The following is a 55,456-nucleotide window of genomic DNA, read 5'->3' on the forward strand; positions in this document are numbered from 1 at the left end:
CCTCTACGACACCGAGCGGCGCACCGTCCTCCTGACCCGGCAGTTCCGGTTCGCCGCCTACGTCAACGGCCATCCCGACGGGATGCTCCTGGAGACCGCGGCCGGCCTGCTCGACGAGGACGACGCGGTGACCGCGGCCCGGCGGGAGGCCGAGGAGGAGACCGGTCACCGGGTCGGTGAGCTCACCCACGTGTTCGACGTCTACACCAGCCCGGGCTCGGTCACCGAGCGCCTGCACTGCTACGCCGGCCCGTACAGCGCGGCCACCCGCTCCTCCGACGGCGGCGGCCTGGTCGAGGAGGGCGAGGACATCGAGGTGGTCGAGCTCGGCATCGACGAGGCGCTGGCCCAGATCGGCACCGGCATCGTCGACGCGAAGACGATCATGCTGCTGCAGTGGGCGGTGCTGAGCGGGCCGTTCGCGAGCTGACCGCGCGTGCCGGGTCGCGCGCCCGGGCACTGGGCTTCCCGGGACCGCGGCGCGCGGTCGGAGGAGGAGGCACGCATGACGGAGACGAACCGCCCGCTGACCGGGAAGGTCGCCCTGGTGACCGGGGCGTCGTCGGGGATCGGTGAGGCGACGGCGATCGCGCTGGCCGAGGCCGGGGCCGCGGTGGCGATCGGCGCCCGGCGGCGCGACCGGCTCGACGCGCTCGCCGGCGAGCTCCGCGAGGGCGGGGCATCGGTGCTGCAGCTGGACCTCGACGTGACCGACGAGGAGCAGTGCCGGACGGCGGTGGCCCGCACCCGCGCCGTGCTCTACGTCGTCGGCCAGCCGCCGCACGTCGCGATCAACGAGCTGCTGGTGCGCCCCACCGACCAGGAGCGCTGAGGCTCACCGCGCCTCGAGCACCCGCTGCAGGGTGCCGAGGTCGGCGGTGACCGCCGCGGCGTCGGCCTCGAACGCGGCGTCGTCCACGCCCGGCCGGCGGCGCAGGGTGAACACGACCTCGCAGCCGGCGCCGTCGGGCAGCACGCGCAGCGGGTTGGTCACCGTCGTGCCGTCGGGCAGGACGACGTCGTGGTCGAGGACGCCGTACTCGTTGACCGGCACGAACCGGACGAGCACCCGGCCCAGAGGGGAGTCGGCCACCCACTCGCCGCGCTCCAGCCGGACGCCGGTGGCCAGGCCCGCCGCCCACTGCGGCAGGTGAGCCGGGTCGCGCGACCAGGCGTAGACCTCGGCCGCGGGCCGGGCGATGGACACGGTGAGGTGCCGGGACTCGGTCATGGCCCGCATCGTGCCGCAGGGGGCCGACCGCACCGCAGCGATCCGGCCGTCCATCGGCGGGGGACGGACAAGTCCACTGCGACGACCGGAAACCGCCGGGAACCGTCGGCGGGACGACCTAGGTTCGCTGCCGTGCCCGTTCCCCGCGCCCCGTTGACCCTGCTGGCCGTCGCCGTCACCCTGCTCGCCTGGGCCTCGGCGTTCATCGGCATCCGCACGGTGGGGGAGGACCTCTCGCCCGGCGCGCTCGCGCTCGGGCGGCTGCTGGTGGGCACCGCCGTCCTCGGCCTGCTGCTGACCCGCCGCGGCTGGGTCCCGCCGACGGCCGGGGAGTGGCGGCTGCTGGCGGTGTGCGGCGTCGGCTGGTTCGGCATCTACAACCTGTCGCTCAACGCGGCCGAGCAGCACCTGGACGCCGGCACCACCGCGATGCTGGTCAACATCGGCCCGCTGCTCATCGCGCTGTTCGCCGGCCTGCTGCTCGGGGAGGGCTTCCCGCGGTGGCTGGTCGTCGGGCTGGCGGTGGCCTTCGCCGGCGTCCTGGTGATCGGCCTGGCCACCCGCGGCTCCGGCGCGGACCTCACCGGGGTGCTGCTCTGCGTGGTCGCCGCGGTTACCTACGCCGGTGGCGTGGTGGCGCAGAAGCCGCTGCTGCGCCGCCTCCCCGCGCTGCAGGTGACGTTCACCGCCTGCGCGCTGGGCGCGCTGTGCTGCCTGCCGTGGGCCGGGGCGCTGGTGCGCGACCTGGGCGCCGCGCCCGGGGCGTCGATCGGCGGGATGGTGTACCTCGGCGTCGTCCCCACGGCACTCGCCTTCAGCACGTGGGCCTACGCGCTGTCCCGGATGGACGCCGGGCGGCTCGGCGTCACCACCTACCTCGTGCCGCCGCTGGTCGTGCTCATGGGCTGGCTGCTGCTGGACGAGGTGCCGCCGGCGCTCGCCGTGGCCGGTGGCGCGATGTGCCTGGCCGGGGTCGCGATCTCCCGCCGGCGAAGCAGGCCGCGGCTCCCCGCGCCGGTGCCGCAGGAGGCCGCGGTCGGCTCGTGAGCCGACCGCGGCCGGCCGGTCACGGGCGGCGCGGCGCCCAGGGGTCGTCGGGGTTGAAGTCGTCCGGCTCGTCGTCCGCCGCAGTCCCGGACGGGGTCGCCGGCCGCTGGTCGGACCGCCGCGCCGCAGCCTCCAGCGCGGCGTCCCGCTCGGCGGCCCGCTGGGCACGCTCGAGCCGGGCGTCCTCGCGCAGCTGCCGGCGGGACGGCGTCCCGTCGGGGTTGGTCAGCCGCAGCCAGTCGTCCTTCTGCCGCCACAGCGCCACGCCGGCGACGGGCAGCGCCACCGGGACGACGTAGGCGGCGACCCGCTCGACGCCGCCCTCGCCGAGGAACAGGAAGACGGCGGCGGCGAAGAATATCGTGCCCACGACGCCGAGCAGCCCGAGCAGCGCCAGCGTGGTGCCCAGCGCCTCCGACCGGGGCCGCACCCCGTAGGCCAGGGCGATGACGCCGATCGCGCCGCCGAGCAGGTAGGCCGCTGCGGCCACCTCGTGCGCCGCCCCCGGGCTGTCGAGCGGGAAGACGCCGACCAGCAGGACCCCGAGCCCGGCCAGGACGAGCAGCAGCCGGGCCAGCTTCCCGCCGGTGCCCGACAGCCCCGGGGCCAGCAGCAGCGCGCCGGCGATGATCAGGACGCCCTGGAGCACGAAGGAGGCGTTCATCATCAGCCGGGCGGGTGAGTCCGCCGTCCCCAGGTCGCTGATCACGTCGGCCGAGTACGAGTAGCCGTCGTAGCGCAGCGCCGCGACCGCCTCGACGACGAAGAACTGCAGGGTCAGCAGCCACGCGACCCCACCCCACCGGTACCTGCTGTCCGTCACGGGGAGCCATGGTCCCAGCCCCGCCTGTGCGCGGGACCGGGCGGGGCGGGCACAGTCCCCGACGTGACCCTGCGATCCGTGCTGCTGTTCGTGCTCGCCGCGCTGCTGGAGATCGGCGGCGCCTGGCTGGTCTGGCAGGGCCTGCGGGAGCACCGCGGCTGGGCCTGGGTGGGCGCCGGTGTGGTCGCGCTGGGGCTGTACGGGGTCGTGGCGACGCTCCAGCAGGACGCGGCGTTCGGCCGTGTGCTCGCCGCCTACGGCGGGGTGTTCATCGCCGGGTCGTTGCTGTGGGGCGTGGTCGCCGACGGGTTCCGCCCGGACCGCTGGGACGTCGCCGGCGCGCTGGTCTGCCTGGTCGGCGTGGCGGTGATCATGTACGCGCCGCGCAGCTCCTGACGTCCGCGGGGGCCAGGTGCGCCCGCAGCGCGGCGTACTGGCCGGGCGAGAGCCAGGAGGGGTTGCTGCCCGCGGGCATCCGCAGGACCTCGGCGTCCCGGACGGCCGGGTCGGCGAGCAGCTCGGTGCGGTCGACCGGTTCGGTCAGCCGGACCAGCCGGACGGCGACCGTCGGCCCGCCCTCGCCGTCGGCGGGTCCGCCGGTGACCGCGCCGACTGCGTGCACGCCGGGCCGGTCCCGGCCGCTGACCCACAGCAGCACCGGATGCCCCGGGTGGACGAGTCCCAGCCGGTAGGAGGGCCGCACGCAGCGGTCGAGGTCCCGCGCCGTGCCCGCTGCCCAGCCGGGGGCGACCAGGTCCGGCGGGCGGCTGCTCTTGAGCACCCAGCAGGCGACGTCAGCAGCGGTCAGGCGGGCCATCCGCCCAGCCAACCAGCCCCGGCGATCGTGGCGCGGCACACAGGTGCACCCTCTGACCCGTGGCGGGGGACGGCGACGCGGGCTGGCCGGGGCACCAGGTGGGCGAGCCCGGGTTCCGCCGGGCCGCGGCCGGGGTGTTCCTCGCCGGGATCGCCGTCTTCTCGACCCTCTACGCGCCGCAGGCGCTGCTGCCGGAGCTCACCCGCTCCTTCGGCGTCTCCCCGACCTCCTCCACCCTGGCCATCTCGATCTCCACCGGCGCGCTCGCGGTCGGCCTGCTGGTGCTCGGCCCGATCTCCGACCGCCGCGGCCGCACCGGCATCCTGCACGCGAGCCTGGCCGCGGCGGCGGTGCTGGCGGTGCTCATCGCGCTGGCCCCGGCCTGGTGGGTGCTGCTGGTGCTGCGGGGCCTGCAGGGCTTCGCGCTGGCCGGGCTGCCCGCGGTCGCCGTCGCGTACCTGCGCGAGGAGCTGCACCCGGCGGTCAGCTCCCGGGCGGTCGGCCTGTATGTCAGCGGCACGGCGATCGGCGGGCTGAGCGGCCGGCTGCTCAGCGGCTTCCTGACCGAGCTCGGTGGCTGGCGGGCCGCCCTCGGCGGCGCGGCGGCGGTCGCGGTCGCCTGCGCGGTCGCCGTCCGGCTGCTGCTGCCGGCCTCGCGCCGGTTCGTCCGCGTGCCGCGCGAGGGCCGGCTGCTGCGGCAGCTGACCGCCGCCTTCACCGATCCGGCCCTGCTGGCCCTCTACGGGGTGGCCGCGCTGCTCATGGGCGGTTTCGTCGCGGTCTACAACGCCGGCACGTTCCGGCTCGAGGCGGCGCCGTACTCGCTGTCCCCGGCGCTGGCCGGCCTGGTGTTCCTCGCCTACCTGCTCGGCTCGGCCAGCTCCCCGACGGCGGGCTGGCTGGCCGACCGGTTCGGCCGGCGGCTGGTCGTGCCGCTGTCCGTGCTGGTGATGGGCGGCGGCATCGCGCTCACGCTGTACCGGCCGCTGTGGCTGGTCGTGCTGGGGCTGTGCGTGATGACGGCCGGCTTCTTCGCCGCGCACGGCGTGGCCAACGGATGGGTGGCGGCGCGGGCGCAGCTGGGCGGGCGGCCGGTCGGCCAGGCGGCGTCGCTCTACTCGTTCTGGTACTACGTCGGGTCCTCGGTCGGCGGCACCCTGGCCGGCCGGGCCTGGCAGGACGCCGGCTGGGGTGGCGTGACCCTGCTGGCCGGCGGCTGCGTCCTCGCGGCGCTGCTGCTGACGCTCGTGCTGGGGCGCACCCGGCCGCTGGACCGCCGCTGACCGGCGGGAGGGCGGTGCGGTGCCGCACCGCCCTCCCGGGGAGGGTCAGCTCACTCGGTGGCGTCGTGCTCGTAGGCGCCGGCCGGGTTGGCGTCGTCGGACCCGACGGCCTGCCGCTCCAGCTCCGTGCGGTGCTCCAGCACCTCGTCGGAGAGGTGCGGGTCCTTCGCGTGCTCGCTGCGGTCCCGCGGCGCCGGCTCGGTCGTCTCCATCACGTCGTCGAGGTTCGGCTCGTCGTTCGGGCTGGTCATCCTCGTCCTCCGCTTTCCAGGCCCGGTGGCTCCGGGCAGCTGATCTGCCCCTGCCCCACCGGGGTGCCGCCGCAAACCGCTCATCCCTGCTTGAGCCGGTCGGCCGGCAGCCAGGCCTCGACCAGCACCGGACCGTGGTCCCCGACGACGGTGTACGCGACCCGGCCCTGCCAGCCGCCCTCCCGCTGCCGCCACTCCACGAGCAGCCCGGGCCAGGTGCCCGGGGCGTCCGGCGGATCGAGGACCCAGCAGTGCCGGCCGTGCCCGTCCCCGGCGGCCCGGCGCCGCCCGGCGGAGGGCGGGGGTTCCGCGGCCGGCGGCCCCGGCACGCCGGACCGCGCCGCCCGGTCGGCGAGCGAGGCCCCGTGCCCGCCCCGGTGCATGCCCCCAGCCACCGGAGGATGATCGCACGGAGTCGAACAGGCGTTCGACTCGGCGCGCTCCGGTCACCCCTCCGGCGACGGCGGCTCGGCGGCCTTCTTCCCGCCCGCCTTCTTCGCACCGGCCTTCTTCACCGGTGCCTTCGTGGCCGGCGCCTTCTTCGCACCAGCCTTCTTCGCCGGCGCCTTCGTGGCCGGCGCCATCTCGGCGGGTGCCTCGGCCGGCCGCTCGGCCGGCTGCGCGCTCAGCCCCCCGGCCAGGACGTCGGCCACCGCCTGGACCCCCGGGTGACCGGCCAGCTCCTCGGTGGGCACCGGCAGCGGCAGGCACCAGTTGGGGCGGTCGTCGGCGCCGGGCATGTTCGGCCGGCGCTCGACGGCCAGCGCGTCGTCCAGGGTGGCCGACAGCAGCGTCGACGGTGCCGTCGCCAGTCGCCGGTGGGCCGCCCGGACCGCCTCCGCGGGGTTGGCGCCCTCAGGGACGTCGCCCAGGTGCTCCAGCAGCGAGGTGCGGCCGCGCTCGAGCTCCTCGTCGGTGCCCAGCCCGTGCTCCCGCTGCTCGGCGAGGTCGGCCCCGGTCCACAGCCCGGCGACCGTGGGCAGGTCGTGCGTGGTCACCGCGGCCATCGCCTCGACCGGCCACCCGGCCGGCTCGTCGTCCTCGAACCACAGCAGCCGGTAGGACAGGATGCCGTGCTCGGCCAGCGCCTCCCGGACGCCCGCCTCCACGGTGCCCAGGTCCTCGCCGACGACGATCGCCTGCGCCCGGTGGCTCTCCAGCGCGACGATGTCCAGCAGGTCCTCGTACGGGTAGCGGACGTAGGCGCCCTCGGTGGCGCCGCCCTCGGCCGGCACCCACCACAGCCGGAACAGCCCCATGACGTGGTCGACCCGCAGCCCGCCGGCGCCGGCCATGGTGGCCCGGATCGACTGGACGAACGGCTCGTAGTCGGCCCGCTGCAGCCGCCACGGCACGAACGGCGGCGACCCCCAGTCCTGGCCCTGGCTGTTGAAGGCGTCCGGCGGCGCGCCGACGCTGACCGCCTGGGCGAGCACGTCCTGCCACGCCCACGCGTCGGCGCCCCCGCCGGCGACGCCGATGGGCAGGTCCTGGATGACCGTCAGGCCCCCGGTCGCCGCCCGCAGCTGCCGGTCCAGCAGCCACTGCAGCCAGGCGTGGAAGGCCACCTGCGACTCGTGCCCGGCCGCCCAGGCGCGGACGGCCTCGCCCTGCGGCTCGCGCAGCGGCTCGGGCCAGGTGTGCCAGTCGGGGCCGTGCTCGTCGGCCAGCGCGCACCAGGTGGCCCAGTCCTGCAGCGGCTGCCCCTGGAACCACCACCACTCGCGGAACTCGCGCTCGTCCACCCCGCTGTCGAAGATCCGCTGCAGCACGGTGCGCTTGCGCGCCCACACCGCGTCCCGGTCGATGAGCTCGCCGTCGTTCAGCGCCCGGCCGGCCTCCTCCTCGCGGTCGACGTCCTCCCCGCCGGGCACGTCGGACAGCCGCAGGTAGACCGGGTTCCGGAACCGGCGGGTGGCCGGCAGGTACGGGCTGGCCTCCTGGCCGGGGGTCGGCGCCACCCCGTGCAGCGGGTTGACCAGCAGGAACCCCGCCCCCTGCCGCTCAGCCAGCTCCCGGACGACCCGCAGGTCGCCGAGGTCCCCGATGCCCCAGCTTTCGCGCCCGCGGGTGGCGTACAGCTGCACCGCCCACCCCCAGCCGCGCCACCCCTCGGGCAGCCAGCAGCGGCCGGGGGACACGATCAGCCGGCGGTCGCGGCCGTCGGGGGTGCGCAGCCGGTGGTAGCCGAGCGGGAAGTCGTCGGGCAGGTGGCCGTCCACCTGCCGGGTCGAGCCGTCCTCGCAGTCGACCTCACCGCCCTCCACCTCGAGGGCGTCGCCGGGTCGGGCCACGATCGGCGCGTGGTCGAGCAGGTCCGTGGGTGGGTGGCCGATCACCTGGCGCAGGTTCTCGATCGTCTCCGGGGAGACGGTGTGCTCCTCGTCCAGGGCGTCCAGCCAGGTGGCGTCGATGCCCCAGGCGTCGGTCGTGGGCTGCGTGGGGGTGCTCGTCACCCCTTGATCCTCGTGGGTGCGCCCGGTGGCCGCCGGGTGAGGGGACGCGGCGGTGGTCACACCGGCCGGTCGGGTGTCCCGTCCGCCGGCGGGGGGGCGCGGTCGCCGTCCGTGGGGCGGCGGCCGCACCGCCGGCGACGGCCAGTGCGGTGTGCCGTCGCGGATGGCGCCGGATCCGCTCCTCGCGCCGCGCGGCCGGTGAGCCGGGCTCGGGCTCCAGGTCGATCCCGCCGGTCCCCAGCAGCGCCCGGGCGGTCGCGGAGACGTCGCCGTCGGCCCGGTACCAGGTGGCCCGCTGGGGCCGGCTCAGGGAGCTGAAGGTGACCGCGAGCGCCCCGACGTCCGGCTCCGCGTCGGGCCCCGTCGGCGGGTCGCTCGTCGGCAGCCGGTCACCGGGCGCCAACCGCACGGTGTCGTCCGAGGACCGCTTCGCGGCGACGAGCCGGCCGTCGACGTGCCAGGTGACCGTCCGGGTGAACGAGCCGGTGACCTCGACCCGGTGGTGCTGCCCGCGGGCGACCAGCTCCCAGCGCTGCACCTGGTCGCCGGCCACGGGCCGACGGTAGCGGTCCGGCGGTTCAGCCCGGCCCGCCGCGCGGCTTGGCGCGGCGGGTGGGGGCGGCCGACGCCGGGTCCTCCGGCCACGGGTGCCGCGGGTACCGGCCGCGCAGCTCCCGGCGGACGGCGGGGTACCCGCTGACCCAGAAGCCGGCCAGGTCCGCCGTCGTGGCCACGACCCGGGCGGCGGGGGAGAGCAGCTGCAGCCGCAGCGGCCGGCCGGCGACCACCGGCGCGTCCGCCCAGCCGAAGACCTCCTGCACCCGTACCGGCAGGGTGGGCACCTCGGGATCGGCGTAGTCCACCCGGATCCGCGAGCTGGTGGGCACCTCGATCCGCTCCGGCACCAGCTCGTCGAGCCGGCCGGCCACCTGCCACGGGACCAGCGCGGACAGTGCCGCGGCCACGTCGACCGCCGCCAGGTCCGCCCGGCAGCGGGCCGCGGACACCGCGGGCAGGCCGGCCAGGGCCACCCGCAGGGACGCGTCGTCGACCGCCGGCCACGGGTCTCCCAGGCCCGCCCGCGCGGCGGCGAGCCGGGCCCTGAGCGCGGTGGCGGCCGGGGTCCAGCGGAGCAGCGCGAGGCCCTCGCGCCGCAGCCCCTCGGCGACGGCGGCCGCCACGGTCGCCGGGTCCGGGTCGGCCAGCGGGCGCTCGGCGAGCACGACGGCGCCGAGCCGCTCCACCCGGGCGGCCCGCACGTCGCCGTCGCGCCAGGCCACCTCGGGACCGTCGGCGTGCGCGCCCCCGCCGGCCTCCAGCGCCGTGGCCTGGTCGATCGCGACCGCCGCGCGCACCCGGGCGTCCCGCCGTCCGGGGGCGCGGTCCGCGGCGGCCACCGCCAGCCACTCCGCGCCGGTCAGCGCGCTGCCCGGGGCCAGCTCGGCGCCCGTGCCGCCGGCCAGCAGGTAGGTGCGCTCGGTCCCCCGCCGGCGCCGGGCCAGCCACTCCGGATGGGCCAGCCCGACGACGAGCCCGGCGGCGGCGTCGTCGGTCAGGTCGGTGCGCGGCGCGTCCGGCACCGACCGGGCCAGCCGGCCGGTCTCCTCCCGCCACCGCGCCGTGGCGCCACCGGAGCCGCTGCGGACGGCCCGCCAGGCGGCACCCAGGTCGTCGGACGGGGCCGGGACGTCGGCCGACAACAGCGCCAGCACCTCCGCGGCCCGCCGGCGGCCCACCAGGGGAGCGCCGTCGACCAGCGCCCGGGCGAGACGGGGGTGGGTCCCGGCCGCAGCGAGCGCGCGCCCCCGGGAGGTGACCCGTCCGTCGTCGTCCACCGCCTCGAGCTGCCGCAGCGTGTCGCGGGCCGCGGTGAACGCCGCCTCCGGTGGCGGATCGGGCAGGGCCAGGTCCCGGCCGTCCGGCGCTCCCCAGCAGGCCAGCTCCAGCGCGAAGCCGGTGAGGTCGGCGACGGCGATCTCCGGCTCCGGGGCGGCGGGCAGCCGGTCGTGCTCGGCGGCCGACCACAGCCGGTACACCCACCCCGGACCCTCGCGCCCGGCACGGCCCGCCCGCTGCGTGGCCGCGGCCCGGGAGGCCCGCACGGTGACCAGGGTCCCCAGGCCGCGGGCGACGTCCACCCGGGGGACGCGCGCCAGCCCGGCATCCACCACGACCCGCACACCGGGCACGGTCAGGCTGGTCTCGGCGACGTCGGTCGCGAGCACCACCCGGCGCCGCGGGCCGGCGGTGAGCGCGGCGTCCTGCTCGGCGGCGGGCAGCCGCCCGTGCAGCGGCCGCAGGTCCGCGGCCACCCCGGACAGCCGCCCCGCGACCCCGGCGATCTCCGCCGCGCCGGGGAGGAAGACCAGCACGTCACCCTCGCTCTCGGCCAGCGCCCGTGCCACGGTGCCGGCGACCGCGTCCAGCAGCCGCGGGTCGACCCGGTTGCCCAGCGGCGGGGCGACCGGCGGCGCGGGCGGGCACCAGACCGGCCGCACCGGGTGCAGCGTGCCGGTGGCCTCGACCACCGGCGCCGGACCGGTGTCCCCGCCGAGCAGCGCGGCCAGCGGGCCGGCCTGCGCGGTGGCCGACATCGCCAGCACCGCCAGGTCCGGCCGCAGGGCGGCGCGCACGTCGAGGGCGAAGGCGAGCGCGAGGTGGGTGTCCAGCTGCCGCTCGTGGCACTCGTCCAGCACCACGGCGGACGTCCCGGCGAGCTCGGGGTCGGACTGCAGCCGGCGGACCAGCAGCCCGGTGGTCACCACCTCCACGCGGGTGGCGTCGCTGCACCGGCGCTCGCCGCGCACGCTGTAGCCCACCGACCGCCCGACGGGCTCGCCCAGCAGCGCGGCCATCCGCCGGGCGGCCGCGCGGACGGCGACCCGACGTGGTTCGGCCACCAGCACCCGGGCCGGCAGCCGGTCGGCCAGGGCCAGCGGCACCAGCGTCGTCTTCCCCGTGCCGGGCGGGGCCACCAGCACGGCGGCGCCGGCCCCGGACAGCGCACCGGTCAGCGCCGGCAGCACGCCCCGGACCGGCAGGTCGGTGCCGGGCGAGCCGGGAGGGGGCAGCACGGTGGCCAGTCTCCCCGGCGGACGGGCAGGGCTCCGCCCCTTGTCCCGTCCTGTGACCTGTACCACGCTGAGCCGAAGGGAGCGACGAGGCTCAGCGGAGGTCCGGAGTGGCGGCTCACGGCAAGGACTCGAACAAGGAGAGCACCGGGGCGCCCGCGCCCCGCGCTGCGGACCGGGTGCGCAACGTCGCGCTGGTCGGCCGCGCGGGAGCGGGGAAGACGACCCTGGCCGAGGCGCTCGTGGTGGCCACGGGCGCGCTGACCCGGGCCGGCCGGGTCGAGGACGGCACGACGTGCCTGGACACCGAGGAGGTGGAGGTCCGGCAGCAGCACTCCGTGTCGCTGCACGCCGCGACGGTCGAGCACGCCGGGCACCGGATCACCCTCCTGGACACCCCGGGGGCACCGGACTTCGTGGGGGAGCTGCGTGCCGCGCTGCGGGCCGCCGACGCCGCCCTGTTCGTCGTCTCCGCGGTCGCCGGCGTCGACGCCGGCACGGTCCACCTGTGGGACGAGTGCGCCGCGGTGGGCAAGCCGCGGGCGGTGGTGGTCACCCAGGTCGACCGGCCGCGCGCGGACGTGCCCGCCGTCGTGCGCAGCTGCCAGGAGCTGCTGGGCGCCGGGGTGCACCCCCTGCAGCTGCTCGCCCCGGGCGAGGACGGGACACCCGGCCGGCTGGTCTCCCTGCTGGAGCCCCAGCCGCCCCACCCGCAGGGCGACGAGCTGCGGGCCGAGCTGATCGAGGCGGTGATCGCCGAGAGCGAGGACGAGTCGCTCATGGACCGGTACCTGGCCGGCGAGCCGATCCCGGTGCCCGACCTGGTCGCCGACCTGGAGACGGCGGTGGCCCGCGGCAGCTTCCACCCGGTGCTGTGCCTCGCCCCGCTCAGCGGCCTGGGGGTGCGGGAGCTGCTGGATCTCGTGGTCAGCGGCTTCCCCTCCCCGCTCGAGCGACCGTGCCCGCCGGTCGTGCGTCCGGACGGGAAGCCGGCCGGCGTCGTGGGCTGCGATCCCGCCGGGCCGCTGGTGGCCGAGGTCGTGAAGACGACGACCGATCCGTACCTGGGCCGGGTCTCGCTGGTCCGGGTCTTCTCCGGCACGCTGCGCCCGGACATCCCGGTGCACGTCTCCGGTCACGGGCTGGCCGAGCGGGGGCACCCCGACCACGACGCGGACGAGCGGGTCGGCGCGCTGTCGAGCCCGCTGGGCAGCACGCTGCGGCCGATCCCGGAGTGCCCGGCCGGTGACGTGTGCACGGTCGCCCGGCTGACCACCGCCGAGACCGGTGACACGCTGTCCAGCCCGGACCAGCCGCTGGTCGTGCCGCCCTGGGAGCTCCCGGACCCGCAGCTGCCGGTCGCCGTGGAGGCCGCCTCCCGCAGCGACGAGGACCGCCTCGCCGGCGCGATCGCGCGGCTGGTGGCCGAGGACCCGGCGGTGCGGGTGGAACGCCGGGCCGACACCGGCCAGCTCCTGCTCTGGTGCGTCGGCGACGCGCACGCCGAGGTGCTGCTGGACCGCCTGCGCACCCGGTACGGCGTGGCGGTGGAGACGCCGCGGGTGCGGGTGCCGCTGGTCGAGACCCTCGCCGGGCCGGCCACGGTCACCGCCAGGCACGTCAAGCAGTCCGGCGGCCACGGCCAGTACGCCGTCGCGGTCGTGGAGGCACGCCCCATGCCGCCCGGCTCCGGGATCACCTTCGACCAGCGGGTGGTCGGCGGCGCGGTGCCCAGCCAGTTCCACGGCAGCGTGGAGAAGGGCATCCGGGCGCAGGCCGCGCGGGGCCTGGAGAACGACCGGCCGCTGGTCGACGTCCACTTCACCCTGGTCGACGGCAAGGCCCACTCGGTCGACTCCTCCGACGCCGCGTTCCAGACGGCGGGTGCGCTCGCCGTCCGGGAGGCCGCGGCCACGGCGGGCACCCAGGTGCTCGAGCCGTGGTGCGCGGTCGAGGTGACCGTCCCCACCGACCTGGTCGGGCCGGTGCTCAGCGACCTGGCCGGCCGCCGCGCCCGGGTCACCGGCAGCGAGGCCGCGCCCGACCGGGACGAGGCCACCGTGTTCGCCGAGGTCCCCGAGTGGGAGCTCCTGGACTACGCCCGGGTCCTGCGGTCGGTGTCGCACGGCTCGGGCAGGTTCAGCCGCCGCCCGCTGCGGCACGAGCCGGCGCCGGCCTCGGTGGTGGCCGACCTGCAGCCGGCCTGACCGCGGGGGCCGCCGCCCCGTGGCGGATCAGGCCGGGCGGTCCAGCAGCTCCCGGAGCACGCCGTCGATGAACTCGTTGTCCGGGGCGTGCAGGCCCAGGCCGCCGAAGTGCCCCCAGGTCGTGTCGATGACCCGCACCTCGCCCTGCGGGATGAACCGGGAGGCCCACTGCTCGTCCTCGGGCGGGAAGTAGAGATCGGTCCGGGCGGGCATGGCGACCAGCGGGCAGCGGATGGAGCGCAGCGCCGCCTCGGTGTCGCCGTCGAACCCCGGCGTGCGGCCGACGTCGCCGTGCTCCCAGGTCCACAGCATGGCCAGCAGGTTGTTGGGGTCGCGGCCGTCGAGCCAGAACCCCTCCCAGAAGCCGACCAGGAAGTCCTCGAGCGAGGACCACCCCATGTCCCGGTACTCGCGTTCCCAGTAGAACGCCTGGGAGAGGCCCCATCCGGCGTAGATGCGGGCGAAGGCCCGCAACCCGGCGACCGGCAGGTCCTCCGGCGGGTAGGCGCCGCCCCGGAAGGCCGGGTCGAGCGTGAGCGCCGCCCGCAGGCTCTTCAGGAAGACCTGGTTGTGCTCGCTGGTGCGGCTCGACCCGACGATCGGCGCCGCTCGCCGGACCATCTCCGGGTGGCTGACCGCCCACTGGTAGGTCTGGCCGGCGCCCATCGAGGAGCCCACGACGAGCTCGACGGACTCGATGCCCCACTGCTCGGTGAGCAGGCGGTGCTGCGCCTGGACCTGGTCGTGGAACGTGATCGCCGGGAAGTGCGGTCCGTCGAAGGGCGGCGGGGTGTTGCTGGGGGACGACGACAGCCCGTTGTTGAGCTGGTTGGGCACGACGATGAAGTACCGCTCCGGATCGCAGGCCAGCCCGGGGCCGATCGACCACTCGTTGGCGTCGTGCCAGGCGCTGAACCAGGTGGGGTGGACGATGACGTTGGACCGGTCCGCGGCGATCTCCCCGTAGGTCTTGTAGGCCAGCTGGGCGCCGTGCAGCGTGGCGCCGCTCTGCAGGGGGAGGTCGCCGAGGTCGAAGACCTCGTGGTCCGTCGGTGCGGGCACGGCGTTCCTTTCACGTGAAAGTACCGTTAGCGTGCCCGAGCCCGTGGACGACCGCAAGGCGGTCGGGGACGGCGCTCAGCCGGCCGGGTGCGGCTCCGGGTCGGTCGCGAGGCGTTCGAGGAGCCGGCGCAGGGTCCGCGTCTCGGTCTCCGACAACGCGGCCAGCCCGGTGCGCTCGGCCTCGGCGATCCGCGGGGCGAGGCTCCCCTCCAGCGCCCGGCCGCGGTCACCGGCGTGCACCACGACCCGGCGGCGGTCGGCCGCGTCGACGTTGCGGTACAGCAGGGAGCGCTCGACGAGCCGGTCGACGATCCGGGTCAGGGTCGGCCCGGTGACCCGGGTGAGGCCGGCCAGCTCGGTCATCGACAGGGGACCGCGCTCGACCAGCGTCCGGAGCACCCGCCACTGGTCCAGCGTCAGCTCGGCCCCGGCGAGGACGCCCTCGACCCGCGCGGCCAGGCCGACGCTGGCCGCGTGGAAGAGGTCGACGTGGGACGACGGCCCCCCGGGACCTGCCTGCTGCATGCGCTTCTCCCTGAGGCCCCCGTGCGCCCTTCCCATGACCGCGGCGGGTGGGCATAGTGTCCGCTGTTCGCTGTCCCCGAGTGTGACAGAGGGCTGCGACGTCCCGCTCTTCCCGCCGCGGACCCACGCCCAGGGGGACCGATTGCCTTCAACAGCCGAGGCGGCGCGCGTGGGCCTGGTCGTCCCGCTGCAGGGGCCCGCGGGGATCTTCGGTCCGTCGTGCGAGGCGGTCGCGGCCACGGCGGTGCGCGAGATCAACCGGGACGGCCTCCTGGGCCGGGAGCTGGCCGTCGAGGTGATCGACGGCGGGGCGGCGCCCGGGCAGGTCGCCGCGGAGGTGGCCCGGCTGGTCGACGCCGGGCGCATAGACGCGGTGACCGGCTGGCACATCTCCGCGGTCCGGCACGCCGTGGCCCCGGTGACGGCAGGCCGGATCCCGTACGTCTACACCTCGCTGTACGAGGGTGGTGAGGGACGCCCCGGGGTCTTCTGCTCCGGCGAGACCCCGGCGCGGCAGATCGCCCCCGCGCTGCGCTGGCTGCGCGACGTGTGCGGGTTGCGGCGGTGGTTCATCGTCGGCGACGACTACGTCTGGCCGCGCGCCTCGGTCGAGGTCACCCGGGAGTTCGCCCGGCAGCTGGACCTCGAGCTGGTCGGTACGGCGTACGTGCCGCTGGGCAACGCGGACTACACCGGCGTGCTGCACCGGATCCGGCGCAGCGACGCGCACGGGGTGCTGCTGTACCTGGTGGGGCAGGACGCGGTCCGGTTCAACCGGGTGTTCGCCGAGGCGGGCCTGCAGGAGCGGCTGGTGCGGTTCACGCCGCTGATGGAGGAGAACATGCTCCTGGCCAGCGGGCGGGAGGCCACGCGGGACCTGTTCGTCTGCGCCTCCTACTTCCGGTCGCTGGCGACCTCCTCCGCGCTGGAGCTCAGCGGTGCCTACGTCGACCAGCACGGGCCGGACGCGCCACCGCTGAACAACGCGGCCGAGTCCTGCTACGAGGGGCTGATGACCATCGCCGCCCTGGCCCGGCGGGCGGGCAGCCTGGACGTCGCCCGGATGACCGCGCTCGCCGACGGCCTGGGCTACGACGGCCCCCGCGGCCCGGTGTCCTTCGCGGGCAACCACCTGCAGCAGCGCGTCCACCTGGCCGTCGCCGACGGCTACGACTTCGACGTCCTCGCGACGTTGTAGGTCCGCGCGGGGGACTTGACAGTTCCTTTCATCTGAATAAGTTTCAGGTGAGAGGAAGTGAGGGTCCATGGCGACGTACGAGTTCCGTTGTCCCGACTGTTCCGTCTTCCAGGTGGCCGTGCCGATGGCCGCGGTGCGCCCCACCCACCGCTGCCCCGGGTGCGGAGCCGAGTCCGCCCGGGTGTACTCCGCCCCCGCGCTCCGGACGACACCCGCCGCGCTCTCCCGTGCGGTGACGAGGGCGGAGGCCAGCGCCGAGGTGCCGCAGGTCGTCCGGTCGATCCCGGACGGGGCCCCGCGACCGCGCAGCCGCCGGTGGAGCCCGATGACCGGCGCCGCGCCGGTCAGCGCGGCCGCCCGGCCGGCCGGTCCGCACCCGTCCCTGCCCCGCTGGTGACCCATGGGCGCGGTGGGTCTGCTCTACGTCGGCGCCGTCCTCATCGTCAACGGGGTCATGCTGCTGGGCCACGTCGACGCCCGGGGCGCGGCGCCGCTGAACCTGTTCGTCGGCGGCCTGCAGGTCCTCACCCCGACGTACCTGATCATCTCCGCGGACGGTGACCCGGCGCGGATCGCGCTCGCCGCCGGGCTCTACTTCTTCGGCTTCACCTACCTGTGGGTGGGGATCAACGGGATCACCGACTGGCCGCTGGAGGGGCTCGGCTGGTTCTCGCTGGTCGTCGCGCTGGCGGCCATCGGGTTCGCCGTCCACTCGTGGGTGGTGGTCGGGGACCGGGCCTTCGGCGTCATCTGGTTGCTGTGGTCCGTCCTGTGGTCCGCCTTCTTCCTGCTCATGGCCCTGCACCGGGACAGCCTGGGCCCGGCGATCGGCGTCCTCGCCGCCGGGGAGGGTCTGCTCACCGCCGCGGTCCCGGCCTTCCTGATCATCGCCGGCTGGTGGTCCGACTCGGTCACCACGGCCGTGGTCGTCGCCGTGCTCGGCGTCGTGCTCCTCGCCGCCAGCGCCCCCCTCGGGCGTGCCCTGTCCGCGTCCGCTCCCCGCACCACCACCCAGCCCGGCACCGCGTCGGGCGTCCAGTGAGAGGAAGTCGCCGTGCCCGAGGTCGTGTTCAGCGTCGACCAGAGCAAGTCCATGCGGGACCAGGCCGTCCCCGGCCACAACCGCTGGCATCCCGACATCCCGCCGGCGGTGACGGTCCGGCCCGGCCAGGACATCCGGGTCGAGTGCCGGGAGTGGACGGACGGACAGATCGGCAACAACGACTCCGCCAACGACGTCCGGGACGTCGACCTGTCCCACGCCCACATGCTGTCCGGCCCGATCGCCGTCGAGGGGGCGGAGCCCGGTGACCTGCTGGTGGTCGACATCCTCGACCTCGGCCCGGTGCCGCAGACCCAGGGGCCGAACTGCGGCGAGGGCTGGGGCTACTCGGGCATCTTCGCCAAGGTCAACGGCGGCGGGTTCCTGACCGACTACTTCCCCGACGCCTACAAGGCCATCTGGGACTTCCAGGGGCAGCAGTGCAGCTCGCGGCACGTCCCCGGGGTCAAGTACACCGGCATCACGCACCCCGGGTTGTTCGGCACGGCGCCGTCGCCGGACCTGCTGGCCCGCTGGAACGCCCGCGAGCGCGCCCTGATCGCCACCGACCCCGACCGCGTCCCGCCGCTGGGGCTGCCGCCGCTGCCGGACAACGTGCTGGGCGGCACGGCCACCGGGGACCTGCTCGACGCCATCGGCCGGGACGGTGCTCGCACCGTGCCGGCCCGGGAGAACGGTGGCAACCACGACATCAAGAACTTCACCCGGGGCAGCCGGGTCTTCTACCCCGTCTACGTCGACGGGGGCCTGCTGTCCGGCGGCGACCTGCACTTCAGCCAGGGCGACGGCGAGATCAACTTCTGCGGGGCCATCGAGATGGGCGGCTACATCGACTTCCACGTCGACCTGATCAAGGGCGGCATGGAGACCTACGGGGTCACCACCAACCCGATCTTCATGCCCGGGCGGGTCGAGCCGCGGTACTCGGAGTTCCTGACCTTCATCGGCGTCTCGGTCGACCACCGCGACGACACCAACTACTACATGGACGCCACGCTGGCCTACCGGAACGCCTGCCTCAACGCCATCCAGTACCTGGAGAAGTGGGGCTACACCGGGGAGCAGGCCTACCTGATCCTCGGCACGTCCCCCATCGAGGGTCGGATCGGCGGCGTCGTGGACATCCCCAACGCCTGCTGCTCGGTCTTCCTGCCCACCGAGATCTTCGACGTGGACGTCCGCCCCGGCGGGAACGGGCCGCAGCGGCAGGACCGCGGCCAGGTCTGCGTCACCTCCTGACCGCTCCGGCTCCGGGCACCGGCCGGCCGTTGCGCCCTGCACCCACGCTGCGGCCGGCCGGCGTTCTCGGTAGGCATGCCGGATGACGGTGATCGGCTTCCACAACTCGCACGAGCAGGTGCACCCGACGGAGCTGCTGCGGGCGGTGCAGCACGCCGAGCAGGTGGGCTTCACCGCCGCCATGTGCTCCGACCACCTGGAGCCGTGGAACGAGCGGCAGGGGCACTCCGGCTTCGCCTGGTCCTGGCTCGGCGCGGCGCTGGCCACCACCGGCCTGCCCTTCGGCGCGGTGAACGCCCCCGGCCAGCGCTACCACCCGGTGATCGTCGCCCAGGCGATCGCGACGCTGGGCGCGATGTTCCCCGGCCGGTTCTGGGTGGCGCTGGGCTCCGGTGAGGCGATGAACGAGCACGTCACCGGGCACGTGTGGCCGCGCAAGGAGCTGCGCGACGCCCGGCTGCGCGAGTGCGTCGACGTCATCCGGGCGCTGCTGGCCGGCGAGGAGGTCAGCCACGAGGGCCTGGTGACCGTGGACCGGGCCCGGATCTGGACGCTCCCGGAGCAGCAGCCCGCGCTCATCGCCCCGGCGGTCACCGCGGCCACCGCGGCCCGGCACGCGGAGTGGGCGGACGGGCTGGTGACCATCAACCAGCCGCACGAGACGCTCCGCGAGGTCGTCTCGGCCTACCGCGATGCCGGTGGGCAGGGGACGCTCACCATCCAGGTGCACGTCTCCTGGGACCCCGACCAGGACCGGGCGGTCGCGATCGCGCACGACCAGTGGCGCAGCAACGTGTTCCCGCCCCCGCTGTGCTGGGACCTCGACACCACCCACGCCTTCGACCAGGCCAGCGCGCACGTGACCCCGGAGGCGGTGGGGGAGGTGGTGCGCATCTCCAGCGACCTCGGTCAGCACGCGGCGTGGATCGCCGAGTACGTGGAGCTCGGGTTCGACCAGGTGTACCTCCACCACGTGGGGCAGGAGCAGCGGCCGTTCCTCGACGCGTTCGGCGAGCACGTGCTGCCCCGGCTCGACGTCACCGCCCCGGCGCCCGCGGTCGCGGTCGACCCGCCCGGTCCGGACGGTCCGCTGCGCCCGCGGCAGCAGCCGCAGCCCGCCGTCCTGCCCTGAGGAGCCCCGATGCGGATCACCGACACGTCGGACCTCTGGTGGAAGAACGCCGTCGTCTACTGCCTGGACGTCGAGACGTTCATGGACTGGGACGGCGACGGCTGCGGGGACTTCGCCGGCCTGGCGCAGCGCCTGGACCACCTCGCCGACCTGGGCGTCACCTGCGTGTGGCTGATGCCCTTCTACCCGACCGCCGAGCGGGACGACGGCTACGACATCACCGACTTCTACGGCGTCGACCCCCGGCTGGGCACCCACGGCGACCTGGTGGAGGTCATCCGCACCGCCAAGGACCGGGGCATGCGGGTGATCGCCGACCTGGTGGTCAACCACACCTCCGAACACCACCCGTGGTTCCAGTCCGCCCGGGCGTCGAAGGACTCCCCGTACCGGGACTTCTACGTGTGGCGCTCCGACCCGCCGCCGGACACCAGCAAGGAGGTCGTCTTCCCCGACCAGGAGGACAGCATCTGGACGCTGTCGGAGGAGACGGGGGAGTGGTACCTGCACAAGTTCTACAAGCAGCAGCCCGACCTGAACGTCGCCGATCCCCGGGTGCGCGACGAGATCGCCAAGGTGATGGGCTTCTGGCTGCAGGTGGGCCTGGACGGCTTCCGGGTGGACGCCGTCCCGTTCCTGCTGGAGACCGCCGGCATCCCCGAGGAGGACGCGGAACGGTTCCTGGACCCGCACGAGTACCTGCGGGCGCTGCGCGCCCTGGTCAACCGCCGGGCCGGCGCGGCCGTGCTGCTCGGGGAGGTCAACCTGCCGCACGAGGAGCAGCAGCAGTTCTTCGGCGGGCCGGACGGCGACGAGCTGACCATGCAGTTCGACTTCATCGCGATGCAGGCGATGTACCTGTCGCTGGCCCGCTGCGACGCCGGGCCGCTGGTCGAGGCGCTGACCAGCCGGCCGCAGGTCTCACCGGACAACCAGTGGGGCATGTTCGTCCGCAACCACGACGAGCTGACCCTGGACAAGCTCACCGACGACGAGCGGCAGGAGGTCTTCGCCGCCTTCGGGCCGGAGGAGCGGATGCAGGTCTACGGCCGGGGGCTGGTCCGCCGGCTGCCGCCGATGCTGGCCGGCGACCCGCGGCGCATCCGGATGGTCTACAGCCTGATGTTCTCCCTGCCCGGCACCCCGGTGCTGTTCTACGGGGAGGAGATCGGCATGGGGGAGAGCCTGGCGGCCGAGGGCCGGCTGGCGGTGCGCACGCCGATGCAGTGGACCGCCGGGCGCAACGGCGGCTTCTCCACCGCCGACCCCGACCACCTGCCCGGCCCGGTCGTCGACGGCGGGTTCGCCCCCGAGTTCGTCAACGTCGCCGACCAGCGCCGCGACCCGGACTCGCTCCTGTCGTTCATGAAGCTGCTCGTCCGCCGCTACCGCGAGTCCCCCGAGCTCGGCTGGGGCACCTTCGAGGTGCTCGACCAGCCGTACCCCGAGGTGCTGGCCCACCTGAGCAGCTGGGACGACGGCGCCCTGGTCGCCGTGCACAACCTGGGCGCCGAGCCCCGCACGGTGCCGGTGACCCTGCCCGGGTGCGACGCGTCGCACCGGCTGGAGGACCTGCTCCAGGTGGGGACGACGACCGTCGGGGAGGACGGCGCCGTCGAGCTGGCCCTGGAGGGCTACGGCCACCGCTGGCTGCGGGTGGTCGCCGAGGGCAGCCGCCGCCTGCTCTGAACCTCACGGAACGGGCGCGCGTGGGGACGCACAGTGACAGCACCGCCGGAGTCACAGCCGACCCGTGCGCCACACCGCCGACCTCCCCGGGCTCGTCGATGGCGGCCTCTAGGGTCGCCGCCCGAGGTGATCGAGGACATGAGCGACGAGAAGCAGGTGCCCGCCAACGGCTGGGTCGACCGGGGGCGCGCCGAGACCGGTGCGCCGGTGGTGGTGCCCGGGCAGCGCACCGCGGAGGAGCAGTCGCCGGAGCCGACGGCGGCTCCGGCCTCAGTGCGGGCGGCCCCGGCGGCCCCGGCGGCCCCGGCGGGCCCAGCGCCCGCGCCGCCCCCGGCGACGGGCGGTCCGGCCGCGGGGCCGGGGGAGGACCCGGCCGGTACCGACCCGGCGGGGTCGTCGGCGGCACCGAGCACGCCGCACGCCACCGCACCGGTCAACGGTCGACCCCGGCCGCGGTTGCGGCGACCGGTGCCGCTGGTCCGGATGGGCCCGTGGGCACCGGTCGCCGGAGCCGGCGTGGGACTGGTGCTCGGGGTGGTCGTGGTGCTGCTGCTGGCGCCGGCGGCGACCGGTTTCGACCAGCGGCTCGCGCTGGTCTTCGTGGTGCTCGGCCTGTCGATGCTCGGCGCCGGCGGCACGCTCCTGGCCGACGAGGTGCGGCTGATGCGCCGGGGCGCCTGGGCCGCGGAGGCCCGCTCCTCGGGGGCGGGCGTGATCGCCGGGCTGCTGAACGGGCTCACGCCCGCCCGGCTGCTGATCCTCGCCAGCTCCTTCGTGCTCCTGCTGTCGGCCTACGTCACGACCGGGAGCTGACGGCCGGCGGGAGCAGTGGGCTCCGGCCGGCGCCGGGCGTCACCGGGACAGGAGGGCGTCGAGCCGTTCGTAGCCCTCCCGGACGCCGACCTCCATGCCGCTGGCGAGGAAGGCGTCCCGGTCGGCGAAGGAGTCGACCAGGGAGGTGGCGGTGAGCCGGGTGCGGCCGTTCCCGAGGTCCTCGAGGACCAGCTTCTCCAGGGCGACGCCGTCCGGCACGCCCTCGAAGGTGAAGGTCTGCACGATCAGCTCGTCCGGGCGGACCTCGTGGAAGCAGCCGTGGAAGCCGTACTCCTCGCCGTCCTGGATGTGCACGTAGCGGTAGGAACCGCCGGTGCGGCAGTCGAAGTGGTCGATCCGGGCCTCCATCCCGTTCGGCCCCTGCCACTGGACGACCAGCTCGGGGTCGGTGTGCGCGCGGAAGACCTTCTCCGGCGGGGCGTCGAACTCGCGGATGATCCGGACCAGGGGGACGTCGGGGTCGGCGACGATCTGGGTCTCGTGCGTGCTGGTGGTCATGACGGGCTGCCCTCCGGTGGTGGGGTGGGGGCGACGTCCGGCATCGCGGCGAGGACGTCGTCCAGGCGTCGGTAGCGCTCCTCGGCCTGCTGCCGGTAGCGCTCGATCCACTTCGTCATCAGGTCGAAGACCTGCGCTTCCAGGTGCACCGGGCGCCGCTGGGCGTCCCGGCTGCGGCTCACCAGGCCGGCGTCCTCGAGCACCTTGAGGTGCTTGGACACCGCCTGCAGGCTCACGTCGTAGGGCGCGGCGAGCTCGTTGACGGTCGCGTCGCCGACGGCGAGCCGCGCCACCATGTCCCGCCGGGTGGGGTCGGCCAGTGCCGAGAACACCCGGGAGAGCGCATCTGCCGCCACCATCGCCTCCTTACTCAACCGCTCGGTTGATAACAAGGTAGGCGTGTGCCGATCCCTGAGTCAACCCCTGGGTTGAGAAAGGTCCTGGCGTGTGAAGCGGAGGTCCATCCACCGCAGCCAGCGGTCCGGCGGCACCCGCCGTTCCCAGGTGGCGCCCATCGAGCGGCCGTCCGCGTGCACCCGCAGCACGGCCTGGACCTCGTCGGCGGCGAACAGCCACGAGCCGTCGGGTCGCCGGCTCGCCCGCATCCGGGAGTACGAGCCATCGGCGTCGAACGCGTGCACGGCCCAGGTGCCGGTCTGCGGGTCGTGGTCGCCGATCAGCTCCAGCGCCCGGGCGCGGTCCGCGCCGAGCCGGACGTCGACGCGGTGGACCACCCAGCGGTCGCCGACCATGAGCTCGTACTCGTCGGTGCCCTCCACCGCGACGGCGGGTGCCCCGGCGTCGTCGAGCACCGTGCCGGTGGTGTGCCAGCGCCCGAGCAGGGCGGCGAACGGGTGACGCGGGTCGGGTGCGGGCACGGGTGCTCCTCGGGGACGGCGGCCGGTCGTCTCCTGGGACCGCCGCCGCCCGCCGGGCTCATCGCCGACCGGCCGGGCTCAGGCACGCCGGCCCTCCCCGGCGTCGCGCAGCGCCTCGAGGGAGAGCCGGCCCTCGACCAGGTCGTCGGCGACGTCGTCCGCCACCCGGCCGGTGGCGAAGGCGTGCGCCTTGAGCATCGCCAGGGCGGCGGCGGTGTCCAAGCGCAGGGCCACGTTGACCAGCCCGACGGCCTGCCACACCCGGGCCCGGCGCATCGCGTCGGGGCCCTCCCACCAGCGGCGGGCGCCGTCCGGTCCGCCGATGGTCGCGCTCACCATCGCCCGGGTCACCCCGACGGTGACGTCCTCGACCTCGCGGCGGTCGGCCGTGGCCAGTCGCCCCGGCTCGCGGACGTAGAGGTCGAGCACCACCAGCGGTCCCAGCGGCGGGAGCAGCGGGACCGACAGCACCGCCCGGAACTCGGTCGCCTCGACCAGGGAGCCGTGCAGCGCCGGCCAGTTGCGGGCGATGTCCCCCTCGTCGAAGAGGATCATCTCGCCGTCGTCGTGGGCCCGGATGCACGGCCCGGCGCCGTGGGTGAACTGCAGCCGCTCGGCTTCGGCGGCGCGCGGATCGCTCGCGCCGATGGGCGTGCGCATCCCGTCCATCGCGTGGATGCTCAGCCCGGCGCCGTCCACGGGCAGGGCCGCCACGACGGCGCGGGCCAGCCGGGTCGGGAGCATCTCCGGCCCGCGCAGCTCGGGTGGGGGCAGCGAGTGCAGCGCGCGATCGAACCGCTCACAGGCTGGTCCGCTCATCGATCTCCTCCTCCGCGGCTGGCGGTCCTGCGACTGCCCAGCCGGGACCCGCCTCATGCGGGGTCAGCGGAACGCGTCGATCCCCAGGTGGACGGCCAGGCCCAGCCCCAGGACGGCGATGACCCGGCGCAGCAGCAGCTGCGGCACCCGGCGCACGATGCCGGGTCCGAGCCGCCCACCGGCGAACAGGCCGACCGCCAGCGGCAGGGCGGCCAGCCAGGCCACGTCGGCGAGGAAGGCGAAGGCGAGCGCCGCGACGCCGTTGGCCGACCCGAGGACGACGTTGCGCAACGCGTTCGCCTTCGGCACCCCCTCGCCGGTGACGAGCAGGAGCATGGCCAGCATCAGCACGCCCGCGGCGGCACCGAAGTAGCCGCCGTAGATGCCGATCAGGTAGGTGCCGGCGGTCAGCCCCCAGTGGTCGCGGTGCGGGTGCCGCGCTCCCCCCGCGGCCAGCTCCCGAGGCGACCGCTGCACCAGGATCGCGATCGCCGCCCCGCCGATGAGGAACGGGACGACCTTCTCGAACGCCCCCGCCGGGGTCAGCAGGAGCAGGGCGGCCCCCGTGGCGCCGCCCAGCACACCGGCGGCGCCGAGGCGGACCATCCGCTCCCGCTGCCCGGTCAGCTCGGGCCGGGAGGCGCTCACCGCGCCGACGCCGTTGAGCACCAGGGCGACGGTGTTCGTGACGTTCGCCGACACCGGCGGGAGGCCGGTGGCCAGCAGCGCCGGGTAGCTGAACAGCGAGGCGAGCCCGACCATGCTACCGATGAGGCCGGCGGCGAGCCCGGCGCCGAGCAGCAGGAGGACGTGTTCGACGGTCATCGGCTCAGCAGCACGCCGATGGCGACGAGCCCGAGCAGCACGATCGCCGTCCGGAGCACCACCGGCGGCAGTCGCCGGCCCACGGTCGACCCCAGGTACCCGCCGACCACCGACCCCGCGGCGACCAGCGCGGCCGCCGTCCAGTGCAGCCGGTCGCCGGCCACCACCACGTAGGCCAGCGCCGCCACCGCGTTGACGGCGAAGGTGAGCACGTTCTTGATCGCGTTCAGCCGCTGCAGCGACTCGGGCAGCAGCAGCCCGAAGATGCCGATCTGCAGCACCCCCTGGCTGGCGGCGAAGTACCCGCCGTAGGTGCCGGTGGCGTAGGCGCCGGCGAGCAGGGCGGACAGCCGGCCCGGGCCCAGCCGCACCTGGTCGGGCTCGGTGACGCCGTCGCGGGCGCGCCGCCGGGCCAGCGCGCGCTGCAGCATCGGCTGGGTGGCGACCAGGACGACGGCCAGCCCGACCAGCACCGGCACGATCGTCTCGAACGCGGCGGCCGGCAGGTGCAGGAGCAGGAAGGCCCCGGTCAGCGCACCCAGGACCGAGGCGGGGAACAGCCGGACCAGCAGCCGCCGCTGACCGCGCAGCTCCCGGCGGTAGCCGATCGCGCTGGTCAGGTTGCCCGGCACCAGCCCCAGGGAGTTCGAGATCGACGCGGTCACCGGGGGGAGCCCCACGGCGAGCAGCACCGGGAAGGTCACCAGCGTGCCGGAGCCGACGACGGCGTTGATCGACCCGGCCGCCAGACCCGCCGCGGCGACCGCGAGCATCTCCCACCCCGTCATGGCCGCATCGACGGCGAGGGTGTCACAGCCCCCGGAGGTGGCCGCGCACACACCGCTCCGTCCCGGGGTGGCCCGTCAGCCGTCGCGGCGGCCGGCGTCGACCAGGCGGAGCACGAGGGTGCCCTCCTCGTCGGAGGCGTCCAGGTCCACCTCGACGTCGAAGCCCCAGTCGTGATCGCCGGCCGGGTCGTCGAGGATCTGCCGGACCCGCCAGTTCCGCGGGTCGGTGCTGTCGACGACCAGCAGCGCGGGCCCCCGGGCGTCGGCGCCGGTGCCGAGCTCGTCGTGCTCGGCGAAGTAGGCCTGCACGACCTCGCCCCAGCGGTGTGCGTCCCACCCGGAGGGAGCGTCCAGCTCGCCCAGGTCGTACCAGCGCCGCCGGGCGAACAGCTCGACCCGGCGGAACAGCGCGTTGCGGACCATCGCCCGGAACGCCCGGGTGTTGCCGGTGAGCGGGCGCGGCCGGGCCGGGACGGCGACCGGCACGTCCAGCGCGGAGTCCGGGCTGGTCAGCTGCTCCCACTCGTCGAGCAGGGAGGAGTCGACCTGCCGCACCAGCTCACCGAGCCACTCGACCAGGTCGGTGACGTCGTCGGTGCGCGCGGCGGCCGGCACCCCCGAGCGCAGGGCCTTGACCGCGTCGGACAGGTACCGCAGCACCGCGCCCTCGGCGCGGGTGAGCCCGTAGGTCTGCACGTACTCGCGGAAGGTCATCGCGTTCTCCCACATGTCCCGGACCACGGACTTGGGGGACAGCTGCGCGTCGGCGGCCCACGGGTTGCCCAGCCGGTACACCTCGAAGGCGTGCTCGAGCAGCTCGGCCAGCGGCTTGGGGTAGGAGATCTGCTCGAGCAGCTCCATCCGCTCCTCGTACTCGATGCCCTCGGCCTTCATCTGCGCGACGGCCTCGGCCTTGGCCTTGTTCAGCTGGGCGGCGAGCACCTGGCGCGGGTCGTCCAGGGTCGCCTCGATGACCGAGACGACGTCCAGCGTGTGGGTCTCCGAGGCCGGGTTCAGCAGCTCGATCGCGGCGAGCGCGAACGTGGACAGCGGCTGGTTGAGCTGGAAGTCCGGGGGCAGGTCGACGGTCAGCCGGTACCGCCGGCCCTGCCCGTCGGGGGAGTCCAACCGCTCGATCACCCCGGCGGTGATCAGCGACCGCGCGATGCCGATGGCCTCCCGGATGTGCCGCAGCTGCCGCTTCCGCGGCTCGTGGTTGTCGGTCAGCAGGTGCCGCATCGCGGCCACCGGGTCACCGGGACGGGCGGCGACGTTGAGCACCATGCCGGTCGTCACGTGGAAGTGGCTGGTCAGCGGCTCGGGCTCGCCCTCGATCAGCCGGCGCATGGTCGACTCGCTCCACGGCACCATGCCCTCGGGGGCCTTGCGGCGGACCAGCTTGCGGCGCTTCTTCGGGTCGTCGGCGACCTTGGCGAACTGCTTGAGGTTCTCCACCTCGTGCTCGGGCGCCTGGACGACGACGGTGCCGGCGGTGTCGTAGCCGGCCCGCCCGGCCCGCCCGGCGATCTGGTGGAACTCCCGGACGCTGAGCAGCCGCATCCGGGTGCCGTCGTACTTGCTCAGCGCCGAGAAGACGACGGTGCGGATCGGCACGTTGATGCCGACGCCCAGGGTGTCGGTGCCGCAGATGACCTTGAGCAGCCCGGCCTGGGCCAGCTGCTCGACCAGCCGCCGGTACTTGGGCAGCATCCCGGCGTGGTGCACCCCGATCCCGTGGCGCACCAGCCGGGACAGCGTCGTCCCGAAGGCCGAGGAGAAGCGGAACCCGCCGATCAGGTCGGCGATCGCCTGCTTCTCCTCCTTGGTGCAGACGTTGACGCTCATCAGCGCCTGGGCGCGTTCCAGCGCCGAGACCTGGGTGAAGTGGACGACGTAGACCGGCGCCTGCCGGGTGTCCAGCAGCTCGCCGATCGTCTCGTGCATCGGCGTGGTCGCGTAGTAGTGGTGCAGCGGCACCGGGCGCTCGGCCGAGGCGACCAGCGCGGTGGGCCGGCCGGTGCGGCGGGTGAGGTCCTCCCGCAGCCGGGTGACGTCGCCGAGGGTCGCCGACATCAGCAGGAACTGCGCCTTCGGGAACTCGATGATCGGCACCTGCCAGGCCCAGCCGCGGTCCGGGTCGCCGTAGAAGTGGAACTCGTCCATCACGACCAGGCCGACGTCGGCGTCCGCGCCCTCGCGCAGCGCGATGTTGGCCAGCACCTCCGCGGTGCACGCGATGATCGGCGCCCCGGCGTTGACGCTCGCGTCGCCGGTGAGCATGCCGACGTTCGCCGCGCCGAAGACCCCGCACAGCGCGAAGAACTTCTCGCTGACCAGGGCCTTGATCGGAGCGGTGTAGTAGCTGCGCCGCCCGGCGGCCAGGGCGGCGTACTGCGCGCCGGTGGCGACGAGCGACTTGCCCGAGCCGGTCGGCGTCGCGAGGACGACGTTCGCCCCGCTGACCAGCTCGATCAGCGCCTCCTCCTGCGCCGGGTAGAGCACCGTGCCGCCGGCGGCCGCCCAGGTCGCGAACGACTCGAACAGCTCGTCGGGGTCGGTGCCGCGCGCCCGCAGGGACGTGAGGTCGGCCGGGTCGTCGAGGAGGGGGAGGGGGGTGGTGACGGTCATCGTGCCCCACAGCGTGCCCGATCGCGCTGCGCTTCCCGCCCGACGCACCCGCACACCCGACCGATCCCGTGCCCGGAACGACGTGTGTCCTGCGCCATGGGGTGAACCGATGGGTGTAGTAAGGTGAACAACAGGTGAACGAGAGGTGGATGGTGATGCGCGAACGGTTCTGTCCCGAATGTCGGTGGACGGTCGTGACCGACGGGAACGGCCGACGCCACCTCGAGATGCGGTGGGTCCCGGTGGGCGGGGGCGTGCAGGTGGGCCGCGCCGCCTGACCCGAGGCACCGCACCGGGCGGTGCCAGGGCGCGCAACGACGCGATCCCTGGCACCGCCCGGTGCTGGTTCCCGGCCACGTGCGCAGGTTCCGTCCCGGGGCGACGGGGTAGGCGCGGGGCAACGCACCACCGACCCCACCGACCCGAGGAGACGCCGTGTCCGAGCCCCGTCCCGAATCCCAGCCCGAGCAGCAGCAGACCCCGCCCGGCGTGCTGGGGGAGATGACGCCCAAGCCGGACCACGGCGAGGAGAGCTACCGCGGCTCGGGGAAGCTGACCGGCAAGCGGGCGGTCATCACCGGTGGGGACAGCGGCATCGGCCGCGCGGTCGCGATCGCCTTCGCCCGCGAGGGGGCCGACGTCCTCATCTCCTACCTCGACGAGCACGAGGACGCCCGGGACACCGCGAAGTACGTCGAGGAGGCCGGCCGCAAGTGCGTCCTGGTCCCCGGCGACATCTCCGACCGCGCGCACGCCAAGACGATCATCCCGAAGGCGCTGGAGGAGCTCGGCGGGATCGACGTCCTGGTGAACAACGCGGCGTTCCAGATGACCCACCAGACCCTCGACGAGATCAGCGACGAGGAGTGGGACCACACCGTGGCCACCAACCTCACCGCGATGTTCATCCTGTGCAAGGACGCCGTTCCGCACATGCAGCCCGGCGCGGCGATCATCAACTCGTCGTCGGTGAACTCCGACATGCCCAAGCCCACCCTGGCGCCGTACGCGATGACCAAGGCCGGCATCGCGAACTTCACCGCCAGCCTGGCGCAGATGTACGGGGACAAGGGCATCCGGGCCAACAGCGTGGCCCCCGGTCCGGTGTGGACTCCGCTGATCCCGTCGACCATGCCCGCCGAGGACGTCGCCAGCTTCGGCCAGCAGGTGCCGCTGGGCCGCGCCGCCCAGCCGGCCGAGCTCGCTCCGGTGTACGTGCTGCTGGCCAGTGACGAGGCCAGCTACGTGTCCGGTGCCCGGGTGGCCGTCACCGGCGGCAACCCGATCCTCTGACCGATGGTCTTCGTCTGGGGGTGGGGTGGCGGCGGTCCCCGGCGTCGCCGTGGTGGCTTCGGGCCCGGGTACGGCCGCCCTGGGCCCCGCGGCTACGGATGGGGCCGGCCGGCGTACGGGTACGGCCCACCGCGCCGCTACCGGCGGGACGACGACTCCTGCCTGCGTGACCTGCTGTTCCTCAACACCGGCTGCTGCCTGGCGCAGGCGCTGGGGTGCGGCATGGAGATGCTGCTCGTCGCGCCCTCCACGGTGCGCCGGGTCCGGTCGGCGAGCCCCGGCGGGCGGCTCGCCGACCGGCTGGTGGCCGCGGTGCGGATCTACCAGCGGGAGGTCAGCCCCCGGCGGGGGCCGTGCTGCCACTTCACCCCGACCTGCTCCACCTACGCGGTCGAGGCGCTCGAGCGGCACGGTGCGCTGCGCGGCAGCTGGCTGACCGCCCGGCGCCTGCTGCGCTGCCGGCCGGGTGGGCGGCGCGGCCAGGATCCGGTCCCGGCCTGATCAGAGGGTCGCGGCGATCGCCGCGACGTCGGCGGGGCGCACCCGGCAGCACCCGCCGACCAGCCGGGCTCCGGCGGCGATCCAGGAGCCGACGTCCCCGACGCCGGGTCGCCCGGTCCAGCGGCGGGCGGTGGCGTCCCACCGCTCGCCGCTGTTCGGGTAGGCGACGACCGGCTTGCCGGTCGCCCGGGCCGCCGCGGCCGCCGCGGTCGGGATCCCGGCCGGATCGGTGCAGTTGACGCCGACCGCGATCACCGCGTCGACGTCCCGGGCCGTGCCGAGGACGTCGGTCAGGAGCTCTCCGCGCCGGGTGCGGGGCACGCCATCCGGACCGGCGACGGCGGTCAGTGAGATCCAGGCCGGCACGCTCAGGCCGGCGAGCTCGGGGAGCAGCGCCTCCACCTCGGCGGCCGCCGGCAGCGTCTCGCAGGCCAGCACGTCGGCGCCCGCGGCGGCGAGCACCTCCAGCCGCGGACGGTGGAAGGCCCGCAGCTCCGCGACGGTCACGTCGTCGACGTAGCCGCCGGTGTACTCGGAGCCGTCGGCGAGGAAGGCCCCGTACGGGCCGACCGAGGCGGCGACCCACCCGTCGCGGCCCGCCCGGGCCAGCCCCTCGCGAGCCAGCCGCACCGAGCGGGTCATCAGCTCCCGGCCCTCGTCGGCAGCGATGCCGGCGGCGGCGAACCCGGGGAAGGTCGCCTGGTAGCTGGCGGTGGTCAGCACCTGCGCACCCGCGGCGGCGAACGCGGCGTGCGCGTCGACGACGGCGCCCGGGTCGTCGCGCAGCAGCCGGGCCGACCACAGCGCCGAGGTGACGTCGCAGCCGCGGGACTCCAGCTCGGTGGACAGCCCGCCGTCCAGGACGACGGTCCCCCGGGAGAGGGCCTCGGCGAGGGAGGTCATGCCCCCATCGTGCCGCGCTCAGACCGCGGGACGGTCCCGGCGGTCGGCGGCCACGAACGTCACCGCGAGGACGAACGGCAGGGCCGTGGCCATGGCCGTCATGGCCAGGACGTCGGCCAGGCCGGCCGCGGAGGCGGAGGAGAGCAGCGCCCAGCCGAGGACGCCCAGCGGCACGGTGACCACGCCGGTGCCCAGGGCCAGCCGGATCCGGGCGGTCCGCTCGTCCTCGATCGCCAGGGCCCCGGTGAGCACGGCCGGCACCATCGGCACCGCGCAGAGCACCAGCAGGTGCTCGGGCTCGTCCCCCGTGCCGGCGTGGGAGGCCAGCGACAGGGCGGCGGCCAGGGACACGGCGGCGGCGCCGATCACGATCGCCCACCACGTGGCCACCTCGGCGGAGCTCCGCAGGGTGCTGGCCGGCCGGGCCAGCCGTCCGGCGAGCCAGACGCAGAGCACAGCGCACAGCACGAGGAAGGAGGTCAACGACTGCGGGACGTCCGCGACCCCACCGCCGTCCCGCTGCGGCAGCTGCCACGGCTGGCGGGCGAGCAGCGCGAGGACGACGGTCAGCCCGGCGATGACCGCGGCCATGCCGACGGGGTGACGCAGCAGGGCGGTCCGTCGCGGCCGGGTCTCGCCCGCCGGCTGCTCGACGGGCACCACGTCGACGGGCACCACGTCGACGGGCACCACGGAGTTGCCGGTCACGAGGTGGAGGCGGGTGGCGGCGTCCTGCGTCACCCGCCGAGCGTCACACGCAGTGACGGACCGGGCATTTCCGTTCACCCGACCGGGGTCACCCGGCGGGACTGCGGGCCTGCCGGCGGCGGATGTCGGTGGTCCCGGGCCGCGGTCACCAGGGAGGATGACGGCGTGCCCGGGGACGACGCCTTCGCCGACCTGCCGGTGACCGGGCGGCTGGTGGTCCCGGCCGGCGCCCTCGGCTGGCGGTTCTCCCGCTCGTCGGGGCCGGGCGGGCAGGGCGTGAACACCGCGGACTCCCGGGTCGAGCTGTCGGTGGCGCCGCTGCAGCTCCCCGGCCTCACCGACGTCCAGCGCGACCGGCTGCAGCAGCGGCTGGGCGCCCGGCTGGTGGACGGCGTGCTGACCGTCGCGGCGAGCGAGCACCGGCAGCAGCTGCGCAACCGGGAGGCCGCGCGGGCGCGGCTGGCCGCCGTCCTGCGGGCGGCCCTGGCGCCGCCCGCCCCCGCGCGCCGCCGCACCAAGCCGACCCGCGGCTCCCAGGAGCGGCGGATCCAGGCGAAGAAGCAGCGCAGCCAGCTCAAGAAGCAGCGCGGCGGCTGGGACTGAGGGTGGTCGGCCGGGTGCCGGCAGGTCGGCGCCCTGGTACGACGACCGCATGCACATCGACCGGCTGGACCACCTCGTGCTCACCGTGGCCGACATCGAGGCGACGGTGGACTTCTACACGCGCGTGCTCGGCGTGCGCGCCGAGACGTTCGACGGCGGACGGCGCGCGCTGGTGTTCGGCCGGCAGAAGATCAACCTCCACCAGGTCGGCCGGGAGTTCAGCCCGCGGGCCGCGCACGCGACGGCCGGCAGCGGCGACTTCTGCCTGATCACCGAGACGCCGCTGGCCGAGGTGCAGGCCGAGCTCGCCGCCGCGGGGGTGGAGGTGGAGGTCGGGCCGGTGACCAAGCAGGGAGCACTCGGCCCCATGCAGAGCGTCTACGTCCGTGACCCGGACCGGAACCTGGTCGAGATCGCCGTCTACTGACCACCTCCTCGGGCGCCACCCGCCGCCTGCTGGGACCGACTCGATCGGAGCTCACGTCCGCGGTTCCGCACGCTTGTGCTCTGAGTGCGGGGCGCACTCGGAGCACGAGGACGCGCGAGGTCAGCTGCGCCGGCTGATCCGGGTTCCGACGAGGACGCCCAGCAGCGCCCAGACCGCACCCGCGCCCACCCCGGCGATTGAGCACCACCCAGAACGGCACCCGCATCTCATCGGTCGCAGCCTGCACCAGCCGTTGCTCCACGTCGTGTTCCATGCCGGCCGGCCTGGCCTGGACCGGGTGCCGGAGGCAACGACGCCGGCATGACCGTGCACCCCGACGACCCCGCGGCGATGCTGGTCACCCTGCCCGGGGTGATGTGCTGGTGGACGACGCCGGGCGGCGGTGCGCGCCGAAACGGTGACCGCACCACCTCCGCCGGGCGGGTGTGAGGACGACGGAACGCGGGCTTGACGTCGACGCCGTCGAAGGGAAACCGGGCCCCCGCACGCTCCTCCTGTGTCCGCCGCCGTCTCCCTGCCCACCCCCGGGGTCGGCACGCGCACCACCCACACCCACTGCCCGTACTGCTCGCTGCAGTGCGGCGTCACCATGACCGCCGGCGACCGCCCGGCCACCCTCGTGCCCGCCGACTTCCCGACCAACCGCGGCGGCCTGTGCTCCAAGGGCTGGTCGGCGACCGAGCTGCTCGACCACCCCGAGCGGCTCACCCGGCCGCTCGTCCGCGCCGACCCGGCCGACCGCACCAGCCCGCTGGTCGAGTCCACCTGGCCCGAGGCGCTGGACCGCGTGGTCGCCGCGACCCGCCGCACCCAGGCCGAGCACGGGCCGGACGCGGTGGGCTGCTTCGGCGGCGGCGGGCTCACCAACGAGCAGGCCTACCAGTTCGGCAAGTTCGCCCGCGTCGCGCTGCGCACCAGCGCCATCGACTACAACGGCCGGTTCTGCATGTCCTCGGCGGCCGGCGCCGCGGTCCGCGCCTTCGGCCTCGACCGCGGGCTGCCGTTCCCGCTCGCGGACGTCGCCGAGGCCGACGTCGTCGTCCTGGTCGGCAGCAACCCGGCGGACACCATGCCGCCGGCGATGCAGTACTTCGACGCCGGCCGCAACGCCGGGGCCGAGCACATCGTCGTCGACCCGCGGCGCACCAACACCGCGCGGAACGCCGACCTGCACGTCCAGCCGCTGCCGGCCACCGACCTGGCGCTGGCCAACGGCCTGCTGCACATCGCGATCGCGGAGGGCCTGGTCGACGAGGAGTACGTCGCGGCGCGCACCACCGGCTTCGACGCGGTGCGGGCCGCGGTCGCGCGCTACTGGCCCGACCGGGTCGAACGGCTCAGCGGCGTCCCGGTGGCGGATCAGCGGCGGATCGTCTTCGCCCTGGCCCGCGGCCGCCGCTCGATCATCCTCACCGCGCGGGGCGCCGAGCAGCACCGCAGCGGCACCGACACCGCCCAGGCGTGGATCAACCTCGCCCTGGCGCTCGGGCTCCCGGGTCGGCCGGGCAGCGGCTGGGGGACCGTCACCGGGCAGGGCAACGGGCAGGGCGGCCGCGAGCACGGGCAGAAGGCCGACCAGCTCCCCGGCTACCGGAAGATCACCGATCCCGCCGCCCGGGCACACGTCGCCGCGGTGTGGGGCGTCGACCCCGAGTCGATCCCCGGCCCCGGCCGCAGCGCCTTCGAGCTGCTCGACCGGCTGGGCACCGACGGCGGCGTCCGCACGCTGCTGGTGATGGCCTCCAACGTCGCCGTCTCCGCGCCCGACGCCCGCCGGGTGGTGCGCCGGCTGCGGGCCCTGGACTTCCTCGTCGTCAGCGACTTCTTCCTCTCCGAGACCGCCGAGCTCGCCGACGTCGTCCTGCCCAGCGCCATGTGGGCGGAGGAGGACGGCACCATGACCAACGTCGAGGGCCGGGTGATCCGCCGCCGGCAGGCGCTCGCGCCGCCCGACGGCGTGCGCGACGACCTGCAGCTGCTCGCCGAGCTCGCTGACCGGCTGGGGGCAGACGGCTTCAGCGGCGACCCGGAGACGGTCTTCGAGGAGCTCGGCCGGGCCAGCGCCGGGGGAGCCGCCGACTACTCCGGCATCAGCTACGCCCGGATCGACGCCGAGCAGGGCCTGTTCTGGCCGGTCCCGGACGCCGACCACCCGGGCACCCCGCGGTTGTTCACCGAGCGGTTCGCCACCCCCGACGGCCGCGCCCGGTTCCTCGAGGTCGAGCACGTGCCGCCTCACGAGGAGCCGGACGAGACCTACCCCTACGTGCTCACCACCGGCCGGGTGCTCGCCCAGTACCAGTCGGGCACCCAGACCCGGCGCTCCAGGAGCCTGCAGCTGGTCGCCCCGACGCCCCGGGCGGAGCTGCACCCCGACCTCGCCCGCCGGCTCGGCATCACCTCGGACGACGTCGTCGAGCTGGCCACCCGCCGCGGCTCCGCCCGCTTCCACGCGCTGATCACCGACGCCGTCCGGCCCGACGTCGTCTTCGCCCCCTTCCACTGGGGCGGTGGCTCCAGCGCCAACGCGCTCACCGACCCCGCGCTCGACCCGGTCAGCCGGATGCCGGCCTTCAAGGTCTGCGCGGTCGCCGTCACCCGGATCGGCGGCCCCGAGGAGCGCTTCGACGCGCCCGATCCCGCCGCCCGGCCACAGCCTCGCGACCACGAGACCCCGACGTCCCCCACCCCGCACGCCCCGTCCCGGAGGAGGACCACCCGAGTGAAGAGCACCCCGCGGTTCCTGCAAGGACTGTTCCCGGTCATCGGCGAGGGGCTGGGCAAGCCCGGCCCGCTCGACCCGGCCCTGCGCTACCAGGTGCCCCAGGGGAAGACCGCCCAGGCGCTGTACTTCCGGGGCGGCAACGCGACCGGCGAGCTGGTGTACGTGCTGCTGCTGCGCGACGGGGAGCCGATGCGCTGGTTCCCGATCGGCGCGCGGAGCGACTGCCACGTGCCGCTGCGGGTGGTGGAGGACCTCGACGGCGGCACCGTCGTCGAGCTGCACGCCGCCGCGCCGCTGGGCGTCACCGGCGAGCTCGTGGTCGACCTCGGGCTGGTGGAGGTCTGATGACGGTCCTGGGTGGGCGCCCCGAGGGGATGACCTCGCTGCACTTCGGCCTGGACGACGTCGACGGCGTCGACCCCCGCCAGCGCCTGGTCGTCGTCGGGAACGGCATGGCCGGCGCCCGGGTGGTCGAGGAGGTGCTCGAGCGCGGCGGCGGCGAGCTGTTCGCGATCACCGTCTTCGGCGAGGAGCCGCACGGCAACTACAACCGGATCATGCTGTCCCACGTCCTCGCGGGGGAGGAGCACGAGGACGACATCGTGCTCAACAGCCACGACTGGTACGCGGACAACGGGGTGACCCTGCGGGCCGGCGTCCGGGTCGACCGGATCGACACGCACGCCAAGCTGGTGCACGCCGCCGACGGGACGACGGTGCCCTACGACCAGCTGGTCATCGCCACCGGCAGCCGGTCGTTCGTCCCGCCGATGACCGGCCTGCACGTCGCCGAGGACCAGCTGCTGCCCGGCGTCTTCGGCTTCCGCACGATCGACGACACCCGCGCCATGCTCGCCGCGGCCGCGACGCACCGGCAGGCGGTCGTCGTCGGTGGCGGGCTGCTCGGGCTGGAGGCCGCCCGCGCGCTGCAGGGGCACGGGCTGCACGTCGAGGTCGTGCACGCCGGCACGCACCTGATGAACCAGCAGCTGGACCTCGACGGCGGGGCGATCCTGAGGCGGTCGGTGGAGTCCCTGGGCATCGCCGTCCACCTGGCCACCCGGACCACGGAGGTCGTCGGCCCGGACCGGGTGCGCGGCGTCGTCCTCGCCGACGGCCGCACGATCGACGCCGACCTGCTGGTGATCGCCGCGGGCATCCGGCCGGTCACCGAGGTCGCGCTGATGAGCGGCCTGGAGGTGGAGCGGGGCATCGTCGTCGACGACCAGCTGCGCACCGACGACCCCGACGTCTACGCCGTCGGGGAGTGCGCGCAGCACCGCGGCGAGCTCTACGGGCTGGTCGCCCCGGTCTGGGAGCAGGCGCGGGTGCTGGCCGACGTGCTCACCGGCACCGACCCGACCGCCGAGTACCACGGCTCCCGGACGGCCACCAAGCTCAAGGTCGCCGGGGTCGACGTGGCCACCATGGGCGTCAACCGCCCGGAGCGGGACACCGACGAGTTCCTGGTCATCTCCGAGCCGCGCCGCGGCGTGCACCTGTCGGTGGTCATCCGCGACGACCAGCTGATCGGCGCAACGCTGCTCGGGGACACCCGCAAGGTCGCGTTCCTGACCCAGGCCTTCGACCGCGGCACCCCGCTGCCCGAAGAGCGGATCCGGCTGCTGGTCGACCTGTCCGACGGGGCGGAGGAGGTCGGCGTCGCCGAGCTGCCCGGCGAGTCGCAGGTCTGCAACTGCAACGGCGTCAGCAAGCAGGCGATCTGCGACACCGTCGCCGGGGGTTGCACCAGCCTCGGCGGCGTCATGGACGCCACCCGGGCCGGCAAGGGCTGCGGGTCTTGCAAGTCCTTGGTGAAGCAGATCGTCGAGTGGGCCGCGGACGGCGACGTCCTCGAGGACCCGACCGCGAGCTGGTACGTGCCCGGCATCCCGCTGGCCAAGCCCGAGCTCACCGCCGCCATCCGCCAGCAGCAGCTGCGGAGCGTCTCCGCCGTCTTCGCCGCCCTCGCCCCGGGCGGGCAGGAGGACGCCAAGTCGAAGATGGGCATGACCTCGCTGCTGCGGACCATCTGGGGCAGCGAGTACGAGCAGGAGAACGACGCGAAGTTCATCAACGACCGGGTGCACGCCAACATCCAGCGCGACGGCACCTTCTCCGTCGTCCCGCAGATGAAGGGCGGCGTGACCACCCCCGCCCAGCTGCGCCGGATCGCCGAGGTCGCCGAGAAGTACGAGGTGCCGATGGTCAAGGTCACCGGTGGCCAGCGGATCGACCTGCTGGGGGTCCGCAAGGAGGACCTCCCCGCCATGTGGGACGACCTCGGGATGGCCTCGGGCTACGCCTACGGCAAGAGCTTCCGCACCGTGAAGACCTGCGTGGGCAGCGAGTTCTGCCGGTTCGGCCTGGACGACTCCACCCGGCTGGGCATCGACCTGGAGGAGCGGTTCCAGGGCATCGAGAGCCCGGCGAAGATCAAGATGGCCGTGGTCGGCTGCCCGCGCAACTGCGCCGAGGCGTACGTCAAGGACGTCGGCGTGGTCGCCGTCGGAGGTGGCCGCTGGGAGCTCTACATCGGCGGCGCCGCGGGGGCCACCGTCCGCAAGGGCGACCTGCTGGCCACCGTCGACTCCCCGGCCGCGGTGATCGAGCTGACCGGCCGGTTCCTGCAGTACTACCGCGAGAACGCCAACTGGCTGGAGCGCACCTACGACTTCGTGCCCCGGGTCGGCCTGGAGAAGATCAAGCAGGTGCTCCTGGAGGACAGCGAGGGGATCGTGCTCCACCTGGACGAGGGCATGCAGCGCTCGATCGACGCCTACACCGATCCGTGGGGCCAGGACGGGAAGACCCCAGCCACGCCCGGCCAGTTCCGCACCGCCCTGCCGCTGGTGGATCTCCCGAAGGTGCCGGTCCGATGAGCGTCACCGACACCAGGACGACGTCCCACGTGGTCGGCCGGGTCGAGGACGTCCCCCTCGGCGAGGGGCGGGCGTTCGTGGCCGGCGGCGTCCAGGTCGCGGTGTTCCGGCTGCGGGACGGCTCGCTGCACGCCACCCAGGCCGCCTGCCCGCACGCCGGGGGACCGTTGGCCGACGGGCAGACCGATGCGGACCTGCTGGTCTGCCCGCTGCACCTCTACACGTACCGGTGGACCGACGGCTCCTCGCCCAGCGGCGGAACCGGCGTCCGGGTGTACCCCGTGCACGAGCAGGACGGGGTCCTCGTCGTCGAGGTGTGCTGAGGGGCCGTCGGGGGCGCGCCTCCGGCGTCGGCTCAGGGGTGCATGCGGGCGCCCTTCACCACCTTGTCGACGGCGTTCCTCGGACCGTGGACGGCGAGCCCGACCAGGTCCAGCTCGGCGCCCGCCACCGCCTTGACCGCGGCACGGTTCTGCACGTCACCGGGGGTGCTGAACAGCTCGGCGGTGAAGACCGCCGGGGTGAGGTCCCGCTCCAGCGCGCGGGTGCGGGCGGTGCGCAGCAGCTCCCCGGTCCCGGCGAGCACCAGCACCGGTTGTCGGATCATCGGCAGGTACCCGGTGCCGTCGGCGTCCTCGTAGGGCTCGCCGACCAGCCCGGGCTCGCTCGCGGTGATGCCGCTGACCAGGAACGACGTGACGTTGAGCGCCTGCCACGGCGCCAGGTCCTCGCGCAGCAAGACGGCGATCTTGGTGGCCCGGCGGGGGAGTCCGTCGGCGGTTTCCATGCTGCTCAGCCTCGCGTCCCCGCGCCGCGAGGTCTTGTACGTTCCTGCGCGTGGCCGAGGTGGTGGCATGGCGGCCCGGCGTCCCCGGGCTGACGGAGGTCCTGCACGCGCACTTCACCGACCACGTCTACCCGGCGCACACCCACGACGCCTGGACGCTGCTCCTTGTCGACGACGGCGCCGTCCGCTACGACCTGGACCAGCACGCGCACGGCGCCACCCCGACCGCGGTGACCCTGCTGCCGCCCGGGGTGCCGCACGACGGGCGGTCGCAGTTCCCCGGGGGCTTCCGCAAGCGGGTGCTGTACCTGGAGCCCGCGACGCTGGGCACCGGGCGGGTCGGCACGGCCGTCGACCGGCCGGCGTTCGCCGATCCGGTGCTGCGGGACCGGGTGTCCCGGCTGCACGCGGCGCTGCGCCCGCATCCCGAGGGGCTGGAGGCGGAGAGCCGGCTGGCGTTCGTGCTGGAGCGGCTGCGGCAGCACCTGGACCGGGCCGTTGCCCCGCCGCCGGTCGTGCGGGACCACCCGCTGGCCGATCGGCTCCGGGAGCTGCTCGACGACCGGATCGTCGAGGGGTTGTCGCTCCAGGAGGCGGCCACGGGGTTCGGCGTGCACCCGACGCACCTGGTCCGGGCGTTCACCCGCCGGCACGGCCTGCCGCCGCACCGGTACCTCACCGGCCGCCGGATCGACCGGGCGCGCCGGCTGCTGCTCGACGGTGCGCCACCGGCCGAGGTGGCGGCAGCGGTCGGCTTCCACGACCAGGCGCACCTGACCCGGCACTTCCGCCGGATGCTGGCCACGACGCCGGCCGCCTACGCCCGCTCGGCCTGAGCGGCACGGGGGTCAGTCGGCCGGCAGGTCCAGCTCGGCGATCGCCTCGGTCACGTCGTCCTCCCGGACGAAGTCCAGGGCCAGCAGCCGGTGCACCAGCACGCCCCGGCGGGTCAGCCGCAGGTCGGCCGGGCGCAGCTTCGGGCGGGCGGCGCCGCCGGGCCGGACGACGGCCGGCGGCGGGTCGAGCAGACCGGCGCGCTGCAGGTCGAACACGTCCTCCCGGGCACCCCACGAGGTCCACGCGCGCGGCTCGTCCTCCAGCGACGCCATCGGCAGGGGGACCCGGTCCCGGCGGCCGACGGCGGCCAGGAACACCAGCTGCCGCCAGCTGCAGGACTCCGCCAGCTGGAGCGCGCGGACGGCGAGGGCCGGGTCGATGTCGGGTGAGACGGCGACCTCGGCCACCAGGTAGCCCAGGTGCCGCACGCGGCGGTCCTCGGTCGTCGTCCGCGCTGCCTGGACGACGGCCTCCACCAGCCGCTCGGCGGGGGAGCGGGACCCGGTGCCCGGCCGCAGGAAGTCGTCGCGGCGGACGGTCCGGCCCTGGTGGCCGCGGGTGACCGCGAGCTCGGCGGTGAAGGCGAGCGCCGCGCCGGCGCGGGCGCGTTCCCAGCTCAGCGGCAGGTCGGCGGCGGCGGTCGCGGCCTCGCGCAGGCACCCGGCCAGCCGCTCGTCGAGCCGGACGGCGGTCTTCCCCGGCTCGAACAGCAGGCCGGCGGCCGCGCTGCTCATCGAGCCGGCGACGAGTCCGCCCGCCTCCACCAGGTCCCGACCGGGGGCCCGTTCGCCGTCGAGGGGGTTGCGCACCCGGTGATCATCGTCGGTGCACGCCGTCTGTGCACCTGGCCGCCCGGCCATCTCACCACCGCGGGGCACCCGGCGTGAGCACAACGGAACACACGTTCATCGCCGCCGCAACGGCGGGGGAACGGCCGCCCCGCACCGTTCCGGCATGGCCACAGCCACCCCCACGACCGCCCCTCCGACCGCGCCCGCCACCGGCCGCACCGGAGGGCGGTGGATCGACGACTGGCGGCCGGAGGACCCGGCGTTCTGGAACGCGACCGGCCGGCGGGTCGCCCGCCGCAACCTCTTCTTCTCGGTGTTCTCCGAGCACATCGGCTTCTCGATCTGGAGCCTGTGGTCGGTGATGGTGCTGTTCCTGCCCGAGCCGGTGTTCGGCATCGACCCGGCGGGCAAGTTCCTGCTCACCACCCTGCCCACGGCGCTCGGCGCCTTCGTCCGGCTGCCCTACACGTTCGCGGTGGCCAGGTTCGGGGGCCGCAACTGGACCATCGTCAGCGCCGCCCTGCTGCTCGTCCCGACGATCGCCACCGCGGTCGTCCTCGAGCCGGGTGTCTCCTTCACCACGCTGCTGGTCGTCTCCTGCCTGGCCGGGGTCGGTGGGGGCAACTTCGCCAGCTCGATGACCAACATCAACGCCTTCTACCCGCAGCACCTCAAGGGCTGGGCACTGGGCCTCAACGCCGGCGGCGGCAACCTCGGCGTCCCGGTCATCCAGCTGATCGGCCTGCTCGTGCTGGCCACCGCCGGAGCCGAGCACCCGCGGCTGGTGCTGCTGGTCTACATCCCGTTCATCGTGGTGGCAGCCGTCGGCGCGGCGCTGCTGATGGACAACCTGCGGACGGCGAGCAACCAGCCCCGGGCCATCCGCGACGCGCTGCGGGAGCCGCACACCTGGATCATGTCCCTGCTCTACATCGGCACCTTCGGCTCGTTCATCGGCTTCGGGTTCGCCTTCGGCCAGGTGCTGCAGAACCAGTTCACCCAGGACTTCGCCACGCCGCTGGCCGCCGCCTCGCTGACCTGGCTGGGCCCGCTGCTCGGCTCGCTGATCCGGCCGCTCGGCGGCTCGCTGGCCGACCGCTTCGGCGGCGCCCGGATCACCTCCTGGAACTTCGTGGCGATGGCCGTCGGCGCCGGCGTGGTGCTCACCGCCAGCCGGGAGGAGTCACTGCCGCTGTTCCTGGTCGGGTTCGTGCTGCTGTTCGTGTTCAGCGGCATCGGCAACGGCTCGACCTACAAGATGATCCCGGCGATCTTCCGGGCGAAGGCCATGGACGAGGTCGCCGCCGGGACGGAGTCCGCGGTGGCGGACCGGCGGGCGCTGCGGCTGTCCGGCGCGCTGATCGGCATCGCCGGTGCGGTGGGCGCCTTCGGGGGCGTGCTGGTCAACCTGGCCCTCCGGCAGTCCTTCCTGTCCACCGGCAGCGGCGAGGGCGCCTACCTCGCGTTCATCGCCTTCTACGCGGTCTGCGTGGCCGTCACCTGGGCGGTGTACCTGCGGCCGGGCAACCGCCTCGCCGGCGTCTGAGGCAGGACCGCCCTCAGGACCCGGCCGCGTCGCGACCGTCGGCCCGGCGGGCGTTGTCCACGACGGCCCGGATGAGCAGCGGCCACGCACCGCGCGGGAGGTCGTGGCCCATCCCCGGCACGAGCACCAGCCGTGCGCCGGGGACGGCCGCGGCCGTCGCCCGGCCGCCGGAGCGGTGGCACATCGGGTCCGCGGTGCCGTGGAGCACGACGGTGGGCACCGTCAGCCTCCGGAGAGCGGTGGTCCGGTCGGCGGCGGCGCGCACCGCCCGGTGCTGACGACGGCGGCCGTCGCGCGCGTGGGGGTCCCGTGCAGCGGCCAGCGCGGTGACCCGTCGCAACTCGTCGATGTCCTGCGCGAAGCCGGTGGACCCGACCGACGTCAGCACCCGCACCTTGCGCGCGACCGCCTCGGCGTCGGTGCGGGGCGGTCGGGCGAGTAGGTGACGGAGGACCCGCGGGGAGGTCCGGCCCACGCCCCGGCGTCCGGTGGTGGACATGAGCGAGGCCAGGGAGCGCACCCGGTCGGGAGAGCAGATCGCCATGAGCTGGGCGACCATGCCGCCGAGCGACGCGCCCACAAGGTGCGCGGACCCGGCACCGAGCGCGTCGAGCAGGCCGACGGCGTCACCGGCCATGTCGTCCAGGGTGTAGCGGCGGCCCGGCAGGTGCGTCGAGCGCCCCGCGTCGCGGTTGTCGAACCGGATCACGCGGTAGCCCTCCCCGGCGAGCCGCCGGCACAGGTCCTCGGGCCAGTGCACGAGCTGCATGCCGAGCCCCATGACGAGCAGCATCGGGGGGTCCGCGCGGTCCCCGAATGCGTCCCAGCACAGCCGCAGCTCACCGACGGGCGTGCGGCGCGGCGGGTCGTACAGCACGGGATCGGCATGCATGCCCGGACGGTCCCGCCCCGCGCGGGCGACGGTCAACCGGGATCCCCGGCTGCCCCCGGACCACCAGGCGGTGCCCCGGAGCGATCGACCCGCGGCGCGACCCCGTCACCCGCCGATCGGCCCGTTCCCGGACCCGGCGGCCGACCGGACATGACGCAGCAGCGAGCGGACGGCGAGGGCGTGGCCGCCCGTGCCGATGACGCCGGCCCGGTACAGCCGTCCGGCCGTCCCCGGGAACTCGGCGCGGCTCTCGGCCCGGCACCGGGTGCCCTCGCCGGCGGGCTCGAAGCGGAACACGATGCCGTAGCGGGAGAACCGGTGCCGGCCCGCGACCACCAGGAGGTCCGGCGGGCTGGCCGACACGATCCGGAAGCCGGGGACCGAGGAGCCCACCGCCGGCCGGTCCCAGGCCCGGGTGGTGGCCGGCTCGCAGCCCAGCACCGCGGCGGTCCGGCCGGCGCGCGGGCGACCGAAGGCCTCGGCCAGCGTCCGGAGCACGGCGTCCCAGGCCGCGGCCGGCGGTCCGGGCACGGTCACGGCGTGCTCGTCGATGCGCGGCAGGTCCGCGAGCGGCGCGGCCGGGTCTCCGGTGGACATGGCCGAACGCTAGGGACATCCGGCCGCCGACGGCGGGTCCCTCGCCGTCCCGGCTACACGGCCAGCCGGTAGCCCCGCTTCACCACGGTCTCCACCACGGGCGCACCGAGCGCCGCACGCAGCCGGGTCACCGCCATTTCCACTGCGTGCGCGTCCCCGCCGCCGGACAGCTCGGCCAGCAGCTCCGGCCGGGAGACGACGACCCCCGGGCGCCGGGACAGCGCCCGCAGCACCGCCATGGAGCCGGGCGGGAGCTCGACCGTCCGGCCGTCGAGCACCACGGCGTGCCCGCGCACCTGCAGCGTGTGGCCGCCGGCGGCCAGCACCGGGTGGCGCGCGGGGAGCTCGGCGACGACCGACCGCGCCAGCGCACCCAGCCGGGCCCGGTCCGGCTGCACGGTGCGGACCCCGGCGGCCTCCAGCGGCGCGGCGGTCACCGGTCCCACCGCGACCGGCAGGACGGCGTCGGCGAACGCCGCCAGCACGCCCGGGAGCACACCCTCCTCGTCGGCCACCTGCAGCAGGCTCGCCGCGGCGGGGGCGCTGGTGAAGGTGACCGCGTCGACCCCGCGCGCCGCGATCGTCGCCACCAGCCGGCGCAGCGGAGCGGTGTCCTCGGGCAGCACCCAGCGGTACACGGGCACGGTCAGGACGTCGGCGCCCGCGCGCTGCAGCCCGGACACCAGCTCGGGCAGCGGGTCACCGTGCAGCTGGACCGCGATCCGCCGTCCCGCCAGTGCGCCCTCCGCCCCGGACAGCAGGTGCTCGAGGACCTCCGCGGAGCTCTCGGACGCCGGTGACCAGGCGTCGACCAGGCCGCCACCCCGGATCGCGCCGCGCGCCTTGGGGCCGCGGGCCAGCACGCGGGCGGTCTGCAGGTGCTCGCGCAGCGGCAGGTCCCAGGCGTCGGCCGCCTCGAGCCAGCCGCGGAACCCCACACCGGTGGTCGCCACGACCAGGTCGACCGGCTCGGCGAGCACCGCCTTGGTCGCGGCCACCAGCTCCGCGTCGTCGGAGAGCGGCACGATCCGGATCGCCGGGGCGTAGACGACCCGCGCGCCGCGCCGGTCGAGCAGCGCGCCGAGCTCCTCCCGCCGCCGGGCCGCGGTCACGGCCACCGTGTAGCCGGCCAGGGGCAGCAGCTCGTCGGCCGGGTCGGCCTCCGCCGGGCGGACGGGCGGGGTCTCGGTCACGCCCCCATGGTGCGTCCTGGATGTTCCAGCCGTGTGACACCCGGGGTCGACCGCGGACCCGAGGGGCCGTGGACAATGGGGCGGTGCCCACCGCCTCGCCGTCCCCGACGGTCTCCGCGGTGCCCCGCCGCCTGCGCCTGATGACCTGGCTCGCCGCGATCGGGCTGGTCGCGGTCATGACGGTGGTCGCCGTCCTGCTCAAGTCCTCCACCACCGGCGTCGTGGCGTTCCGGACCGCCGACCAGGTGGCGATGGTCGGCCTCGGGCTGGCCATGGCGGCCGGGGTGCTGTGCCTGGGCCGGCCCCGGGTGGACGCCGACGCCGAGGGCATCCGGATCCAGAACATCCTCGTCGCCCACCAGCTGCCCTGGACCGTGGTCGAGGCGGTCCGGTTCGACCGGCACTCCCCGTGGGTCACGCTGCTGCTCACCAACGACGACGAGGTCGCCGTCCTGGCCGTGCAGGCGTCCGACGGGGAGCGGGCGGTGGCCGCCGTCCGAGGGTTGCGGAGCCTGCTGGCCGCCCACCGCGAGGCCCATCCCGAACCGCGGGAGGACCTGCTCTACCCCCGGGAATGACGGACCGTCGGTCGGCGCTGTAACATGGGCGCGCCTCCCCCCGCTACATCGAGGCGCGAGAACCACCGGTGGCCCGGACCGCGAGGAAACGGCCACTGACCGAAGAGGAGCCCGCTCCCACCTGGTGCCGCACAGGCGCTCAGGTCCCCGGTCGTCGCAGGTCGGCTCGTCCGGCCCGCGCGACCACACGAGCACCCCCCGCCCGGGGGTGGATCCGTGTGGCGTCCGGCGAGTGGGCCCCGCGAGCAGCAGCTCGCGGGGCCTTTGCCGTCGGTGGCCGGGTGGGCCAGCAGACTCCTCACCGCAGCAGCAGAGGAGAGGCCATCACCGAGCCCCGTATCAACGACCGTATCCGCGTCCCCGAGGTCCGCCTGGTCGGTCCCGAGGGTGAGCAGGTCGGCATCGTGCCGATCGGCGAGGCGCTGCGCCTGGCGCAGGACAGCGAGCTCGACCTGGTCGAGGTCGCGCCCATGGCCCGGCCGCCCGTCGTCAAGCTCATGGACTACGGGAAGTTCAAGTACGAAGCCGCGCAGAAGGCCCGCGAGGCGCGGCGGAACCAGGCGCTCACCGTCATCAAGGAGATGCGGCTGCGCCTGAAGATCGACCCGCACGACTACGAGACCAAGAAGGGCCACGTCGAGCGCTTCCTCAAGGGCGGCGACAAGGTCAAGATCACCGTGATGTTCCGCGGTCGCGAGCAGTCCCGGCCCGAGATGGGCTACCGGCTGCTGCAGCGGCTGGCCGGCGACGTCGCCGACCTCGGGGTGGTGGAGTCCAACCCGAAGCAGGACGGTCGGAACATGGTCATGGTGATCGCTCCGCACCGGAACCAGGCGGCGACGGACACGGCGCGGCGCTCCGCGAAGGTGGAGAAGCAGGCCGCAGCCGAGGCGCCGGAGCAGGCTCCGCCGGCCTGAGAAAGGGCCCTCCTGCCCCACCACGCGCAGGCTCGTGGCAGGGCCCTGCAGGAGGGCCGCCCCCCGACGCACCCCGCGTGGTGCAGCTCGATGCTGCGCTGCGCCGGGCAGACACGAACAGGACCGAGAGATGCCGAAGAACAAGACCCACAAGGGCACCGCGAAGCGGGTCCGCGTCACGGGCACCGGGAAGCTGGTGGCCGAGCACCAGAACAACCAGCACAAGTTCGAGCACAAGTCTGGTTCCCGGAAGCGCCGCATCAGCGGTACCGGTGTGCTCTCGCCGGCCGACACCGGCCGGATGAAGAAGCTGCTCGGTCGCTGACCGCCCCCTCCCGCAACGACTAGACAGGAGCTTCCACGTGGCACGCGTGAAGCGGGCGGTCAACGCCCAGAAGAAGCGTCGGACGACCCTCGAGGCGGCCAGCGGGTACCGCGGCCAGCGGTCCCGGCTGTACCGCAAGGCCAAGGAGCAGATCCTCCACTCGGCCACCTACAACTACCGTGACCGCAAGGTCCGCAAGGGTGACTTCCGCAAGCTGTGGATCACCCGGATCAACGCCGCGGCCCGGCAGAACGACATGACCTACAACCGGTTCATGCAGGGCCTCAAGCTGGCCGGCATCGAGTTGGACCGCAGGGTCCTCGCCGAGCTCGCCGTCAACGAGCCGGCCACGTTCGCCTCGCTGGTGGAGTCCGCCCGGGCCGCGCTCGCCGCGAACCCCGAGGCGACGGGCCAGCAGGCCGCCTGACGCCACAGCCGGAAGAAGGACCCCGTTTCCCCTCACCCCCCGCACACCGGTCGGCCCCGTCCAGAGGCTCACGCCGAGCCTGCGAGGCGTGAGGGGGACGGGGTCTTCCCACTCTTGACCGAGCGCTCCGGGCGGGTCGCCGCCGCCCGCAAGCTCACCCGGCGCAGCGGCCGGGACCAGGCGCGCGCCTTCCTGGCGGAGGGGCGCCAGGCGGTCGGCGAGGCGCTCGCCGAGGCGACGACCGACCCGGACGCCGTCCGGGAGGTCTTCGTGACCGAGCAGGCCGCCGCGGCGCACCGCGACCTGCTGGCCGGCGCCCGGGTGCCGGTCCGGCTGGTCACCGAGAAGGCCGCGGCGTCGCTGTCGGAGACGGTGACCCCGCAGGGCCTGGTAGCGGTCTGCGCGCTCCGGGACGTCGACCCCGGCGCGCTCGCCGCCGACCCGCCGCGGCTGGCCGTGGCGCTGGCCGAGCTCAACGACCCCGGCAACGCCGGCACGGTGCTGCGGACCGCGGACGCGTGCGGGGCGGGGGCGGTGGTCTTCGGGGCCGGCTCGGCCGATCCGTACTCCGGCAAGGCCGTGCGCAGCAGCGCCGGCAGCCTCTTCCACGTCGACGTGGTGCGCAGCGCCCCGCTGGAGCCGCTGGTCGCCGACGTGCAGCGCGCGGGCGTCACGGTGCTGGCCGCGGACGGCGGGGGAGAGGTGGCCCTGGACGCGGCCGCCGACCAGGGCCTGCTGGCCGCACCGGTGCTGTGGGTGTTCGGCAACGAGGCCCGCGGGCTGGCGCCCGAGCTCGCGGCGCTGGCCGACGCGCGGGTGCGGATCCCGATGCGCGGCCGGGCCGAGAGCCTGAACCTGTCGGTCGCCGCGTCGATCTGCCTGTACGTCACCCAGCTCGCCCACTAGGAAGACCTCGCCGCTCGCGAACCGGCGGCGGGCCCCTGCAGCGGGGCCAGGGCGCGGCCCGCGGGCTCCGCCGGGCAGAATGGCCTCCCGTGTCTGGCGTCAACGACCCGTACGACCCCAAGCAGGTGGCCGCGCTGTCCTCCGAGGCCCTCGACGCGGCGGTGACCGCGGCGACCGAGGCGTTCACCGCCGCCGACGACCTGGAGGCGCTGGCCGCCGTCCGGCCGGCCCACCTGGGCGACCGCGCGCCGGTGCTGCTGGCCCGCCGCGAGCTGGGTGCGCTGCCGCCCGCCGCCCGATCCGACGCCGGCAAGCGGGTCAACGCCGCGCGCACGGCGATCACCGACGCCTACACCGAGCGGCTTGCGGTGCTCGAGGCGGAGCGCGACGAGCGGGTGCTCGCGGAGGAGCGGGTCGACGTCACCCTGCCCTGGGACCGCACCCCGCGCGGCGCCCGGCACCCGCTGACCACGCTCACCGACCGGATCGCCGACGTCTTCGTCGGGATGGGCTACGAGGTCGCCGAGGGCCCGGAGCTCGAGGCGGAGTGGCTGAACTTCGACGCGCTGAACATCGGGCCCGACCACCCGTCGCGGTCGATGATGGACACCTTCTTCGTGGCGCCCGAGGACTCCGGCCTCGTGCTGCGCACCCACACCAGCCCGGTGCAGGCCCGCACCATGCTGGCCCGGAAGCCACCGATCTACGTCGTCGCGCCCGGCCGGGTGTACCGCACCGACGAGCTGGACGCGACGCACCTGCCGGTGTTCCACCAGGTCGAGGGCCTGGCCGTCGACCGCGGCCTGACCATGGCGCACCTGCGCGGCACCCTGGACCACCTGGCGCGCCAGCTGTTCGGGCCGGATGCGCTGACCCGGTGGCGGCCGCACTACTTCCCCTTCACCGAGCCGTCCGGGGAGTTCGACGTCTGGTTCCCCGAGCACCGGGACGGCCCGCAGTGGGTCGAGTGGGGCGGCTGCGGGATGGTGAACCCGCGCGTGCTGCGCGCCTGCGGCATCGACCCCGACGAGTACACCGGCTTCGCCTTCGGCATGGGCATCGAGCGGGCGCTGCAGTTCCGCTCCGCGGTGTCGGACATGCACGACATCGCCGAGGGCGACATCCGCTTCACGACCGCGTTCGGAGTCGAGCAGTGACCCACCCTGACCTGGAAGAGGAAGCACAGTGAAGGTCCCGGTCAGCTGGCTGTCCGAGCACGTCGACCTCCCGGCCGGCATCACCGTCGAGGAGCTGGACACCGCGTTCGTCCGGCTCGGGTTCGAGGTGGAGGACGTCGTCCGGCCGCCGCAGACCACCGGTCCGCTCGTGGTCGGGCGGGTGCTGGAGATCGAGGAGCTCACCGGCTTCAAGAAGCCGATCCGGTACTGCCAGGTCGACGTCGGGAACGCCGACCCGCAGGGCGTCGTGTGCGGCGCCCGCAACTTCGCCGTCGGCGACGTCGTCGTCGTCGCGCTGCCCGGCGCGGTGCTGCCCGGCGACTTCGCCATCGCCGCACGGACGACCTACGACCGGGTCTCCGACGGGATGATCTGCTCGGTGCGGGAGCTCGGCATCGGCGAGGAGCACGCCGGGATCCTGGTCATCGGGTCGGGTGAGGACGGCCCGGCGCCGGGCACCCCGGCTGCCGGGCTGCTCGGCCTGGACGACGTCGTGTTCGACCTGGAGGTGACCCCCGACCGCGGCTACGCCATGTCGCTGCGCGGCATCGCCCGCGACCTGGCCGGCGCTCTCGGCGTCCAGTGGCGCGATCCGGCGGCGCTGACCCCGCCGGCGTGGTCCGGGCAGCCGGGCTGGCAGGTCAGCGTGGCCGACCCCGACCGGTGCGACCGCTTCTCCATGCTCGCCATGGAGGGCCTCGACCCGGCCGCGCCCAGCCCGTGGGAGCTGCGCCGCCGGCTCGGCCAGTGCGGGGTGCGCAGCATCTCGCTGGCCGTCGACGTCACCAACTACGTGATGCTCGAGCTGGGCCAGCCGATGCACGCCTTCGACCGCGACACCGTCACCGGCCCGATCACCGTGCGCCGGGCGGCGCCGGGGGAGCGGCTCCGCACGCTGGACGGCGTGGACCGGGCGCTGGACCCCGACGACCTGCTGATCACCGACGGGTCCGGTCCCATCGGGCTGGCCGGCGTGATGGGCGGCGCGTCCACCGAGATCGGGGACGGCACCACGAACCTGCTGCTGGAGGCCGCGCACTGGGCGCCGGCCGGGATCTCCCGCGGCGTCCGCCGGCACCGGCTGCCCAGCGAAGCGGCCAAGCGGTTCGAGCGCGGCACCGACCCGGAGGTCACCGTGATCGCGCTGGCCCGCGCGGCCGCGCTGCTGGCCGAGCACGGCAAGGCCACCGTCGTGGGTGCGCCGGTCGACCTGGACGTGCGGGGGCCGCGGCCGGCCATCCCCCTGGACGCCGGGCTGCCCGGCCGGATCGCCGGGGTCGACTACCCGCCGGCACAGGTCCTCGAGGTGCTCCAGGCGATCGGGGCGACGGTCGACGGCGACGGGGACGGGGACGGTCTGGAGGTCACCCCGCCGTCCTGGCGCGGCGACCTCACCGACCCGGCCGACCTGGTGGAGGAGGTCGTCCGCTGGGTCGGCTACGACGACATCCCCTCCGTGCTGCCGACCGCGCCCCCCGGCCGCGGCCTGACCGACGGGCAGCGCCGCAAGCGCAGCATCGGACGGGCGCTCGCCGACGCGGGGTACGTGGAGGCACCCACCTTCCCCTTCATCGGGACGGCGCAGCTCGACGCGCTCGGCCTCGATGCGGACGACGAGCGCCGGCGGGTGATCACGGTGCGCAACCCGCTGTCCGAGGAGCTGCCGGCCCTGCGGACCACCCTGCTGCCCGGGCTGCTCGCCTCGCTGGCCCGCAACCTGGCCCGCGGCCAGCGGGACGTCGCCCTGTTCGAGCACGGCTCGGTGTTCCCCGGAGGGGATCGACGGCCGGCTCCGCTGCCCGGCGTCGAGCACCGCCCGGACGACGAGACCCTGGCCGCGCTGCTGGGCGCGGTGCCCTCGCAGCCGTGGCACGTGGGGGTGGCGCTGGCCGGCCACCGCGAGCCGCGCGGCTGGTGGGGGCCCGGTCGGTCCGCGCTGTGGGCCGACGCCGTGCAGGCCGCGCGGGTCGTCGCGGAGACCGCCGGCGTCGAGCTGACCGTCCGGGCGGCCGAGCGGGCGCCCTGGCACCCCGGCCGCTGCGCCGAGCTGCTGGTCGGCGACCGGGTCGTGGGCCACGCCGGGGAGCTGCACCCGCGGGTCTGCTCGGCGCTGGACCTGCCCGCCCGCACGGCGGTGATGGAGCTGGACGCCGACGCGTTCCCGGAGCCCACCGTCCCGGTGGCGCCGTCGATCTCCACGTTCCCGCCGGTGCTCGTGGACCTGGCGCTCGTCGTCGGCGACGAGGTGCCGGCCGCCGACGTGGCCGCGGCGGTCCGCAAGGGTGCGGGTGAGCTGCTGGAGGCACTGCGGTTGTTCGACGTCTACACCGGGCCACCGGTGCCGGAGGGGGCGAAGTCGATGGCGTTCGCGCTGACGTTGCGGGCCGCGGACCGGACGCTGACGCACGAGGAGGCCAACGCCGCCCGCGACGCGGCGCTCGCGCTGGCCGCCGAGCGGACCGGGGCGGTCGTCCGTGGCTGAGGCGGAGCTGAGCGGCGCTGTCGCGCTGGTCACCGGCGCCTCGGCGGGGATCGGCCGGTACCTGGCGCAGGGGCTGGCCGAGCGCGGCGCCGCCGTCGCCGGCATCGCCCGGTCCGCCGACCGGCTGGAGCAGGCGATGGCCGAAGTGGCCCGGTCCACCGGTGCGCGGACCCTCGCCGTGCCCGCCGACGTGACCGACCGCGCCGCGGTCGAGGCGGCCGTCGCGCGGATCACCGACCAGCTCGGGCCGGTCACCCTGCTGATCAACAACGCCGGCTCGATCGACGCGGCCGAGGTGCCGTTGTGGGAGACCGACCCCGACCACTGGTGGCAGGTGGTCGAGAGCCAGGTGCGCGGGCCGTACCTGGTGGCGCGCGCCGTCCTCCCGGGCATGATCGCGGCCGGCGGTGGCCGGGTGATCGGGCTGGGCAGCGGGCTCGGGACGCGGGGCAGCGACGTGTACAGCGCGTACTCCGCCGGCAAGACCGGGCAGATGCGGATCACCGAGGCGATCGACCTGGCGGGGGCGGCGCACGGCGTGCGCGCCTTCGACCTCGCGCCCGGGGTCGTCGACACGGAGATGACCCGCGCGATGGCCATGCACGCGGGCCGCACCGAGTGGACCCGCCCGGAGGACGTCGTCGCGCTGGTCGTGGCGATCGCCGCCGGCGAGCTCGACCAGTGGTCGGGCCGGTTCATGCGGGCAGGCGCCGACGACCTGGCGACGCTGCGGACGACGACGCCGTCCGAGGGGGCGCGCCAGCTCCGGCTGCGTCCCTACGGGGACACCGACCCGGTCGGCTGAGGCCAGCACCGGTCGTCACGGCACGGTGGCGAACAGCGGGGCCGCACCGGCGACCTCCACCATCCGCCGCACCGTGCGCGACGGCCGGCGCAGCTCGGGCACCCGGCCGGCCCTGCGCGTCGTCTCGGTGGCCCGCACCAGCAGCCGGAGGCCCCGGCAGTCCAGGAAGGTCGCGGCGGAGACGTCGACCGCCACCGGCGCGCGCCCGACCGCGGGAGCTGACGCCTGCCAGGCGGCGACCACGAGGGAGTCGACCTCACCGCGCAGCCGCAGCACCGGTCCGCCGTCCTCCTCGACGAGGTCGATCCCCCCGGGCAGGCCCCCGAACTGCTCGACGGTCCCCATGACCACGCTCCCCACCTCCGACCGGCACCGGTGGCCGGGTCGGGGACACCGTGCCCGAGGGGACCGACAGAACCGCTGGCAGCGGCCCGTGGGTCAGCTGGGAGTCGAGCCGGCCGCCTCGGTCACCACGATGTGGTTGCCGTCCGGGTCGCGCAGCATGAACAGCAGCGGGGCGCCGGGGGTCTGCATGAGGTCGGCGTCCACGTCGACGTCGCCGCGGGCGACCAGCCGCGCGTGCTCGGCCCGCAGGTCGGTGCACTCGAGGCCGATCCCGCCGCCGCCGGGCGAGCTGCCCATGGGCGGGTTGAGCGCCAGCCGGGCCCGTGAACCCGCAGGGGCGACCTCGAGCCACCGCATCTCGCCGTTCTCGCCGTAGCGGTCGTCACCGCGGACCTCGAAGCCGAGGACGTCGGTGTAGAAGGTGCGTGCGGCGTCCTGGTCGGACACGGTGAACATGGTGAGCGCCAGCTCGGTGATGGTGCTGGACTGTGTCGTCGGAGTCGTCATGCCCTTCAGGACCGGGCGCCGCCGGGGAACTCATCGGTGGCGCGCGCGACTCGGCCTCGACGTACGGTCATGCATGGTCGTGTATGGTCATGCATCGTGAATGACGGGCAGACGTGGACGGTCGGGGTCACCGGCGCCACCGGGTACGCGGGAGGCGAGGTGTGCCGGCTGCTGGCCGGGCACCCCGCGTTCCGGCTGACCGGGGTGCACGCCAACTCGAGCGCCGGCCGACGCCTGGGTGAGCTGCAGCCCCACCTGCTGCCGTACGCCGGCCTGGAGGTGCGGCCGAGCTCCGCGGACGACCTGGCCGGCTACGACGTCGTCTTCCTGGCCCTCCCGCACGGGGAGTCCGCGGCGATCGCCGCGCAGCTGCCCGACGACGTCCTGGTCATCGACTGCGGCGCCGACCACCGGCTCAACGACCCGGCGGCCTGGGCGCGCTGGTACGGCGGCGAGCACGCCGGCTCCTGGCCCTACGGCCTGCCCGAGCTGCCCGGTCAGCGGGAGCAGCTGCAGGGCGCGCGGCGGATCGCCGTCCCCGGCTGCTACCCGACCTCGGTCACCCTCGCGATGGCGCCCGCGCTGGCCGCCGGGCTGGTCGAGCCCGACGTCGTGGTGGTCGCGGCCTCCGGCACGTCCGGCGCCGGCAAGTCGGCCAAGCCGCACCTGCTCGGCAGCGAGGTCATGGGCTCGGTCAGCGCCTACGGCGTCGGCGGTGTCCACAGGCACACCCCGGAGATGGTGCAGAACCTGTCAGGGGCCGCCGGTAGGACGGTCCGCGTGAGCTTCACGCCGACGCTGGTGCCGATGAGCCGGGGGATCCTGGCGACCTGCTCGGCCCCGCTGGCGGCGGGCACCGACGCGGCGAGCGCCCGGGCGGCCTACGAGGAGGCGTACGCCGACGAGCCGTTCGTGCACCTGCTGCCCGAGGGGGAGTGGCCGACCACGGCGCAGGTGCTCGGCGCCAACACCGCCGCGCTGCAGGTCGCCGTCGACCCGGACGCCGGCCGGCTGGTCGTCGTCGCGGCGGTCGACAACCTCACCAAGGGCACCGCCGGCGCCGCGATCCAGTGCGCCAACCTCGCCCTGGGCCTGCCGGAGACCACGGGTCTCCCCGTCGTCGGAGTAGCCCCGTGACCGTCACCGCACCGCGGGGCTTCCGGGCGGCAGGTGTCGCCGCGGGCCTGAAGACGTCGGGCGACCCGGACGTCGCCGTCGTCGTCAACGGCGGCCCGGACGACGCCGCGGCCGCCGTCTTCACCACCAACCGCTTCCCGGCCGCCCCGGTCCAGTGGAGCCGGCAGGTGCTGGAGTCCGGCCGGCTGCGCGCCGTGGTCCTCAACTCCGGCGGGGCCAACGCCTGCACCGGCCCGGAGGGCTTCCAGGACACCCACGCCACCGCCGAGCACCTCGCCACCGAGCTCGGGATCGGCGCGATCGACGTCGCGGTGGCCTCCACCGGCCTGATCGGCGTCCGGCTGCCGATGGACCGGCTGCTGCCCGGCATCACCGCCGCGGTGAAGGGCCTGTCCGAGGACGGCGGCGCCGACGCCGCCCGGGCGATCATGACCACCGACTCGGTGCCCAAGACGACCGTGCAGCACGGCGACGGCTGGACGATCGGCGGGATGGCCAAGGGCGCGGGCATGCTCGCCCCCTCCCTGGCCACCATGCTCGTCGTCCTCACCACCGACGCCGTCGTCGACGCCGCCGTGCTGCAGACCGCGCTGAAGGCCGCGACCGGCGTGAGCGTCGAGCGGGTCGACTCCGACGGCTGCCTGTCCACCAACGACACGGTGATCGCGCTGGCCAACGGCGCCAGCGGGATCACCCCGACCGCCGAGGAGTTCACCGTCGCGCTCACCGCGGCGGCGACCGACCTGGCGATGCAGCTGCTCGCCGACGCCGAGGGCTCG

58 protein-coding genes (2 of these 58 running past the window's edge) are annotated in these 55,456 nt (G+C 75.1%); 33 read left to right on the top strand and 25 right to left on the bottom strand.

All coding sequences use genetic code 11. The features are described 5' to 3' along the window. Together HL189_RS09170 and HL189_RS09175 are read left to right on the top strand one after the other, a co-directional pair. Positions 1-430: the 3' portion of an NUDIX domain-containing protein gene (locus tag HL189_RS09170; RefSeq protein WP_369133379.1), read on the top strand. 224 nt of this gene lie to the left of the window's left edge; only the last 430 of its 654 coding nucleotides appear in the window; its start codon lies off the left edge, out of view; the stop codon is at positions 428-430. A 75-nt stretch (positions 431-505) separates the two neighbouring features. Next, on the top strand, positions 506-832 hold the full coding sequence (locus HL189_RS09175) for an SDR family NAD(P)-dependent oxidoreductase (RefSeq protein WP_369133380.1): 327 nt from the start codon (positions 506-508) through the stop codon (positions 830-832). Between the two features lie 3 nt (positions 833-835). Here the strand turns inward: HL189_RS09175 and HL189_RS09180 are convergent, their stop codons facing one another. Continuing rightward, on the bottom strand, positions 836-1,231 hold the full coding sequence (locus HL189_RS09180; protein WP_369133381.1) for an SRPBCC family protein: 396 nt from the start codon (positions 1,229-1,231) through the stop codon (positions 836-838). Between the two features lie 132 nt (positions 1,232-1,363). Here HL189_RS09180 and HL189_RS09185 point away from each other — a divergent pair, with 132 nt between their 5' ends. Next, positions 1,364-2,278 carry a DMT family transporter gene (locus HL189_RS09185; protein ID WP_369133382.1) on the top strand — a complete coding sequence of 305 codons (915 nt, stop codon included), beginning with the start codon at positions 1,364-1,366 and terminating at the stop codon, positions 2,276-2,278. A 19-nt stretch (positions 2,279-2,297) separates the two neighbouring features. Here HL189_RS09185 and HL189_RS09190 read toward each other — a convergent pair whose 3' ends face one another. Further along, complete coding sequence (locus tag HL189_RS09190) at positions 2,298-3,101, bottom strand: DUF998 domain-containing protein (RefSeq protein WP_369133383.1); 804 nt, start codon at positions 3,099-3,101, stop codon at positions 2,298-2,300. 63 nt (positions 3,102-3,164) lie between these two features. Between HL189_RS09190 and HL189_RS09195 the strand changes: the two genes are divergently transcribed. Beyond that, entirely contained in the window at positions 3,165-3,497 is a 333-nt protein-coding gene (locus HL189_RS09195) for a YnfA family protein (RefSeq protein ID WP_369133384.1), read from the top strand. Here the strand turns inward: HL189_RS09195 and HL189_RS09200 are convergent. Next, on the bottom strand, positions 3,472-3,918 hold the full coding sequence (locus HL189_RS09200) for a hypothetical protein (protein ID WP_369133385.1): 447 nt from the start codon (positions 3,916-3,918) through the stop codon (positions 3,472-3,474). The genes HL189_RS09195 and HL189_RS09200 overlap by 26 nt on opposite strands. Before the next feature lie 59 nt (positions 3,919-3,977). Between HL189_RS09200 and HL189_RS09205 the strand changes: the two genes are divergently transcribed. Then, positions 3,978-5,201: an MFS transporter gene (locus tag HL189_RS09205; RefSeq protein WP_369133386.1), complete on the top strand. Its 1,224-nt coding sequence runs from the start codon at positions 3,978-3,980 to the stop codon at positions 5,199-5,201. A 50-nt stretch (positions 5,202-5,251) separates the two neighbouring features. On the opposite strand, the gene HL189_RS09210 is transcribed toward HL189_RS09205, so the two are convergent. The 4 genes from HL189_RS09210 to hrpB form a co-directional block, all read right to left on the bottom strand. Continuing rightward, positions 5,252-5,452: a hypothetical protein gene (locus HL189_RS09210; RefSeq protein WP_369133387.1), complete on the bottom strand. Its 201-nt coding sequence runs from the start codon at positions 5,450-5,452 to the stop codon at positions 5,252-5,254. Between the two features lie 80 nt (positions 5,453-5,532). Then, the gene (locus HL189_RS09215) at positions 5,533-5,847 is read right to left on the bottom strand and encodes a hypothetical protein (protein ID WP_369133388.1); all 315 of its coding nucleotides are present in this window, start codon (positions 5,845-5,847) and stop codon (positions 5,533-5,535) included. 51 nt (positions 5,848-5,898) lie between these two features. Continuing rightward, positions 5,899-7,908 (bottom strand): 4-alpha-glucanotransferase, encoded by a 2,010-nt coding sequence (malQ, locus tag HL189_RS09220; RefSeq protein WP_369133389.1) that lies wholly within the window; start codon positions 7,906-7,908, stop codon positions 5,899-5,901. Between the two features lie 578 nt (positions 7,909-8,486). After that, on the bottom strand, positions 8,487-10,982 hold the full coding sequence (gene hrpB / locus HL189_RS09225) for an ATP-dependent helicase HrpB (protein WP_369133390.1): 2,496 nt from the start codon (positions 10,980-10,982) through the stop codon (positions 8,487-8,489). A 107-nt stretch (positions 10,983-11,089) separates the two neighbouring features. Between hrpB and HL189_RS09230 the strand changes: the two genes are divergently transcribed. Beyond that, on the top strand, positions 11,090-13,186 hold the full coding sequence (locus HL189_RS09230) for an elongation factor G-like protein EF-G2 (protein WP_369133391.1): 2,097 nt from the start codon (positions 11,090-11,092) through the stop codon (positions 13,184-13,186). 27 nt (positions 13,187-13,213) lie between these two features. Here the strand turns inward: HL189_RS09230 and HL189_RS09235 are convergent, their stop codons facing one another. Together HL189_RS09235 and HL189_RS09240 are read right to left on the bottom strand one after the other, a co-directional pair. After that, positions 13,214-14,248 (bottom strand): alpha/beta fold hydrolase, encoded by a 1,035-nt coding sequence (locus tag HL189_RS09235; RefSeq protein ID WP_369133392.1) that lies wholly within the window; start codon positions 14,246-14,248, stop codon positions 13,214-13,216. 75 nt (positions 14,249-14,323) lie between these two features. After that, positions 14,324-14,773, bottom strand: coding sequence for a MarR family winged helix-turn-helix transcriptional regulator (locus tag HL189_RS09240; protein ID WP_369133393.1), 450 nt, complete (start codon positions 14,771-14,773; stop codon positions 14,324-14,326). A 169-nt stretch (positions 14,774-14,942) separates the two neighbouring features. Here HL189_RS09240 and HL189_RS09245 point away from each other — a divergent pair, with 169 nt between their 5' ends. The 7 genes from HL189_RS09245 (at position 14,943) to HL189_RS09275 (ending at position 21,907) form a co-directional block, all read left to right on the top strand. Next, entirely contained in the window at positions 14,943-15,971 is a 1,029-nt protein-coding gene (locus tag HL189_RS09245) for a substrate-binding domain-containing protein (protein ID WP_369133394.1), read from the top strand. A gap of 67 nt (positions 15,972-16,038) precedes the next feature. Then, positions 16,039-16,368, top strand: a complete 330-nt coding sequence (locus HL189_RS09250; RefSeq protein ID WP_369133395.1) for an FmdB family zinc ribbon protein — start codon at positions 16,039-16,041, stop codon at positions 16,366-16,368. A gap of 3 nt (positions 16,369-16,371) precedes the next feature. After that, positions 16,372-17,013: an AmiS/UreI family transporter gene (locus HL189_RS09255; protein WP_369133396.1), complete on the top strand. Its 642-nt coding sequence runs from the start codon at positions 16,372-16,374 to the stop codon at positions 17,011-17,013. A gap of 12 nt (positions 17,014-17,025) precedes the next feature. After that, positions 17,026-18,273, top strand: coding sequence for a formamidase (fmdA, locus tag HL189_RS09260; protein WP_369133397.1), 1,248 nt, complete (start codon positions 17,026-17,028; stop codon positions 18,271-18,273). Positions 18,274-18,355: 82 nt separating this feature from the next. Beyond that, a complete protein-coding gene (locus HL189_RS09265; protein ID WP_369133398.1) occupies positions 18,356-19,405 on the top strand; it encodes a TIGR03885 family FMN-dependent LLM class oxidoreductase in 1,050 nt (349 codons plus the stop codon). A 9-nt stretch (positions 19,406-19,414) separates the two neighbouring features. Beyond that, positions 19,415-21,094 (top strand): alpha-amylase family protein, encoded by a 1,680-nt coding sequence (locus HL189_RS09270; protein ID WP_369133399.1) that lies wholly within the window; start codon positions 19,415-19,417, stop codon positions 21,092-21,094. A 138-nt stretch (positions 21,095-21,232) separates the two neighbouring features. Then, positions 21,233-21,907, top strand: coding sequence for a hypothetical protein (locus tag HL189_RS09275; RefSeq protein ID WP_369133400.1), 675 nt, complete (start codon positions 21,233-21,235; stop codon positions 21,905-21,907). A gap of 39 nt (positions 21,908-21,946) precedes the next feature. Here HL189_RS09275 and HL189_RS09280 read toward each other — a convergent pair whose 3' ends face one another. From HL189_RS09280 to HL189_RS09310, 7 genes are all read right to left on the bottom strand, one after another. Beyond that, positions 21,947-22,426 carry an SRPBCC family protein gene (locus HL189_RS09280; RefSeq protein WP_369133401.1) on the bottom strand — a complete coding sequence of 160 codons (480 nt, stop codon included), beginning with the start codon at positions 22,424-22,426 and terminating at the stop codon, positions 21,947-21,949. Further along, positions 22,423-22,785, bottom strand: coding sequence for a metalloregulator ArsR/SmtB family transcription factor (locus tag HL189_RS09285; protein WP_369133402.1), 363 nt, complete (start codon positions 22,783-22,785; stop codon positions 22,423-22,425). The genes HL189_RS09280 and HL189_RS09285 overlap by 4 nt, the downstream gene beginning before the upstream one ends. A gap of 57 nt (positions 22,786-22,842) precedes the next feature. Next, positions 22,843-23,304: a DUF1579 family protein gene (locus HL189_RS09290; RefSeq protein ID WP_369133403.1), complete on the bottom strand. Its 462-nt coding sequence runs from the start codon at positions 23,302-23,304 to the stop codon at positions 22,843-22,845. A gap of 78 nt (positions 23,305-23,382) precedes the next feature. After that, on the bottom strand, positions 23,383-24,123 hold the full coding sequence (locus tag HL189_RS09295; RefSeq protein WP_369133404.1) for a hypothetical protein: 741 nt from the start codon (positions 24,121-24,123) through the stop codon (positions 23,383-23,385). Positions 24,124-24,186: 63 nt separating this feature from the next. After that, the gene (locus tag HL189_RS09300; protein WP_369133405.1) at positions 24,187-24,948 is read right to left on the bottom strand and encodes a sulfite exporter TauE/SafE family protein; all 762 of its coding nucleotides are present in this window, start codon (positions 24,946-24,948) and stop codon (positions 24,187-24,189) included. Beyond that, the gene (locus tag HL189_RS09305) at positions 24,945-25,736 is read right to left on the bottom strand and encodes a sulfite exporter TauE/SafE family protein (protein WP_369133406.1); all 792 of its coding nucleotides are present in this window, start codon (positions 25,734-25,736) and stop codon (positions 24,945-24,947) included. Before HL189_RS09305 ends, HL189_RS09300 begins: the two co-directional genes overlap by 4 nt. Before the next feature lie 75 nt (positions 25,737-25,811). After that, positions 25,812-28,364 carry a DEAD/DEAH box helicase gene (locus HL189_RS09310; RefSeq protein ID WP_369133407.1) on the bottom strand — a complete coding sequence of 851 codons (2,553 nt, stop codon included), beginning with the start codon at positions 28,362-28,364 and terminating at the stop codon, positions 25,812-25,814. Positions 28,365-28,799: 435 nt separating this feature from the next. Between HL189_RS09310 and HL189_RS09315 the strand changes: the two genes are divergently transcribed. Together HL189_RS09315 and yidD are read left to right on the top strand one after the other, a co-directional pair. Then, complete coding sequence (locus tag HL189_RS09315) at positions 28,800-29,657, top strand: SDR family oxidoreductase (protein WP_369133408.1); 858 nt, start codon at positions 28,800-28,802, stop codon at positions 29,655-29,657. 3 nt (positions 29,658-29,660) lie between these two features. Further along, entirely contained in the window at positions 29,661-30,158 is a 498-nt protein-coding gene (gene yidD / locus HL189_RS09320; protein ID WP_369133409.1) for a membrane protein insertion efficiency factor YidD, read from the top strand. Here yidD and mmuM read toward each other — a convergent pair whose 3' ends face one another. Together mmuM and HL189_RS09330 are read right to left on the bottom strand one after the other, a co-directional pair. Beyond that, positions 30,159-31,061: a homocysteine S-methyltransferase gene (gene mmuM, locus HL189_RS09325; protein WP_369133410.1), complete on the bottom strand. Its 903-nt coding sequence runs from the start codon at positions 31,059-31,061 to the stop codon at positions 30,159-30,161. 18 nt (positions 31,062-31,079) lie between these two features. Next, a complete protein-coding gene (locus HL189_RS09330) occupies positions 31,080-31,802 on the bottom strand; it encodes a hypothetical protein (protein WP_369133411.1) in 723 nt (240 codons plus the stop codon). 132 nt (positions 31,803-31,934) lie between these two features. Here HL189_RS09330 and arfB point away from each other — a divergent pair, with 132 nt between their 5' ends. From arfB to HL189_RS09360, 6 genes are all read left to right on the top strand, one after another. Continuing rightward, positions 31,935-32,372, top strand: a complete 438-nt coding sequence (gene arfB / locus HL189_RS09335; protein WP_369133412.1) for an alternative ribosome rescue aminoacyl-tRNA hydrolase ArfB — start codon at positions 31,935-31,937, stop codon at positions 32,370-32,372. A 49-nt stretch (positions 32,373-32,421) separates the two neighbouring features. After that, positions 32,422-32,799, top strand: coding sequence for a VOC family protein (locus HL189_RS09340; RefSeq protein WP_369133413.1), 378 nt, complete (start codon positions 32,422-32,424; stop codon positions 32,797-32,799). Between the two features lie 321 nt (positions 32,800-33,120). Then, positions 33,121-33,249 carry a hypothetical protein gene (locus HL189_RS09345; RefSeq protein WP_369133414.1) on the top strand — a complete coding sequence of 43 codons (129 nt, stop codon included), beginning with the start codon at positions 33,121-33,123 and terminating at the stop codon, positions 33,247-33,249. Between the two features lie 67 nt (positions 33,250-33,316). Then, positions 33,317-35,890: a molybdopterin oxidoreductase family protein gene (locus HL189_RS09350; RefSeq protein WP_369133415.1), complete on the top strand. Its 2,574-nt coding sequence runs from the start codon at positions 33,317-33,319 to the stop codon at positions 35,888-35,890. Further along, positions 35,890-38,427: a nitrite reductase large subunit NirB gene (gene nirB, locus HL189_RS09355; protein WP_369133416.1), complete on the top strand. Its 2,538-nt coding sequence runs from the start codon at positions 35,890-35,892 to the stop codon at positions 38,425-38,427. Before HL189_RS09350 ends, nirB begins: the two co-directional genes overlap by 1 nt. Next, positions 38,424-38,750, top strand: coding sequence for a Rieske (2Fe-2S) protein (locus HL189_RS09360; RefSeq protein ID WP_369133417.1), 327 nt, complete (start codon positions 38,424-38,426; stop codon positions 38,748-38,750). The genes nirB and HL189_RS09360 overlap by 4 nt, the downstream gene beginning before the upstream one ends. Before the next feature lie 32 nt (positions 38,751-38,782). Here the strand turns inward: HL189_RS09360 and HL189_RS09365 are convergent, their stop codons facing one another. Then, a complete protein-coding gene (locus tag HL189_RS09365; RefSeq protein WP_369133418.1) occupies positions 38,783-39,214 on the bottom strand; it encodes a DUF2000 family protein in 432 nt (143 codons plus the stop codon). A gap of 50 nt (positions 39,215-39,264) precedes the next feature. On the opposite strand from HL189_RS09365, the gene HL189_RS09370 reads away from it, so the two are divergent. Continuing rightward, positions 39,265-40,050 (top strand): AraC family transcriptional regulator, encoded by a 786-nt coding sequence (locus HL189_RS09370; RefSeq protein ID WP_369133419.1) that lies wholly within the window; start codon positions 39,265-39,267, stop codon positions 40,048-40,050. Between the two features lie 12 nt (positions 40,051-40,062). On the opposite strand, the gene HL189_RS09375 is transcribed toward HL189_RS09370, so the two are convergent. Continuing rightward, positions 40,063-40,860: a hypothetical protein gene (locus tag HL189_RS09375; RefSeq protein WP_369133420.1), complete on the bottom strand. Its 798-nt coding sequence runs from the start codon at positions 40,858-40,860 to the stop codon at positions 40,063-40,065. A 145-nt stretch (positions 40,861-41,005) separates the two neighbouring features. Here HL189_RS09375 and HL189_RS09380 point away from each other — a divergent pair, with 145 nt between their 5' ends. After that, positions 41,006-42,388 carry a nitrate/nitrite transporter gene (locus HL189_RS09380; RefSeq protein ID WP_369133421.1) on the top strand — a complete coding sequence of 461 codons (1,383 nt, stop codon included), beginning with the start codon at positions 41,006-41,008 and terminating at the stop codon, positions 42,386-42,388. 13 nt (positions 42,389-42,401) lie between these two features. Here the strand turns inward: HL189_RS09380 and HL189_RS09385 are convergent, their stop codons facing one another. From HL189_RS09385 to HL189_RS09395, 3 genes are all read right to left on the bottom strand, one after another. Continuing rightward, complete coding sequence (locus tag HL189_RS09385; RefSeq protein WP_369133422.1) at positions 42,402-43,280, bottom strand: alpha/beta fold hydrolase; 879 nt, start codon at positions 43,278-43,280, stop codon at positions 42,402-42,404. 105 nt (positions 43,281-43,385) lie between these two features. Continuing rightward, on the bottom strand, positions 43,386-43,877 hold the full coding sequence (locus HL189_RS09390) for a hypothetical protein (RefSeq protein ID WP_369133423.1): 492 nt from the start codon (positions 43,875-43,877) through the stop codon (positions 43,386-43,388). Positions 43,878-43,930: 53 nt separating this feature from the next. After that, positions 43,931-45,070 carry a uroporphyrinogen-III synthase gene (locus tag HL189_RS09395; protein WP_369133424.1) on the bottom strand — a complete coding sequence of 380 codons (1,140 nt, stop codon included), beginning with the start codon at positions 45,068-45,070 and terminating at the stop codon, positions 43,931-43,933. 83 nt (positions 45,071-45,153) lie between these two features. Here HL189_RS09395 and HL189_RS09400 point away from each other — a divergent pair, with 83 nt between their 5' ends. The 8 genes from HL189_RS09400 (at position 45,154) to HL189_RS09435 (ending at position 52,688) form a co-directional block, all read left to right on the top strand. Continuing rightward, a complete protein-coding gene (locus tag HL189_RS09400; RefSeq protein ID WP_369133425.1) occupies positions 45,154-45,648 on the top strand; it encodes a PH domain-containing protein in 495 nt (164 codons plus the stop codon). Positions 45,649-45,929: 281 nt separating this feature from the next. Further along, positions 45,930-46,565, top strand: a complete 636-nt coding sequence (gene infC, locus HL189_RS09405; protein WP_369133426.1) for a translation initiation factor IF-3 — start codon at positions 45,930-45,932, stop codon at positions 46,563-46,565. A 130-nt stretch (positions 46,566-46,695) separates the two neighbouring features. After that, a complete protein-coding gene (gene rpmI / locus HL189_RS09410) occupies positions 46,696-46,890 on the top strand; it encodes a 50S ribosomal protein L35 (RefSeq protein ID WP_369133427.1) in 195 nt (64 codons plus the stop codon). A gap of 37 nt (positions 46,891-46,927) precedes the next feature. Then, positions 46,928-47,317 carry a 50S ribosomal protein L20 gene (gene rplT / locus HL189_RS09415; protein WP_369133428.1) on the top strand — a complete coding sequence of 130 codons (390 nt, stop codon included), beginning with the start codon at positions 46,928-46,930 and terminating at the stop codon, positions 47,315-47,317. Positions 47,318-47,431: 114 nt separating this feature from the next. Next, complete coding sequence (locus HL189_RS09420; RefSeq protein WP_369133429.1) at positions 47,432-48,223, top strand: TrmH family RNA methyltransferase; 792 nt, start codon at positions 47,432-47,434, stop codon at positions 48,221-48,223. Positions 48,224-48,312: 89 nt separating this feature from the next. Continuing rightward, positions 48,313-49,380, top strand: coding sequence for a phenylalanine--tRNA ligase subunit alpha (gene pheS, locus HL189_RS09425; RefSeq protein WP_369133430.1), 1,068 nt, complete (start codon positions 48,313-48,315; stop codon positions 49,378-49,380). Between the two features lie 28 nt (positions 49,381-49,408). Beyond that, positions 49,409-51,883, top strand: coding sequence for a phenylalanine--tRNA ligase subunit beta (gene pheT, locus HL189_RS09430; protein ID WP_369133431.1), 2,475 nt, complete (start codon positions 49,409-49,411; stop codon positions 51,881-51,883). Then, positions 51,876-52,688: an SDR family NAD(P)-dependent oxidoreductase gene (locus tag HL189_RS09435; RefSeq protein WP_369133432.1), complete on the top strand. Its 813-nt coding sequence runs from the start codon at positions 51,876-51,878 to the stop codon at positions 52,686-52,688. The genes pheT and HL189_RS09435 overlap by 8 nt, the downstream gene beginning before the upstream one ends. A 15-nt stretch (positions 52,689-52,703) precedes the next feature. Here the strand turns inward: HL189_RS09435 and HL189_RS09440 are convergent, their stop codons facing one another. Both HL189_RS09440 and HL189_RS09445 read right to left on the bottom strand, forming a co-directional pair. Continuing rightward, positions 52,704-53,033, bottom strand: a complete 330-nt coding sequence (locus HL189_RS09440) for an STAS domain-containing protein (protein ID WP_369133454.1) — start codon at positions 53,031-53,033, stop codon at positions 52,704-52,706. A gap of 93 nt (positions 53,034-53,126) precedes the next feature. After that, positions 53,127-53,540 carry a glyoxalase superfamily protein gene (locus HL189_RS09445; protein ID WP_369133433.1) on the bottom strand — a complete coding sequence of 138 codons (414 nt, stop codon included), beginning with the start codon at positions 53,538-53,540 and terminating at the stop codon, positions 53,127-53,129. Between the two features lie 96 nt (positions 53,541-53,636). On the opposite strand from HL189_RS09445, the gene argC reads away from it, so the two are divergent. Then, complete coding sequence (gene argC, locus HL189_RS09450) at positions 53,637-54,677, top strand: N-acetyl-gamma-glutamyl-phosphate reductase (RefSeq protein ID WP_369133434.1); 1,041 nt, start codon at positions 53,637-53,639, stop codon at positions 54,675-54,677. Next, a protein-coding gene (gene argJ, locus HL189_RS09455; protein ID WP_369133435.1) for a bifunctional glutamate N-acetyltransferase/amino-acid acetyltransferase ArgJ crosses the window boundary here: on the top strand, positions 54,674-55,456 show its 5' portion. 369 nt of this gene lie beyond the right edge of the window; 783 of the gene's 1,152 nt are visible here — the first part of the coding sequence; the start codon lies at positions 54,674-54,676; its stop codon lies beyond the right edge, outside the window. The genes argC and argJ overlap by 4 nt, the downstream gene beginning before the upstream one ends.

Origin of the sequence: Modestobacter sp. I12A-02662 (assembly GCF_041028325.1) — a bacterium.
Classification (GTDB): domain Bacteria; phylum Actinomycetota; class Actinomycetes; order Mycobacteriales; family Geodermatophilaceae; genus Modestobacter.

Excerpts from the sequence above, each read along its gene's own strand:
- HL189_RS09175 (WP_369133380.1), top strand. The coding sequence starts at position 506 with ATGACGGAGACGAACCGCCCGCTGACCGGGAAGGTCGCCCTGGTGACC.
- HL189_RS09180 (WP_369133381.1), bottom strand. The coding sequence starts at position 1,231 with ATGACCGAGTCCCGGCACCTCACCGTGTCCATCGCCCGGCCCGCGGCC.
- HL189_RS09200 (WP_369133385.1), bottom strand. The coding sequence starts at position 3,918 with ATGGCCCGCCTGACCGCTGCTGACGTCGCCTGCTGGGTGCTCAAGAGC.
- HL189_RS09210 (WP_369133387.1), bottom strand. The coding sequence starts at position 5,452 with ATGACCAGCCCGAACGACGAGCCGAACCTCGACGACGTGATGGAGACG.
- HL189_RS09240 (WP_369133393.1), bottom strand. The coding sequence starts at position 14,773 with ATGCAGCAGGCAGGTCCCGGGGGGCCGTCGTCCCACGTCGACCTCTTC.
- HL189_RS09250 (WP_369133395.1), top strand. The coding sequence starts at position 16,039 with ATGGCGACGTACGAGTTCCGTTGTCCCGACTGTTCCGTCTTCCAGGTG.
- HL189_RS09255 (WP_369133396.1), top strand. The coding sequence starts at position 16,372 with ATGGGCGCGGTGGGTCTGCTCTACGTCGGCGCCGTCCTCATCGTCAAC.
- HL189_RS09265 (WP_369133398.1), top strand. The coding sequence starts at position 18,356 with ATGACGGTGATCGGCTTCCACAACTCGCACGAGCAGGTGCACCCGACG.
- HL189_RS09270 (WP_369133399.1), top strand. The coding sequence starts at position 19,415 with ATGCGGATCACCGACACGTCGGACCTCTGGTGGAAGAACGCCGTCGTC.
- HL189_RS09275 (WP_369133400.1), top strand. The coding sequence starts at position 21,233 with ATGAGCGACGAGAAGCAGGTGCCCGCCAACGGCTGGGTCGACCGGGGG.
- HL189_RS09280 (WP_369133401.1), bottom strand. The coding sequence starts at position 22,426 with ATGACCACCAGCACGCACGAGACCCAGATCGTCGCCGACCCCGACGTC.
- HL189_RS09285 (WP_369133402.1), bottom strand. The coding sequence starts at position 22,785 with ATGGTGGCGGCAGATGCGCTCTCCCGGGTGTTCTCGGCACTGGCCGAC.
- HL189_RS09295 (WP_369133404.1), bottom strand. The coding sequence starts at position 24,123 with ATGAGCGGACCAGCCTGTGAGCGGTTCGATCGCGCGCTGCACTCGCTG.
- HL189_RS09300 (WP_369133405.1), bottom strand. The coding sequence starts at position 24,948 with ATGACCGTCGAACACGTCCTCCTGCTGCTCGGCGCCGGGCTCGCCGCC.
- HL189_RS09305 (WP_369133406.1), bottom strand. The coding sequence starts at position 25,736 with ATGACGGGGTGGGAGATGCTCGCGGTCGCCGCGGCGGGTCTGGCGGCC.
- HL189_RS09310 (WP_369133407.1), bottom strand. The coding sequence starts at position 28,364 with ATGACCGTCACCACCCCCCTCCCCCTCCTCGACGACCCGGCCGACCTC.
- yidD (WP_369133409.1), top strand. The coding sequence starts at position 29,661 with ATGGTCTTCGTCTGGGGGTGGGGTGGCGGCGGTCCCCGGCGTCGCCGT.
- mmuM (WP_369133410.1), bottom strand. The coding sequence starts at position 31,061 with ATGACCTCCCTCGCCGAGGCCCTCTCCCGGGGGACCGTCGTCCTGGAC.
- HL189_RS09340 (WP_369133413.1), top strand. The coding sequence starts at position 32,422 with ATGCACATCGACCGGCTGGACCACCTCGTGCTCACCGTGGCCGACATC.
- HL189_RS09345 (WP_369133414.1), top strand. The coding sequence starts at position 33,121 with ATGACCGTGCACCCCGACGACCCCGCGGCGATGCTGGTCACCCTGCCC.
- nirB (WP_369133416.1), top strand. The coding sequence starts at position 35,890 with ATGACGGTCCTGGGTGGGCGCCCCGAGGGGATGACCTCGCTGCACTTC.
- HL189_RS09360 (WP_369133417.1), top strand. The coding sequence starts at position 38,424 with ATGAGCGTCACCGACACCAGGACGACGTCCCACGTGGTCGGCCGGGTC.
- HL189_RS09365 (WP_369133418.1), bottom strand. The coding sequence starts at position 39,214 with ATGGAAACCGCCGACGGACTCCCCCGCCGGGCCACCAAGATCGCCGTC.
- HL189_RS09380 (WP_369133421.1), top strand. The coding sequence starts at position 41,006 with ATGGCCACAGCCACCCCCACGACCGCCCCTCCGACCGCGCCCGCCACC.
- HL189_RS09385 (WP_369133422.1), bottom strand. The coding sequence starts at position 43,280 with ATGCATGCCGATCCCGTGCTGTACGACCCGCCGCGCCGCACGCCCGTC.
- HL189_RS09390 (WP_369133423.1), bottom strand. The coding sequence starts at position 43,877 with ATGTCCACCGGAGACCCGGCCGCGCCGCTCGCGGACCTGCCGCGCATC.
- rpmI (WP_369133427.1), top strand. The coding sequence starts at position 46,696 with ATGCCGAAGAACAAGACCCACAAGGGCACCGCGAAGCGGGTCCGCGTC.
- HL189_RS09440 (WP_369133454.1), bottom strand. The coding sequence starts at position 53,033 with ATGGGGACCGTCGAGCAGTTCGGGGGCCTGCCCGGGGGGATCGACCTC.
- HL189_RS09445 (WP_369133433.1), bottom strand. The coding sequence starts at position 53,540 with ATGACGACTCCGACGACACAGTCCAGCACCATCACCGAGCTGGCGCTC.